This window comes from Pseudomonas sp. UBA1879 (genome assembly GCF_002338065.1).
Taxonomy (GTDB): domain Bacteria; phylum Pseudomonadota; class Gammaproteobacteria; order Pseudomonadales; family Pseudomonadaceae; genus Aquipseudomonas.
This window is the reverse complement of the sequence record NZ_DDHJ01000024.1, coordinates 57672-112785: the sequence shown is the minus strand read 5'-3', so window position 1 is coordinate 112785 and position 55114 is coordinate 57672. Positions and strand designations below refer to the sequence as shown.

Sequence of the window (55114 nt, the reverse complement as noted above, 5' to 3'; positions counted from 1 at the left end):
CATGGGCAACGTGCAGGCGATCAAGATCGATGGCACCAAAGTCGAGACCGCCTCCGATCCTCGTGGTCGCGGCGTGGGGAGGGTGGTGAAGTAAGGCGGGCGGCTCAGCCCAGTTCGTCGTCTACCGGATAACGACTGGCGTTGAGGCTTTCCTTGATCTTGCGCAGATGCGGCTGGAAGTCCACGCCGCGGCGCAAGGTCATGCCAGTCGCCAGTACGTCGAGCACCGTAAGCTGGATGATCCGCGAAGTCATCGGCATATAAATGTCGGTGTCCTCAGGCAGCGGAATATTCAGGCTCAACGTACTGGCCTTGGCCAGCGGCGAACCTGCCGCCGTGAGGCCGAGTACCGAGGCCCCATTCTCGCGAGCGATACGTGCCACTTCCACCAGTTCGCGGGTGCGGCCGGTGTAGGAAATGATCACGAACAACTCCCCCGTGTGCGCCACCGACGCCAGCATGCGCTGCATCAAAACATCGGCATGAGCCGTGACGGCCAGGTTGAAACGGAAAAACTTGTGTTGAGCGTCCAGTGCCACCGGCGCCGAAGCGCCAAGGCCGAAGAAGTGGATCTGCCGCGCTTGTATCAACAGGTCCACCGCCCGGCTGATCAGGGTCGGGTCCAGCACCTGACACACGCTGTCGAGCGAGGCAATGGCACTGGCGAAAATCTTGCGGGTGTAGGCTTCAGGATTGTCGTCCGCTTCCACGGCACGGCTGACGTATGCGGCGCCGCTGGCCAGACTCTGAGCCAGTTGCAATTTGAGTTCCGGGTAACCACTGACGTCGAACGAGCGGCAGAAGCGATTGACGGTGGGTTCGCTGACTTTCGCCGCCTGGGCCAGCGCCGCAATACTGAACCGGGTGGCCTGCTGAGGATTACTCAGGATCACCTCGGCGACCTTGCGCTCGGCCTTGTTCAATTCTTCAAGACGGCTCTGGATTTGCTCCAGCAGATTGCGTACGCGGTCCATTCAAAGTCCTTCTCGTGAAGCGGTAACAGGCTGTTCTATCGGCATTTCTGCAAAAGGTGTGCAACTGGGCCTTTAGCCTGTAGCAAAGGTGGCCTATCGTACTGGGGGCCTGTAGTGATCACCACTGTAATGTGTTTATTGGGTAAATGTTGTGGTTATTACTACATTTGGCCTTGAGTAACGCCTTTAAAAAAGGTATTTGTAGCCTAACTTGATAAAAGAACCAACATTATGCTCTCGATTACGGTTGAACCGTGCACCTTCGCCTTGTTCGGCGCCTTGGGCGACCTGGCCGTGCGCAAACTGTTCCCCGCGTTGTACCAGCTGGACCGTGCTGGACTGCTGCATGCCGAGACCCGAATTCTGGCCTTGGCGCGTGAGCCAGGAACGCCGCAAGAGCACATGGCCTACATCGACAAGAGCCTGCGTCGCTTTGTCCCAGAATCCCAGTTGGAAGGTGAACACGTTGAGCGTTTTCAGGCGCGCCTGAGCTACCTGCACGTGGATTTCCTCAAAGGCGAAGACTACGTTGCTCTCGCCGAAGCCGTGGGCGATGCGCAAACCATGATTGCTTACTTCGCCACGCCGGCCTCGGTGTATGGCGCGATCTGCGAAAACCTTGCGCTCGTTGGCCTGACCGACCGCACCCGCGCTGTCCTGGAAAAGCCGATCGGCCACGACCTCGCCTCGTCGCAGCGGGTCAACGACGCTGTGGCGCGGTTTCTGCCGGAAAACCGCGTTTATCGGATCGACCACTACCTGGGCAAAGACACCGTTCAAAACCTCATCGCGCTGCGCTTTGCCAACAGCCTGTTCGAAACCCAGTGGAACCAGAATTACATCTCCCACGTCGAGATCACAGTGGCGGAGAAAGTGGGGATCGAGGGCCGTTGGGGCTATTTCGATCAGGCCGGTCAACTGCGCGACATGATCCAGAACCACCTGTTGCAGCTGCTGTGCCTGATTGCGATGGACCCGCCGAGCGACCTGTCCGCCGACAGCATCCGCGATGAAAAGGTAAAGGTGCTCAAGGCACTGGCGCCGTTCACCCCGGAACGCCTCGCTACCCAAGTGGTGCGCGGGCAATACATCGCGGGTTACAGCGAAGGCAAACCGGTTCCCGGTTATCTGGAAGAGGAAAACTCCAACACCCAGAGCGACACCGAAACGTTCGTTGCCATTCGTGCCGACATCCGTAACTGGCGTTGGGCGGGGGTGCCGTTCTACCTGCGGACTGGCAAACGCATGCCGCAGAAGCTGTCGCAGATCGTGATCCATTTCAAGGAACCGCCGCACTACATCTTCGCCCCGGAACAACGGATGCAGATCAGCAACCGCCTGATTATTCGTTTGCAGCCTGATGAGGGTATTTCTCTGCAAGTGATGACCAAGGACCAGGGCCTGGACAAAGGCATGCAATTGCGCAGCAACCCCTTGCAACTGAGCTTCTCCGACGCCTACCGCAGCGCCCGGATTCCGGACGCGTATGAGCGGTTGTTGTTGGAGGTCATGCGTGGCAATCAGAATCTGTTTGTCCGTAAAGATGAGATCGAGTATGCGTGGCAGTGGTGCGACCAGCTGATCGCTGGCTGGAAAAAAGCCGGCGATGCGCCCAAACCTTATGCAGCGGGCTCTTGGGGGCCGATGAGCTCCATTGCGCTCATTACTCGTGACGGGAGGTCTTGGTATGGCGATATGTGAACTTGAGTTTCCGGCGGGTCTGAAAGCCAACGAATTCGACAACCCCGAGCAACTGGCCAACGCGTTGGCCGACCATGTGGCTGATCGTCTGACGGCCGCCATTGCGAGCAATCCACACGGCGTTGCGACGCTGGTGGTCTCCGGCGGCAAGAGCCCGGTCGCGTTCTTCCAGGCACTGGCGCAGAAGCCGATCGAATGGGCCAAAGTCGCCATCAGTCTGGCCGACGAGCGTTGGGTCCCGACCGAACACGCCGACAGCAATGCGGGCCTGCTCAAGCGCTTCCTGTTTCAGGGCCCGGCGGAGAAAGCAGGCTTCTTCAGCCTCTATCGTCCGACGACGACCCTCGAAGAAGCGGCGGCCGCTACCGACGAGGCGCTCAAGGAACTGCCGAAAATCGACGTGCTGGTATTGGGCATGGGGGACGACGGTCATACCGCGTCGCTGTTCCCGAACAGCCCGAACCTGGCCGAAGCGCTGGACCTGAACAGCGAGCGCCGCTGTCTGCCCATGCTGGCGCCGAGCATTCCTCATCAGCGTCTGACCATGACGCGGTCACTGTTGGCGTCGGCCACGACGCCGATCCTGTCCGTTTCCGGGCAGGCAAAACTGGAAACCCTGCGCGCCGCGCTGGCAGGCGATGATCTCGCCGAAATGCCGATCCGCGCGTTCCTCAACCCGTCTCTAGAGATCTACTGGTGCCCATAAGCAAAGGATCAGCCGCCATGGAAAATACCCACGTGAAACAGCCGTTGAATAGCATGGCGAGCAAGATTGCCCAGATCGACGAACTCTGCGCAAAAGCAAAGATTCTCCCGGTCATCACCATTGCACGCGAACAGGACGTGCTGCCGCTGGCCGATGCGCTGGCAGCAGGCGGCCTGAACGCGCTGGAAATTACCCTGCGTTCCGAATTCGGCCTCAAGGCCATTCGCATGCTGCGCGAAGCACGCCCTGAGCTGTGCGTGGGCGCGGGCACGATCCTCGACCGTCACATGCTCAAAGCAGCAGAAGATGCAGGCTCGCAATTCATCGTCACCCCAGGCAGCACCCAGGATTTGCTGGAAGCGGGCGCGCAGAGCGAATTGCCGCTGCTGCCCGGTGTCAGCAGCGCGTCGGAAATCATGATCGGTTATGCCTTGGGCTATCGCCGCTTCAAGCTGTTTCCAGCCGAAATCAGTGGCGGTGTCGGGGCGATCAGAGCGCTCGGCGGGCCATTCCCGGAAGTGCGCTTCTGCCCAACCGGCGGCGTCAGCGCAGCCAACCTGAAAAACTACATGGCACTGCCTAACGTAATGTGCGTGGGCGGCACCTGGATGATCGACAACGCATGGGTCAAGAACGGCGATTGGGGTCGTATTACCGATGCAACAGCCGAGGCAATCGCGCTGTTCGATTGAAAATTGCGTCAAATGCCTTACCGGTTGATTCTCGACAGCCCCCGTTCATGCGCGAGCTGTTTAAATCCTCTCCAGAGGCTGGGATTCAAGCGGTGAGGCGCTGCTACAGAAGTCGTTGTTGCATGGCTATTTAACGGTGCTCCCTTGGTCCGGAGCGCCGTTTTTTTTGCCTGTGCGATATATATGTACCGCACTCGACCTGATCCGGAGGCGTATCTTTATCGCACCTTTTGCAAAGGTACTTTTCCATTGAAACTCTTTTGCGGCGCCGTCTCTTCCACGGTCGCCGCTTTTTTTTGCCTCTCGGTGCCGCTTCGAGCCTCAGGCCAGCGCGCGCAGGGCCGCCACTAGCTTCGCCACATCGTCAGTGGAGGTGATGAAACCGGGCGTGATCCGAATGCACGGGCCACACGCAGAGCCGGCGCGGGCGACCACAAAAATCTCGTGCTCATCGAGCAATCGTTGAGCCATCAAAGACTGATCGTCATGGCGCGTGAAGCGCAGCGACGTGATCCCGCAGTACAGCCGTGGATCATCCGGCGTCAGAACCTCGATACCCGGAATATGACGTGCCTCGCGAACCCACAGGTCCCGTAAATAGGCCAAGCGTGCACCCTTTACCGCAGAGCCGCCGATGGCCCGGTGTTCCTCGAACACCTTGGTCAGCGACAGCAGCGCAGGAATGTTCGGCGTCCCATACGGCACCCGCCCCAGGATGTCGTCGATGGCGTAACGTTCGTCGCCCATGTCTGGATCAATGGCCGACAACCGCTCCTGCTTCACATAAATGAAGCCGAGGCTCAGTGGCGCGCCCATCCATTTCTGCAGGTTGAAACCGGCAAACGAAACACCGAGCGCATCCAGTTTGAAATCCAGCTGGCCAAGGGCGTGAGCGCCGTCCAGGATCACGTCGATACCGCGCGACTTGGCCAGCGCTGCGATGGCCTCGACCGGCATCACCAGCCCGGTGCGGTGGGTCACGTGGGTCAACGCCATCAGCTTGAGCCGTGGATTGGCAGCGAAGGTTTCGCGATACGCCTCGACCAGGGATTCATAGCTCGCTGGGTGAGCGTGATGAATCTCGATGAGTTCCGCGCCGCGTTGTTTGGCCAGCCAGCGCATGGCCGTCTGCACGCTGATGTAGTCCAGGTCGCTGATCAGCACCTGATCCCCCGGTTGCAGCGCGTTGTAGTTGCGAATCAGGGTTTGCAAAGACTCTGAAGCGCAGCGGGTGAGGGCGACTTCTCGCGTCGGTACGTTGAGCAACCGTGCAAGATCGGCACGAATGACTTCGCTGTCCTGGGTATCGAATTGTTGCCTGACATAGACCGAATTGGTGCGGTTCACATAGGCCAGGTGTTGCTCGTAAGTCCGCAGCACCTCGCGTGTCATGCGTCCAAAGTAGCCATGTTCGAAGTTGATCGGCCCCGGCTCAACGTCGTATTGACCTGCAACGTTGCGCCAAAACACTTCGTCCTGAGCGCGTTGCTGTGCAGCAGAGAGGGCAGCGGTTTGCAGAGGCGTCATCACGTCATTCATCTCGTCAGAGGTCAGGAAAAGCGAATCGGTGTTTTCAAAGGGGATCTCCGCAACGGCTCGCGGGGACTGCTACGAAGCGGGTCGAGCAGCGCAGACAGACCGTTGTGATCAATCTCCTGCATCAGTGCAAGCAGACTGCCCAGCTCTCCCTTTGGGAAGCCTTTGCGCGCAAACCAGTTCAGATAGTCGCCTGGCAAGTCTGCAAGCAACCGTCCTTTGTATTTGCCATAAGGCATTTCGCGGGTGACTAAAAGTCTGAGTGTCTCGGGATTCATTACGCCACCGCTGGTCTTTTTTGCTGAACCGCTAAGGTACGTGCATTTTGCATAGCTGCAAATGGATAGATCATGCAAAAAGACAGGGCTACCTGTTTCTTGCAAATAATAACTAGTTGATATTCAAAGATTTTTATTCTTGTAAAACCTGGCATGCAGCCTGCAACAGTCGTCCTATCGAATGAAGAAGTACCCACGTTTCGATTAACCTGCCAGAAAGGAACTGCAAAATGACGGATATCAACAAAGAAGCAATCTCTGTCCTCAATGACCTGATTGAAACCAGCATTGACGGCGAGAAAGGTTTTCACACTGCTGCTGAAGACGTCAAAAACCCTGAAATCAAGGCGTACTTCCTTTCGCGGTCTACTGAATGTGCAACCGCTGTTCGTGAGCTTCAAGCCGAAGTGCGCTCCTTGGGCGGCGACCCGGATAAATCCTCCAGCGCGACCGGCGCAGTGCATCGCCTCTGGGTTGAGCTGAAAGCTGCTGTAACCGGCAAGAGCGATGAAGCTGTATTGAACGAGGTCGAACGCGGTGAAGACCACGCTTTGAAGGCTTACAAAGAAGCAGCGCAGAAAGCGGTAGAGAAAAATCTTCCTGCTAGCGTGACTACGCTGATTCAGCGCCAGCTGCCTGGCGTGCAAGCCAATCACGATAAGGTCAAAGCATTGCGTGACACTGTGCGCAGAGCGAGCTGATCGGAGCGTTTGAGCGTCTACCGCTCATCCTGACTCCCAATAAAAACGCCAGCATCGTCTGGCGTTTTTTTATGCCATTTCCGGGGGCGGGTTAAATTCGGTTCGGTTACGGCCGCTGTGTTTCGCGCGATACAGCGCGTTGTCTGCATCAGTAAACAGCTGGGCCTGCCTGTCGCTGGCACGGGGTAGCCTTGAGGCAATGCCAATGCTGACCGTGACCGGATGCTTGTCGCCCGCGTAAGGCGGCAGCCCCTCTATCGCCGTTCTGATCTTTTCGGCGATGACTCGAGCCCCCTGCAGGTCGGTTTCCGGCAGCACCACCAGAAATTCCTCACCGCCATAGCGCGCCGCCAGGTCACCCGGTCTACGAATGGCCGCGGCCAGGGTCTGGGCCACACTGCGCAATGCCACATCCCCGCCGTGATGCCCGTGTCGGTCATTGAATGCTTTGAAATGGTCCACGTCGATCATCAGCAGTGACAGCGGCTTGCCGGATCGCATCCCCCTCGACCATTCCTGCTGAAACACCTGATCCAGTCGGCGGCGGTTGGCAAGGCCCGTCAATCCGTCGGTCGATGCCAACTCAGCCAGTTCCCGCTCAGCGATATGCCGCAGCTTCAGCTGTTTGCCTAGCAGGTACGACAGCCAGAGAATGCCTAGACACAGCAGGCTTGTCGCGCCGCCCACCAGAATCGCATTACGTTTCCACACCGCGTAGACCACATCTCGGGATTGGGCCACGATGACGATCAATGGCAGCTCGCCCACGCGTGAGAAGGTGTACAACCGCGTCACGCCGTCCAGATCCGACACTGCCGTGAAGCTCCCGCTGTTTTGCTGGAGAATCCGGCGAAAAGTAGGACGCTGACTGAAATCTTCGCCAACGGAGTATCTGTCCGGTTGCTCCGCTTGCCGGGCCAGCAGTATCCCCTCAGCGTTGATCAGGTTGACCGTGCTGTTTTTGCCGACGTTCAAGCCGCGAAACAGCTGGTTGAAATACGTCAGTCGCATCGACGCGCTGGCAATGCCGGTGAATCGGCCATCAGGGGAGGGCAGGCGGCGGCTGAAACTGATGCACCAATCCTTGAATCCCCAGCGCGCTTTGAACGGGCCGCCCACACGCAGGGTCGTCGACGGATTCTCGCGGTGCTGCTTGAAAACCAAGCGATCGGAGAAGTTGTCCTGTCGAGGAATGACCGACAGCGAATCAGCCACAATGTCGCCGGTTTCGTCGAGAATCACCAGATCGCCCTTGTAAGGGGCCGCCGTTGAACGTTCGAAAATGATCAACTGGCGCAGCTGGGACGACAGCGACTTTACTTCCGGATCTTGCCAAGTCGCAATCATGCCCTGAAGCGATGTGTCGTAAAGCTCGGCATTGCGCTGTACGTCTGCGTCGATCAACTGCACGACGTTGTTCGCCGACTGCACGGCGCTGTCAGTGGCGCTTGCGTATTCGCGAATCAGCAGCGAGGCCACGATTGTGAGAATCGCCACCACGGCCAGCACGCTGCCCGACATCAGCATTTTTTCCGAGCGAGACCAGGCTCGGTAGGCCGCAGCGGGGGTGAATGTCATCGATCAGCTCTGTCAGCAATTCAGCTATTGAGGCCTGTGTGTACAGGCGTTAGCAGTCTGTTCAAGCTGGTCCATGCTTGAAGGTGACGGGTCGGGACGTGCTTTGTTGAAGCGTGGATTAAAGATGCTTCGGGGGGATTGATCAAGTCCGGTGAAATTGAAATCGCTAGAAAGGATGACTGGCCGTATCAAGCCAGGTGGAAGCGGTTTCGTGAAGTCCCTTGAGTGGCGGACTTCACGGGAGACGCCGTGAGGGAGCCTGAATCTGCAGACAGTCATTCCCCCTCGTCGAACTTGTTGTTGATCAGCTCGATCAAACCGTCCAGCGCCGCTTGTTCGTCATCGCCCTCGGTGAGCAGATGAATGTCGGTGCCTTTGCCCGCGGCCAACATCATGACGGCCATGATGCTCTTGCCATCGACCATGGTGTCCGGGCTGCGGCCGACACGGATCTGACAGGGGTATTTGCCGGCCACTCCGACGAATTTTGCGGCGGCACGGGCGTGCAGGCCCAGCTTGTTGATGATGGTGATTTGATGAGCGGGCATCGCGTTGGAGATCCTTAGCTTAGGTCGCGGTGGCGGACCTGAACATTCTTGAGCGATTGTTGCAGCACATGACCCAGACGCTCGGTCAGGTAGACGGAGCGGTGGTGTCCACCGGTGCAGCCAATGGCAATGGTGACGTAGGCGCGGTTGCTGGCGGCGAAGCGCGGCAACCATTTGGTCAGGTATGACGAGATGTCCTGAAACATCTCTTCGACATCCGGTTGTGCGGCCAGATAGTCAGCTACCGGTTGGTCAAGCCCGGACTGCTCACGCAACTCGGGTTTCCAGTAAGGATTGGGCAGGCATCGCACGTCGAACACCAGATCCGCGTCCACCGGCATGCCACGCTTGAAACCGAAGGATTCAATCAGAAAGGCGGTGCCCGGTTCCGGCTTGTTCAGCAGGCGCAGCTTCAGGGTGTCGCGCAGCTGGTAAAGATTGAGGTGGGTCGTATCGACGGTCAGATCAGCCAGGTCGATGATCGGCCCCAACAGGGTCTTCTCGTCGCGAATTGCCTCGGCCAGCGAGCGTGTGGCATTGCTCAGCGGATGACGACGGCGGGTCTCGGAAAAACGCTTGAGCAGTGTGGACTCTTCGGCATCGAGGAACAGCACGTCGCATTGAATGTGCCGTGCGCGCACTTCTTCGAGCATGCGCGGGAAACGGGTCAGGTGGCTGGGCACGTTTCGGGCGTCAATGGACACGGCCAGCAGCGGCTCTGCGAGTTCGGTGTTGATGAGCGCGCGTTCGGCAAGTTCAGGAAGCAGGCCGGCCGGCAGGTTGTCGACGCAATAGAAACCGCTGTCTTCGAGAACATCGAGGGCCGTGCTCTTGCCGGAGCCGGAGCGACCGCTGACGATGATCATGCGCATGATCAGTGGCCGGTCTGAGCGTCGAGCACGACGTTGTAAAGCGATTCGCTGTCCTTGGCGCCGCGCAGGCTGGCGCGCACATCTGCGCGGTCGAGCATGCTGGCGATCTGACGAAGCAGTTCAAGGTGCGCATCGGTGGCGGCTTCGGGAACGAGTAATACGAATAGCAGGTCCACCGGAGCGCCGTCGATGGCATCGAAATCGACGGGCTTTTCCAGGTGCAGCACTGCGCTGACCGGCGACGTGCAGCCTTTCAGTCGACAGTGAGGGATTGCGATTCCGTTACCGAAGCCGGTGGAACCCAGCTTCTCGCGGGCAATGAGGCTTTCATAGACGGTTTGCCGATCGAATCCAGGCACTTCTCGCCCGATCAGTTTGGCAATCTCTTCAAGAACGGCTTTTTTACTGCCGCCTGGCACGTTCACAAGGGAACGGCCAGGGGTCAGGATGTTTTCAAGTCGGATCATGGATGGGGAATGTCAGCGAGCGGCCGCACCTTTGAGGATGCTTTGCTGCTTTTCCTTATGCTTGAGCAATTGTCTGTCGAGCTTGTCAGTGAGCAGGTCGATTGCTGCGTACATGTCATCGTGTTCGGCATTCGCAACGACCTCTCCACCAGGGATGTGCAGGGTGGCCTCGATCTTCTGTTTGAGTTTCTCGACGGCCATCGTCACCTGCACGTTCGTAATCTTGTCAAAATGCCCTTCGAGCTTCTTCAGCTTCAGCTCGACGTACTCGCGCAGGGGCTTGGTCACTTCCAGTTGGTGTCCACTGATGTTGACTTGCATACAGCTTCTCCTTCGTTGCCAGTGCATTAAGAGGCAGGCTGAGTTGCCTGCCACTGGAACGCTGTGGCGTGTGACCTTTACATCAGTCGCTTGCGTTCGCTGGACGGCGCGATGCCTAAGGACTCGCGGTACTTGGCGACCGTGCGACGGGCCACTTGAATGCCTTGTGCCTCCAGTAAACCAGCGATCTTGCTGTCACTCAACGGCTTTTTCTGATTTTCCGCGGCAACCAATTTTTTGATGATCGCGCGGATGGCGGTGGACGAGCATTCGCCGCCCTCGGAAGTGCTGACGTGGCTGGAAAAGAAATACTTCAGTTCGTAGATGCCGCGGGGCGTATGCATGAACTTCTGAGTGGTGACGCGGGAGATGGTCGACTCGTGCATGCCCACCGCCTCGGCGATATCGTGCAGCACCAATGGCTTCATCGCCTCGTCACCGTACTCCAGAAAACCGCGCTGATGCTCAACGATCTGGGTCGCGACCTTCATCAGGGTTTCGTTGCGGCTTTGCAGGCTCTTGATGAACCAGCGCGCTTCCTGCAACTGATTGCGCATAAAGGTGTTGTCAGCACTGGTGTCGGCGCGACGCACGAAACCGGCGTATTGCGGATTCACGCGCAGGCGCGGGACGGCTTCTTGATTCAATTCGACCAGCCAGCGCTCGTTGTCTTTGCGCACGATGACGTCGGGCACCACGTATTCGGCTTCGGAGGATTCGATTTGCGAGCCCGGACGCGGATTGAGGCTTTGCACCAGTTCAATGACCTGGCGCAGATCGTCTTCCTTGATCTTCATGCGCCGCATCAGCTGCGCGTAATCGCGGCTACCGAGCAGATCGATGTAGTCGCACACCAGCTTCTGCGCTTCGGCGAGCCATTTGGTCTTGGCCGGCAATTGGCGCAGTTGCAACAGCAGGCATTCACTCAGGGTGCGGGCACCGACCCCTGCGGGTTCGAACTGCTGGATGCGGTGCAGGACGGCCTCGATTTCGTCCAGCTCAATGTCGAGTTCCGGATTGAAGGCGTCCAGCAATTCCTCCAGCGTCTCGTCGAGGTAACCCTGGTTATTGATGCAGTCGATGAGTGTGACAGCGATCAAGCGATCGGTATCGGACATCGGGGCCAGATTCAGCTGCCACAGCAGATGGCTTTGCAAACTCTCGCCCGCTGACGTACGCGTGGTGAAGTCCCACTCGTCATCATCGTTGCTGGGCAGGCTGCTGGCGCTGGTCTGGTAGACGTCTTCCCATGCAGTGTCGACAGGCAGCTCGTTGGGGATGCGCTCGCTTTCACTCCAGTCACTGTCTTCCAGATTGTCGACAGTAGGGGCGGATTCCTGATAGGTCGGTTCTTGTACGTCAGGGTTGGGCTTTTGCTCGATGTTGTCGGCCATCGGGTCGGCGTTATCGAAGTCGTCGCCTTCTTCCTGGCGCTCCAGCATAGGGTTGGACTCCAACGCCTCCTGAATTTCCTGTTGGAGATCCAGAGTCGATAATTGGAGTAAGCGGATGGCCTGTTGCAGCTGCGGTGTCATCGTCAGCTGCTGGCCCATTCTCAAGACTAGCGAAGGTTTCATGGCAGGGACTTAACACCTTATTCGCCGGCGCACATGCGCGCCATCCACTACTTGGGGCGCCGAGGCGCCAACTTAAGCAAATTATATGCCCGAAGCCGGTGTGTTTGCCTAGGGTGTAATGACATTTTATGTGAGGTTGGCGATGAGGCGCATGCTGTGCGCGCCAACCAACCCCTGTCATTTGCCTGGTTACAGGCGGAATTCATGGCCGAGGTAGACTTCCTTGACCAATTGGTTGGCCAGGATGGTTTCGGCATCGCCTTCTGCGATCAGTTGCCCATCGTTGACGATGTAGGCCGTTTCACAGATGTCGAGGGTTTCACGGACGTTGTGGTCGGTGATCAACACGCCAATACCCTTCGCCTTGAGGTGGTGAATGATCTGCTTGATGTCGCCCACGGAGATGGGGTCGACGCCCGCGAAGGGTTCATCCAGCAGGATGAATTTGGGGGACGTTGCCAGCGCACGAGCAATTTCGACACGGCGACGCTCGCCACCTGACAGGCTCATCCCGAGGTTGTCGCGGATGTGCGTGATGTGGAACTCCTGCAGCAGGCTTTCCAGCTCTTTGCGGCGTCCGGCTCGATCGAGTTCCTTGCGGGTCTCGAGAATCGCCATGATGTTGTCCGACACCGACAGCTTGCGGAAGATCGACGCTTCTTGCGGCAGGTAGCCGATACCAGCACGTGCGCGGCCGTGCATGGGCTGGTGGCTGACATCCTGATCGTCGATCAGCACACGGCCCTGATCGGCCTGAACCAGACCGACGATCATGTAGAAACATGTTGTCTTGCCCGCGCCGTTGGGACCGAGGAGGCCGACAATCTGACCGCTGTCAATCGACAGGCTGACGTCACGTACGACCTGGCGGCTCTTATAGGCCTTCGCCAGGTGTTGGGCTTTCAGCGTTGCCATTACGGGGCCTTCTGCTGGTCGGTTTTCTTTTTCGGCTGGATCACCATGTCGACACGAGGGCGTGCTTCAGTGACCTTGCTGCCAGTGGCTCGGCCAGCACTGGCAAGTTTTCTCACCGTGTCATAGACGATTTTCTCGCCCTGAGTCACGTTGTTGTCCTTATCGACCACTTTGGCTTTATCGATCAGCACGATGCGGTTTTGCGGCGCATGGTACTGAATCGTCACGCCCCAGCCCTGGACCGGTTTCGGGTCGCCAGCGGTCTGCAATTGCTCGAAATACGCAAGGTTGCCGACAGAGGTCACCACATCGATATCGCCACCCGGCGTGCGGGTCATGGTCACCTTGTTACCGGTGACCTTCATCGAGCCTTGGGTGATGATCACGTTACCGGTGTAGGTGGCGATGCCTTGCTTGTCGTCCAGTTGGGCGTCATCGGCTTGAACACGGATAGGCTGATCCTGATCGTTCGGCAGAGCCCAGGCGCTCACGCTTCCCAGTGCCGCGCCCAGGCCAAGCAAAATAGGGAGGGTTTTAAGGAGCCTCATACTGTCCTCTTGCGTTCGATAGCAGGTGTATCCTGCTTTCTTTTAGATAGGCTTTCATACCCGTACCGGTGCTCACACCGTTGAAACCGTCGATTCTAACGGGTTGCGCGGTTTCCGCATATTGCTTCTGAGGGAAGACAGTCATGCGTGTGCTGGTGATGATCGTAGTGCGGTTCTTTTCGTCCGTGCGATTGATGCGCACCTTGTCGATCAGCTCGACATGATCCCCGCCTGGCGACACTTCGGCGCGAACGCTTTGCACGTGCCACGGAAATTCCGATCCGCGAAACATCTGCAGAACCGGCGTGGTCATCAAGGTCACGTCGGTGGCCTTCAGGTGCTCGACCTTGTCGGCCGTCATGTCGTACTGCATGGAGCCGTCCGGCAGGTACTGAATGCTGTGAGCATTCATCGCGTAATAGTCGATGGCGTTGTCATCCACGGCCGCCTTGGGCTGGTCCATGAAGCTCTCCGGACTGATGTTCCAGTAGCCAGCCGCTGCGAGCAGCGCCGCCAGCACACCGAAGATCAGAAACGTACGAATTCTTTTGCTCAGCATAAATGCACTTCTATAAGTAGGCGGCGTGGGCCGCTTCGAGGTTGCCCTGGGCTGTCAGGATCAACTCGCAGAATTCCCGGGCGGCACCTTCGCCGCCTCGTGCCTGAGTGGTTGCGTGGGCATGCTGGCGAACGAACCCGGCGGCATTGGCCACGGCCATGCCCAGACCGACCCGGCGGATCACAGGCAAGTCGGGCAGGTCATCGCCCAGATAGGCGACCTGCTCGTAGCTTAGGTTCAGTTGCTGCAAAAGCTCGTCGAGCACCACCAGTTTGTCTTCGCGGCCTTGATAAAGATGAGCGATGCCGAGGTTTTTCGCGCGGCGCTCGACCACCGGGGTCTTGCGGCCACTGATGATAGCCGTCGCCACCCCCGAGTTGATCAGCATCTTGATGCCCTGACCGTCCAGGGTATTGAAGGTCTTGAACTCGCTGCCGTCTTCCAGGAAATACAACCGGCCATCGGTCAGCACGCCATCGACATCGAAGATCGCCAGTTTGATGCCTTTGCCTCGGTGCAGCAGCTCGCTGTTATTGACGTTGTCGACGCTCATTTACATCACTCCCGCGCGCAGCAGATCCTGAAGGTTGAACGCACCCACCGGGTAGTCGTTCCCGTCGACGACGATCAGTGCGCCGATTTTGTTGTCTTCCATGATTTTCAGCGCTTCGGCCGCCAGCATGTCCGAGTGCACGGTTTTGCCATGAAGGGTCATGACGTCGTCGATGGTGGCCTGACGAATATCGATGTCGCGATCCAGCGTCCGGCGCAAATCGCCGTCGGTAAAAATGCCGGCCAGTCGACCGTCGGCTTCGACGATAGCGGTCATGCCCAAGCCCTTGCGGGTCATTTCCATCAGCGCATCACGCAGTGGCGTGCCACGGGCGACCTTCGGCAGATCGGCTTCTGTGTGCATCACATGCTCGACCTTGAGCAGTAATCGACGGCCCAGCGCGCCACCGGGGTGCGAAAAGGCAAAGTCTTCGGCGGTGAATCCGCGCGCATCCAGCAGGGCGACGGCCAACGCATCGCCCATGACCAGCGCAGCCGTGGTCGAGGAGGTCGGTGCCAGGTTGAGTGGGCACGCTTCTTTCTCGACCCGGGCATTGAGATTGACGTCCGCCGCCTTGGACAGCGTCGACTCAGGGTTGCCGGTCAGGCTGATGAGCTTGATGCCCAGGCGTTTGATCAGCGGCAGCAGCGTCACGATCTCAGCAGTGGTGCCCGAATTGGACAGCGCGAGGACGATATCAGCGCTGGTGATCATGCCCATGTCGCCATGGCTGGCTTCGGCGGGATGGACGAAAAACGATGGGGTGCCAGTGCTGGCCAGCGTCGCTGCGATCTTTTTACCGATATGCCCCGACTTGCCCATGCCAACCACGACCACGCGACCCTGACTGGCCAGAATCATCTCGCAAGCGCTTACGAAATCCGCATCGATGTGCGCCAGCAAACCCTCGACGGCTTCGATTTCGAGGCGAATGGTGCACTGGGCGGATTGAATCAGGTCGCGGGCGTTGGTCATGTCGAGAATAGGGTCGGTCGGGTGAAAAGGCGGGGATTATAGCGACAATGTTGAAAAGCCTCACGCTTCATCGTCGCTGTTTGTTTAATAGAAGCTCGCGGTCCTTCAGTTCCTGTTCAGCAGCACTCTGTTTCCAGCGCAGGAAATGTCTTCTCGGGCTGAAATATCTGTCCCTATTAACGACTTGCCATGTTGGAGCTTTGGCGGTGTTCGACAGCGGTGTTATAGTTCGCCGCTTGTTCGGCCCCTCCAGACAGTGTGTCGTTCGTCAAGGACGCGGCATCTGAGAAACAGGCTGCATCGCAAGGAGTTTAGATGAGCGCCGATAACGCCTACGCGGTCGAATTGAAGGGTGTGTCCTTCAAGCGCGGCTCGCGCAGCATCTTCAATAATGTCGACATCCGCATCCCCCGGGGCAAAGTCACCGGCATCATGGGGCCGTCGGGCAGTGGCAAGACCACACTGCTAAGGCTGATGGGCGCGCAGTTGCGTCCCAGCAGTGGCGAAGTCTGGGTCAATGGCCAGAACCTGCCGCAGCTGTCGCGCAGTGACCTGTTCGATGCACGCAAGCAAATGGGCGTTCTGTTCCAGAGCGGGGCACTGTTTACCGATCTCGATGTCTTCGAGAACGTGGCGTTCCCGCTGAGGGTTCACACCAAGCTGCCTGAAGACATGATCCGCGACATCGTTCTGCTGAAACTGCAGGCGGTCGGCTTGCGCGGAGCGGTCGAACTGATGCCCGACGAGCTGTCGGGCGGCATGAAGCGTCGCGTCGCCTTGGCTCGGGCGATCGCGCTCGACCCCCAGATTCTCATGTACGACGAGCCTTTCGTGGGGCAGGACCCGATCGCCATGGGCGTGCTGGTGCGGCTGATTCGCCTGCTCAACGATGCGCTGGGCATCACCAGTGTCGTGGTGTCCCACGATCTGGCCGAAACCGCGAGCATTGCCGACTACCTCTATGTCGTTGGCGACGGTCAGGTGCTGGGACAGGGGACGCCACAAGAGCTGATGCAGTCGGACAACCCACGCATCCGCCAATTCATGACAGGGGATCCAGACGGCCCCGTGCCTTTCCACTATCCGGCACCGGATTATCGCGAAGATCTTTTGGGGAAGCGCTGATGCGCAGAAAGTCATTGATGGATCGTGTTCGCCTGATGGGGCGCTCCGCGATCGATATTGTTGCAGTGCTGGGACGTTCGGGGATTTTTCTGGTTCATGCCTTGCTGGGGCGGGGTGGAATTGGCGGCGGTTTCCAACTGCTGGTTCGCCAGCTGTATTCGGTCGGCGTGATGTCGCTGGCGATCATCGTCGTGTCCGGTATTTTCATCGGCATGGTGCTGGCGCTGCAGGGATTCAGCATCCTGGCGAAGTACGGCTCCGAGCAGGCCGTCGGGCAAATGGTCGCCCTCACGCTACTGCGCGAATTGGGGCCGGTCGTCACGGCCTTGCTGTTCGCGGGTCGTGCAGGTTCGGCGTTGACCGCTGAAATCGGCAACATGAAATCCACTGAGCAGCTGTCCAGCCTGGAAATGATCGGCGTCGACCCGCTCAAATACATCGTCGCCCCTCGTCTGTGGGCCGGATTCATTTCATTGCCCGTGCTGGCCCTGATCTTCAGTGTGGTCGGCATATGGGGCGGTTCGTGGGTCGCGGTGGACTGGCTGGGCGTCTATGAAGGTTCCTTCTGGGCGAACATGCAGAACAGCGTTTCTTTCCCGAACGATGTCATCAACGGTGTCATCAAAAGCGTCGTCTTCGCCTTTGTGGTCACCTGGATCGCCGTGTTCCAAGGGTATGACTGCGAGCCCACCTCAGAGGGGATCAGTCGCGCCACGACCAAGACCGTGGTCTACGCCTCGCTGGCCGTACTGGGCCTGGACTTTATTTTGACCGCCTTGATGTTTGGAGACTTCTGATGCAAAACCGCACCCTCGAAACCGGTGTCGGCCTGTTCCTGCTGGCCGGGATTCTGGCTTTGCTCTTGCTCGCCCTGCGCGTCAGCGGTCTGAGCGCCAGCACGACCAACGACAGTTATAAACTTTATGCAAATTTCGACAATATCGCCGGTTTGACTGTCAGAGCGAAGGTGACCATGGCCGGTGTGACCATCGGCAAGGTCACTGCAATCGATCTGGACCACGATACCTTCATGGGCCGCGTGACCATGGAAGTGGATAAGCGGGTGAACAATCTGCCGTCCGACTCTACTGCGTCGATCCTGACCGCGGGCCTGCTGGGCGAGAAATACGTCGGCATCAGCGTTGGCGGCGATGACCAGTTGTTGAAGGATGGCGGCACGATTCATGACACCCAGTCGTCGTTGGTACTCGAGGACCTGATCGGTAAATTCCTGCTTAATACGGTCAATAAAGACGCCAAATGAGGAAGCTGTTCATGATCTCTACCTTGCGACGTGGCCTGCTGGTACTGCTTGCAGCGCTGCCCCTGATGGCCAACGCGGCGGGCTCCGCGCACGATCTGGTGCAGGACACGACCAACAAGATGCTCGCCGATCTAAGTGCCAATAAAGAGAAATACCGGCAGGACCCTGCTGCGTTCTACAGCGCGCTGAACACCATTGTCGGCCCGGTGGTCGATGCCGACGGCATTTCCAAAAGCATCATGACCGTCAAGTATTCGCGCAATGCCACGCCGGCGCAGATGCAGACCTTTGCGGAGAATTTCAAACGGGGGTTGTTCCAGTTCTACGGCAACGCCTTGCTGGAGTACAACAACCAAGGTATCGCGGTTGATCCGCCAAAGGATGAGTCAGGTGATCGCACCAGCGTAGGTATGACCGTCAAGGGCAGCAACGGCGCGGTTTATCCTGTGCAGTACACGCTGGAGAAGGTTGGCGGCGAATGGAAGTTGCGCAACGTAATCATCAACGGCATCAACATCGGCAAGCTGTTCCGTGATCAGTTCGCTGACGCCATGCAGCGCAACGGCAACAATCTGGACAAGACCATCAATGGCTGGGCCGGGGAAGTCGCCAAGGCCAAGGAGAAATCCGACGATGGCAAGGCTGCTCAATGAGTGAAGCATGTGTGACCGCCGTCGGTGGCGGCGAGCTGAAGCTGTTCGGCGTGTTGGACTACCGCACTGGGCCAGGCCTTCGTGAGCAGGGCGCACAGCTGATCAAGGCCAGCGACGCGCCAACGTTGGTGCTGGATTGTTCTGCGGTAGAAAAGTCCAGCAGTGTGGGCCTTGCCCTGCTGCTGGCGTTCATGCGCGACGGGCAAGCGGCTGGCAAGTCGGTCAGCGTCCGAGCGTTGCCCGAAGACATGAAAGAGATTGCACAGGTATCGGGTCTGACCGAACTGTTCGAACACCATTGATGGCTGTCATCGATCAAGCCCCTCGTCCGTCGCCTGCAAAGTAGGGTTCGCAACGAGAGGGCTTTTTTGTATGATGGCCGACCCGCGCGCGTAGGGCGCCGATTGAGGTTAAGCATGCAGGCCGTAGAAGTTAAAAGCTTCCTTGAAGGTAAGCTGCCAGGAATCCAGGTCGAGGTTGAAGGCGAAGGCTGCAACTTCCAGCTGAACGTGGTCAGTGACGAATTGGCTACACTGAGTCCAGTCAAGCGCCAGCAGCAGATCTACACGCATTTGAACCCATGGATCGCCGATGGCAGCATCCATGCGGTCACCATGAAATTCTTCAGCCGCGCTGCATGGGCCGAGCGCACCTGAGCCAATTTGGCGTCGAGATTCCAATGGACAAACTGATTATTACTGGCGGCGTTCGTCTTGATGGCGAAATCCGCATTTCCGGGGCGAAGAACTCTGCCCTGCCGATTCTCGCAGCCACGTTGCTGGCTGACGGTCCTGTGACCGTTGCCAACCTGCCACACCTGCACGACATCACCACCATGATCGAGCTGTTCGGGCGCATGGGCATCGAGCCCATCATCGATGAAAAGCTCAGTGTCGAAATTGACCCCCGCACCATCAAGACCCTGGTCGCGCCGTACGAACTGGTGAAAACCATGCGTGCGTCGATTCTGGTGCTGGGACCGATGGTTGCCCGTTTTGGCGAAGCCGAAGTCGCATTACCAGGTGGCTGCGCTATCGGTTCGCGTCCAGTCGACTTGCACATTCGTGGGCTGGAAGCGATGGGCGCGGTCATTGAAGTAGAGGGCGGCTACATCAAAGCCAAGGCGCCGGAAGGCGGTCTGCGCGGTGCGCACTTCTTCTTCGATACCGTCAGCGTGACCGGTACCGAAAACATCATGATGGCCGCCGCGCTGGCCAACGGTCGTAGCGTTCTGCAGAACGCGGCCCGCGAGCCGGAAGTCGTCGATCTGGCGAACTTCATCAATGCCATGGGCGGCAAGGTCTCGGGTGCCGGCACGGACACCATCACCATCGACGGTGTGAAGCGCCTAGGCCAAGCAACCTACCGCGTCATGCCTGACCGTATCGAAACCGGCACTTACCTGGTGGCGGCTGCCGTGACCGGTGGCCGGGTCAAGGTCAAGGACACCGATCCGACCATTCTCGAAGCCGTGCTTGAAAAGCTGCGTGAAGCCGGTGCAGAGATCACCACCGGCGAGAACTGGATCGAGTTGAACATGCATGGCAAGCGTCCGAAGGCCGTGAATCTGCGCACCGCGCCGTATCCGGCATTCCCGACCGACATGCAGGCTCAGTTCATTTCGCTGAACGCCATTGCCGAAGGCACGGGCGCGATCATCGAAACGATCTTCGAAAACCGCTTCATGCACGTGTATGAAATGCACCGCATGGGCGCGCAGATCCAGGTCGAAGGCAACACCGCCATCGTCACTGGCTGCGAGAAACTCAAGGGCGCGCCGGTCATGGCAACCGACTTGCGGGCGTCGGCCAGTCTGGTGTTGTCGGCGTTGGTCGCGGAAGGCGACACGTTGATCGACCGCATCTACCACATCGACCGTGGCTACGAGTGCATCGAAGAGAAGCTGCAAATGCTGGGCGCGAAGATCCGTCGCGTGCCGGGCTAGCAATCCTCGACCTCCCGTTCCCCGGAGTCACCGGGTAACGGGACGGTTGTTTGAAGGTTTGACCTTTTGAATTGTTTCACCTCGGGTCCGTCTCTGACGACTCGACGGCTGCCGGGCGCCAATTGCGACCCGGCATGCGCATGCTGATAAGGACTGATGTTTCCCATGTTGACCATCGCACTGTCCAAGGGCCGAATCCTTGACGACACTCTGCCGCTTCTCGCTGCCGCGGGCATCGTGCCGACCGAGAATCCGGACAAGAGCCGCAAGTTGATCATTCCGACGACGCAGGACGACGTGCGCTTGCTGATCGTGCGGGCGACGGACGTGCCAACGTACGTCGAGCATGGTGCGGCGGACCTGGGTGTGGCGGGCAAGGACGTGCTGATGGAATACGGCGGTCAGGGCCTTTACGAGCCGCTGGACCTGCAAATTGCCCAGTGCAAACTGATGACCGCAGGAGCGGTGGGGGCGGTCGAGCCCAAGGGCCGACTCCGCGTGGCGACCAAGTTCGTCAACGTGGCCAAGCGGTATTACGCTGAACAGGGTCGCCAGGTCGACATCATCAAGCTGTACGGCTCCATGGAGCTGGCGCCGCTGGTGAACCTTGCCGACAAGATCATTGACGTCGTCGACACCGGCAACACGCTGCGAGCCAATGGCCTCGAGCCTCAAGAGCTGATCGCCCACATCAGTTCGCGCCTGGTCGTCAACAAAGCTTCCATGAAGATGCAGCACGGCCGCATCCAGGCCCTCATCGACACCCTTCGCGCTGCCGTGGAGTCGCGACACCGCGGTTGACTGTTTCGCGGGGCTCTGAAAAAAGTCCCGCCCAGCTATCCGTGTCATAGCCAAATTTCTCAGGTGCCTGCGCGGATGGCTTGGTAGCTTAGGCCCCTGCCTTCGCATTAGGCTCCTGAGAAAACGCCATTTATAGAGGCTCACGCTATGACCACTTCCAACACCCTTCGCCGACTCGACGCTGCTGACCCGGATTTCGCCCGACATCTGGATCATCTGCTGAGCTGGGAAAGCGTGTCCGACGATTCGGTCAATCAGCGTGTGCTGGAGATCATCAAGAACGTGCGCGAGCGTGGCGATGCGGCGCTGGTGGAATACACCCAGCGTTTCGATGGCCTGGACGCGGCCTCCATGGCTGACCTGATTCTGCCCCGCGAGCGGCTGGAACTGGCGCTGACACGCATTACCCCGGCTCAACGTCAGGCGCTGGAAAAAGCTGCCGAGCGCGTGCGCAATTACCATGAACGCCAGAAGCAGGATTCCTGGAGTTACACCGAAGCGGACGGCACCGTGCTAGGGCAGAAGGTCACGCCGCTGGACCGCGCGGGACTGTATGTACCGGGCGGCAAGGCATCCTACCCCTCGTCAGTGTTGATGAACGCAATTCCGGCCAAGGTGGCGGGTGTTGGCGAAGTGGTGATGGTCGTGCCGACGCCGCGCGGTGAAATCAACGAACTGGTGTTGGCTGCTGCCTGCATCGCGGGGGTTGACCGCGTGTTCACCATTGGTGGTGCGCAAGCGGTGGCAGCACTGGCGTACGGCACGGAAAGCGTCCCACAGGTCGACAAAGTGGTTGGTCCCGGCAACATCTACGTCGCGACTGCCAAACGCCATGTGTTTGGTCAGGTCGGCATCGACATGATTGCCGGTCCGTCGGAAATCCTCGTGGTGTGCGACGGCCAGACCGACCCTGACTGGATTGCCATGGATCTGTTCTCCCAAGCCGAACACGACGAAGACGCTCAAGCGATTCTGGTCAGCCCGGACGCTGCCTTTCTCGATCAGGTCGCTACGAGCATCGCCAAACTGATGCCGACCCTTGAACGCGCCGAGATCATCAACACCTCGATCAACGGGCGTGGCGCGCTGATCAAGGTGGCTGACATGACGCAAGCCATCGAAGTCGCCAACCGCATTGCGCCCGAACACTTGGAGCTCTCGGTGGCCGATCCTCAAGCCTGGCTGCCCCAGATTCGTCATGCGGGCGCGATCTTCATGGGGCGTCACACCTCCGAAGCATTGGGCGACTACTGCGCAGGCCCGAACCACGTACTGCCGACGTCAGGCACGGCGCGCTTCTCGTCGCCGCTGGGTGTCTATGACTTCCAGAAGCGCTCCTCGATCATTTTCTGCTCGGAAGAGGGCGCGTCAGAGCTGGGCAAAACCGCTTCGGTGCTGGCGCGGGGCGAGTCGCTGACCGCCCACGCGCGCAGTGCCGAATACCGGATCGTCGACAATCAACAAGAAGGCAAGTGAGCATGAGCAAGTTCTGGAGTCCTTTCGTTCGTGACCTCGTGCCTTACGTGCCGGGCGAACAACCCAAGCTGACCAAGTTGGTGAAACTGAACACCAACGAAAACCCCTACGGCCCGTCGCCCAAGGCGATTGAAGCGATGCGCGCCGAGGTCAACGACGACCTGCGCCTTTATCCCGATCCCAACGGCGATCTGCTGAAGCAGGCTGTGGCCCGTTATTACGGCGTTGAGGCCAACCGCGTGTTCCTCGGCAACGGCTCCGATGAGGTGCTGGCCCACGCGTATCACGCGTTCTTTCTGCAAGAAAAGCCGCTGCTGTTCCCGGACATCAGCTACAGCTTTTACCCGGTGTACTGCGGCCTGTACGGCGTGGCGTACGAAGCGGTGCCGCTGGACGAGCAGTTTCAGATTCGTGTCGAAGACTACGCGCGGCCGAACGGCGGGATTATTTTCCCCAACCCCAACGCACCGACGGGCTGCTTGATGGCGTTGGAGGCGGTCGAGCAGATCCTCGAAGCCAGCCCGGATTCAGTGGTGATCGTCGACGAGGCCTACATCGACTTTGGCGGGCAGACAGCCATCAGTCTGGTAGATCGTTACCCGAACCTGCTGGTCACCCAGACCCTGTCCAAGTCCCGTTCACTGGCAGGCCTGCGCGTCGGCCTTGCGGTGGGGCACCCTGATCTGATCGAGGCGCTGGAGCGAGTCAAAAACAGCTTCAACTCCTACCCTCTGGATCGCGTCGCCATTGCCGGCGCGGCGGCGGCGTTCGATGATCGCGAATACTTCGAGCAGACGTGCAAGCAGGTCATCGCCAGTCGCGAAAAGCTGGTTGGGCAGCTGCAAGCTAAAGGCTTCGACGTGTTGCCATCGGCCGCGAACTTCATCTTCGCTCGCCACCCCAACCACGATGCAGCGGGCCTCGCGGCCAAGGTGCGTGAGCAGGGCGTGATCGTTCGCCACTTCAAACAGGAGCGCATCGCGCAATTCCTGCGCATCTCCATCGGCACGCCAGAGCAGAATCAAGCGCTGGTGGATGCGTTGGGGGCGTTGTAGCGATTTATTGTAGGAGCGTGCTTGCCCGCGATTGCGATGGGTCAATGGCTGATGTGTTGCCTGATCAAACGCGATCGCGGGCAAGCGCGCTCCTACAGTTGGCCGCGGCGGTTCAGCCGACAATCAGGTTGCCGGTACCCCGCCTCTGCATGCCTGAAGCTTAATCCTCAGCCGCAGGCGGCGGCGTCTGCGGCGGGCGCAGCCCCACTTCAGCCATCAACTTCAACTCCTTGCCGTTGCGCATGACCTGAATCGCGATCTTTTCCGCTGGCTTGGTGCGCGCCACCTGGTTCATCGACCGACGGCCGTCACCGGCAGGCTCGCCGTTGATGCTTAGGATCACATCACCCAATTGCAGACCGGCCTTCTGCGCAGGCCCATCGCGGAAGATTCCGGCCACTACAATCCCCGGACGGTCTTTCAAACCGAAGGATTCGGCCAGCTCCTGCGTCAGCGGCTGCACCTCGATGCCGAGCCAGCCGCGGATCACCTGGCCGTGCTCGATGATCGACTTCATCACCTCCAGCGCCAGCTTGGTCGGGATCGCGAAGCCGATGCCTTGCGAGCCGCCCGACTTGGAGAAAATCGCCGTGTTGATCCCGGTCAAGTTGCCGTTGGCGTCCACCAGCGCGCCGCCCGAGTTGCCGGGGTTGATCGCGGCGTCGGTTTGAATGAAATCTTCGTACGTGTTCAGGCCCAGTTGATTGCGGCCGGTGGCACTGATGATGCCCATGGTCACCGTCTGGCCAACGCCGAACGGGTTGCCGATGGCCAGGGCAACGTCACCAATGCGAATGCTGTCGGAACTGCCGAGGGTGATGGAGGGCAGATTCTTCAGGTCGATCTTCAACACCGCGAGATCGGTTTCCGGATCGCTGCCGATCACACGGGCGATGGTCTCGCGGCCGTCCTTCAACGCAACGACGATCTGGTCAGCGCCGGAGGTCACGTGGTTGTTGGTCAGCAGATAGCCCTCGGGGCTCATGATCACCGCCGAGCCCAGGCTCGATTCCATGCGTCGTTGCTTGGGCAGGTTGTCACCGAAGAAGCGGCGGAACTGGGGATCTTCGAACAGGGGGTGGTTGGGTTTGTTATTGACCATTTTGGTCGTGTACAAGTTGGCCACGGCCGGGGCTGCGCTGCTCACGGCGTCGGCGTAGGACACCGGGCCTTGTTGAATGAACGCAGTCTGGGGCGCCTGTTGCAGATTGACGTCCTGACTGGGCAGGCCGACCCACTGGGGATAGCGCTGGATAATCAATAAAGCGATAAGCACACCAGCGAGCAATGGCCAGCCGAGAAAACGCAGCGCTTTGAACATTGAGCAAGGTCCTGAGGGTAGATACGCAGCTTACCTGCGCCATAATGGCGGGCATTATACGAGGACCGGGACGGTCTGAACCGCAAATTTAGGAGACTTTTATGGCTGTTTCTCTGAGCACTCTGGTGGCCGAAGCCGACCGCTATCTGGGCAGTGCCCGGGTTCAGGATTATTGCCCCAACGGTCTGCAGGTCGAGGGGCGTCCACAGGTCACTCGAATCGTTTCCGGCGTCACTGCCAGCCAGGCATTGCTGGACGCCGCCGTCGAGGCCAATGCCGACTTGGTGCTGGTACACCACGGCTATTTCTGGAAAGGCGAAAACCCATGCATCACCGGCATGAAGCAGCGGCGCCTCAAGACCTTGCTCAAGCACGACATCAGCCTGCTGGCCTACCACCTGCCATTGGACTTGCACGCCGAAGTCGGCAACAACGTGCAACTGGCGCGACAGCTGGACATTACCGTCGAAGGCCCGCTCGATCCGGACAATCCCCGCATCGTAGGTTTAGTGGGTTCATTGTCCGAGCCCATGACCCCGCGTGATTTCGCCCACCGCGTGCAAAGTGCGCTGGGGCGCGAACCTGTCCTTATAGAAGGCAGCGATATGATCCGTAGGGTGGGCTGGTGCACGGGAGGCGGACAGGGCTACATCGACCAAGCGATTGCCGCGGGGGTCGATCTGTACCTGAGTGGCGAGGCGTCCGAGCAGACCTTCCACAGCGCGCGAGAAAACGACATCAGTTTCATCGCCGCGGGCCACCACGCTACGGAGCGTTATGGGGTCCAGGCCCTCGGCGATTACCTGGCGCGACGCTTTGCGCTGGAGCATCTGTTCATCGATTGCCCCAATCCAATTTGAAGTGGCCTCACGCATCCTCAGGATTTCTCTTGTAGTAGCCGGCTTGCTCGCGAAAGCGGAGTGTCATCCAACACATCTGTGGATGAAATGACCCCTCCGTCCGACCGCGGCCCGCAGCAAGCCGACGCTCACGGGAGGACGACCACGAACGCCGGGCATCCAAATCGCGAGCTATATCACTAGATCGTTTCGATCTATAGGCATCGCTGATTAGAATCGGGCCTCATGATAAAGTGCCTCGCTCGACAGAGCCCGCAGGCTCTCCCACACAAGTACGTTATCCCGTGAGTAACCATGGTCGACAAACTGACGCATCTGAAACAGCTGGAGGCGGAAAGCATCCACATCATCCGCGAGGTCGCCGCCGAGTTCGATAACCCGGTGATGCTGTACTCGATCGGCAAGGACTCCGCCGTGATGCTGCACCTGGCGCGCAAGGCGTTCTTTCCGGGCAAGCTGCCGTTCCCGGTGATGCACGTCGACACGCGTTGGAAATTCCAGGAAATGTACCGCTTCCGCGACAAGATGGTCGAGGAGATGGGCCTTGAGCTCATCACCCACATCAACCCGGAAGGCGTGGCGCAGGACATCAACCCGTTCACCCACGGCAGTTCCAAACACACCGACATCATGAAAACCCAGGGCCTCAAGCAGGCGCTGGACAAGCACGGCTTCGACGCTGCCTTCGGTGGCGCGCGCCGCGACGAAGAGAAGTCTCGCGCCAAGGAACGCGTGTATTCCTTCCGCGACAGCAAGCACCGCTGGGACCCGAAAAACCAGCGCCCCGAGCTGTGGAACGTTTACAACGGCAACGTCAACAAAGGCGAGTCGATCCGCGTCTTCCCGCTTTCCAACTGGACCGAGCTGGACATCTGGCAATACATCTACCTCGAAGGCATCCCCATCGTGCCGCTGTACTTCGCCGCCGAGCGTGAAGTCATCGAGAAGAACGGCACCCTGATCATGATCGACGACGACCGCATCCTCGAACACCTCACCGACGAGGAAAAAGCGCGCATCGTCAAAAAGAAAGTGCGTTTCCGTACCCTGGGCTGCTACCCGTTGACGGGCGCTGTCGAGTCGGAAGCCGAGACCCTGACGGACATCATCCAGGAAATGCTCCTGACACGAACTTCCGAGCGCCAAGGCCGCGTCATCGACCACGATGGTGCGGGCTCGATGGAAGATAAAAAACGTCAAGGTTATTTCTAAGGGGTTGTCATGTCGCATCAATCTGATTTGATCAGCGAGGACATCCTCGCTTACCTGGGCCAGCACGAACGTAAAGAGATGCTGCGCTTTCTGACCTGTGGCAACGTCGACGACGGCAAGAGCACGCTGATCGGCCGTCTGCTCCACGACTCCAAGATGATCTACGAAGATCACCTGGAAGCCATCACCCGTGACTCCAAGAAGTCTGGCACCACCGGCGATGACGTCGATCTGGCGTTGTTGGTGGACGGCCTGCAAGCCGAGCGCGAGCAGGGCATTACCATCGACGTCGCCTATCGTTACTTCTCGACGTCGAAACGCAAATTCATCATTGCCGACACTCCCGGCCATGAGCAGTACACCCGCAACATGGCTACCGGTGCGTCCACCTGCGACCTGGCGATCATTCTGGTCGACGCTCGTTACGGCGTGCAGACCCAGACCCGCCGCCACAGCTACATCGCATCGCTGCTCGGCATCAAGCACATCGTAGTCGCCATCAACAAGATGGACCTCAACGGCTTCGACGAAACGATCTTCGAGCAGATCAAAGCCGATTACCTGAAGTTTGCCGACCGCATCGCGCTCAAGCCGACCACCATGGAATTCGTCCCGATGTCGGCGCTCAAGGGCGACAACGTTGTGAACAAGAGCGAGCGCTCGCCGTGGTATACCGGCAAGTCGCTGATGGAGATCCTCGAAACCGTCGAGATCGCAGGCGACCGCAACCTCGACGATCTGCGCTTCCCGGTGCAGTACGTCAATCGCCCGAACCTGAACTTCCGTGGCTTCGCCGGTACGCTGGCCAGCGGCATCGTGCGCAAGGGCGACGACATCGTCGTGCTGCCGTCGGGCAAGAGCAGTCGCGTGAAGTCCATCGTCACCTTCGAAGGTGAGTTGGAGCACGCAGGCCCCGGTCAGGCCGTGACCCTGACCATGGAAGACGAAATCGACATCTCCCGTGGCGACCTGTTGGTGCACGCCGACAACGTTCCGCAAGTGGCCGATGCCTTCGACGCCATGCTGGTGTGGATGGCTGAAGAGCCCATGCTGCCGGGCAAGAAATACGACATCAAGCGCGCCACCTCCTACGTACCCGGCTCGATCGCCAGTATCACCCACCGGGTCGATGTGAACACGCTGGAAGAAGGCCCTGCCAGCGCGCTGCAGTTGAATGAAATCGGTCGCGTAAAGATCAGCCTCGACGCGCCGATCGCACTCGACGGCTATGACAGCAACCGCACCACCGGCGCGTTCATCGTCATTGATCGTTTGACCAACGGCACCGTCGCAGCGGGCATGATCATCGCACCGCCGATCACCGCAGGGCAGGGCAATCACCATGGGGCGCTGGCTCACGTTTCGGTCGAAGAGCGCGCCCAGCGTTTCGGCCAGAAACCCGCGACTGTGTTGTTCAGCGGCCTGTCGGGCGCTGGCAAGAGCACGCTGGCTTATGCCGTGGAGCGCAAGCTGTTCGACATGGGCCGTGCGGTGTTCGTCCTTGATGGCCAGAACCTGCGCCATGACCTGAACAAAGGTCTACCGCAGGATCGCGCCGGTCGCACCGAGAACTGGCGTCGTGCCGCTCACGTGGCGCGCCAGTTCAACGAAGCGGGCCTGCTAACACTGGCAGCGTTCGTTGCACCCGATGCGGCTGGCCGTTCCAACGCCAAGGCGCTGATCGGCGACGACCGCCTGATCACGGTCTACGTCCAGGCATCGCCTCAAGTGTGCCGCGAACGCGATCCACAAGGTCTGTACGCGGCGGACAAGGACAACATTCCAGGGGAGTCCTTCCCGTACGACGTGCCGCTGGATGCCGATCTGGTGATCGACACTCAGACGCTGAACGTCGAAGACAGCGTCAAGCAAGTGCTTGACCTGCTGCGTGCACGCGGCGCGATCTAAGCGTTGCCTGCTACACAAAAGACCCGCCCATGATGGCGGGTTTTTTGTTGCTTGGGGATTACGTCAATCCGCTTCTGGCTGGAGGCCGTAGGAGTGCCGGGGTGGCGCTCCACCTTACCTATGATCGGCCCGGGGTCGCGTCCGACTGCAGCGGCAGCAAAAAAACCTGATCGCGCAATTTGCCTGATACACCGCATTGACCGGGTTCACGACGGCTTCGCCGCCGATCGCGAGCAAGCTTGCGCCTACTGCCTACGGCCAGAATCGAAGACTCACTACATCATCGGCGGCGAACGCCCCTCACACCGCTGATCAAACGTGTGCTTCTCGCACAGCTGTTCCCACCGCGTCTCATACTCCCGTTGCTCCGTGATGTAGCAATCCTTGACGCAATCCGCTGAAACGCAACCCGTCAGGGCCATGCACGCTGCGACTGTTTTGATGATGTGCATGACCCCTCCCGAAAACCGTGGCAGAGCTTAGGGGCTTTCGAAAACAGGCGTAACCGGGGGTGTCCGATAAATCCGTAGGGCATTTCCGAGACTCCACAAAAAAGCCCGCCCCTGATCACCTCAGGCGCGGGCTTTCGATGTGGGATTGCTTACTTCTTCAAGCCGTAATGCTCGTCCAGCATGCCCGGTGTATTCGGCGCTTTCGGCGCGTAATCACGGGGCGGTTCCGCAGCGGTGCGGGGCGGTGTCAGACGGTCGCGGTGCGCTTGCAGGGCATCCGGATGCAGCGCGGCGAGCAGCCGTTGACGGGTGATGTCGTCGGTGGCCAGACGGTTCGCGCCTTCGGCCAAATGTTCCTGAACATCCTGATAGCTCTGGGACAGCTTTTGCACCAGATTAGCCGTACTGTTGAAGTGAGTGACCACCTCGTTCTGATACGTGTCGAAACGCTCCTGAACGTCATCCAGCTGGCGCTGAGTGCTGTTAGGCGCGGCATGGGGCAGCGCACGCGCCACGAAGAAACCGATGGCCACACCAACGATCAGGGCGATAGTCGGCAGCAACCAAACTAAGAGCGAGTAATCCACGAGTCCTTCCTCTATAAACGGCTTTGCTTTACGTTAACGGCTCGAACCTGCGCTGTATAGCGGCGACGCGTCGCCGACATGCCAGCCGCAGACAATCAGCTAGACGAGTCGACCCAATTGAAGGTCACGGAGTTCATTCTTGCTCATGCGTGAAACCCCTGTATTCATCGACGGCCCGGTGGGCCAACTCGAAGCCCTTTACCTGGACCTGGAAGGGGCCAAAGGCCTTGCGCTGATCTGCCATCCTAACCCGGTTCAGGGCGGCACGATGCTCAACAAGGTCATCTCGACCCTGCAACGCACCGCGCGCGACGCCGGTTACATCACCTTGCGTTTCAACTACCGGGGTGTCGGCGCAAGCGCTGGCAGTTCGGACATGGGGCAGGGCGAAGTCGATGATGCGCAAGCCGCTGCCACCTGGTTTCGCGAAAAACACCCGGACCTGCCCATGACACTGTTCGGTTTCTCTTTCGGCGGGTTTGTCGCGGCGACGCTAGGCGGGCGTCTCGAAGCCAAGGGCGAAACGCTCAATCATCTGTTCATGGTCGCGCCTGCCGTCATGCGCATTGCCGACCCAAGCGCCCTCCCGCAAAAAGGGCAACTGACGTTGATTCAGCCTGAAACCGATGAAGTCGTTGACCCACAACTCGTATATGCCTGGTCTGACGCACTCTCGCGTCCCCATGAGCTGCTGAAAGTGGCAGAATGCGGACACTTTTTTCACGGCAAGCTGACCGACCTCAAGGATCTGGTCCTGCCGCGCCTCTCGAACTGATTGCCGCACCCAGAATAAGCGACCCGCCATGACCACTCGTATCCTGACCGGTATCACCACCACCGGTACGCCCCACTTGGGCAACTACGCCGGTGCCATTCGCCCGGCCATCGTTGCCAGCCGCCAGAGCGATGCCGATTCGTTCTACTTTCTGGCTGACTATCATGCCCTGATCAAATGCGATGACCCGTTGCGCATTCAGCGCTCGCGTCTGGAAATCGCCGCGACCTGGCTGGCCGCCGGTCTGGACGTGGATCGCGTGACCTTCTATCGCCAGTCCGACATTCCGGAAATCCCTGAGCTGACCTGGCTGTTGACCTGCGTCGCGGGCAAAGGCCTGCTCAATCGCGCTCACGCCTACAAAGCGTCCGTGGACAAGAACGTCGAAGCCGGTGAAGACCCGGATGCGGGCGTGACCATGGGCCTGTTCAGCTACCCGGTGCTGATGGCCGCCGACATCCTCATGTTCAACGCCCACCAAGTGCCAGTGGGGCGCGACCAGATTCAACACGTCGAAATGGCCCGCGACATTGGCCAGCGCTTCAACCATCTGTTCGGTCAGGGCAAGGAATTCTTCGTCATGCCGGAAGCGCTGATCGAAGAGAGCGTGGCGACGCTGCCGGGTCTCGACGGTCGCAAGATGTCGAAGAGCTACGACAACACGATTCCGCTGTTCAGCAGCGCGAAGGAGATGAGGGACGCGATCTCGCGCATCGTCACCGACTCGCGTCTGCCGGGCGAAGCCAAGGACCCGGACAATTCGCACCTGTTCACCCTGTATCAGGCCTTCGCCAGCAAAGCCCAAAGCGACGAATTCCGCGCTGATCTGCTGCAAGGCCTGGGTTGGGGAGATGCCAAACAGCGCCTGTTCCAGTTGCTCGACAGCGAACTGAGCGAGGCGCGCGAGAATTACCATCGTCTGATCGAGCGTCCCGCCGATCTGGAAGACATTCTGCTGGCCGGTGCGCAGAAAGCCCGCCGTATCGCCACGCCGTTCCTGGGTGAGTTGCGTGAAGCGGTGGGGCTGCGCTCATTTCGCGAGACCACGCAGACCGTCGCCGCGACCAAGAAAAAAGCCAGCAAGGGTGCACGCTTCGTCAGCTTCCGTGAAGACGACGGCAGCTTCCGTTTTCGGTTGCTGGCCGCGGACGGCGAGCAGCTGCTGCTGTCGCGCACCTTCGCCGACGGCAAGGCTGCCGGCGCTGTGACCAAACAGCTGCAACAGGGTGGCGCGCTGGACATTCGGACAGAAGGCAACGGCTTCACGGTATGGCTGGAAGGTGCGTGCATGGCTGACAGTCCGACGTTCGCCGACGCCACTGCCCGCGACGCTGCGGTCGAGAGCCTGAAGCTGGCCTTGGCGCCACAACAGGATTAATTGCCATTACAGCGGGCCATCGCTACAGTGGCGGCCCGTTTTTGCTCCCTAGCCAGCGAATATGACGCCCTTAGAAAGTTATCAAAACGATCTCAAGAAACCTGAATTCTTCCACGATGCCGCTCAGGAAAACGCTGTGCGCCATTTGCAACGGCTGTACGACGATCTGGTCGCTGCCCATCAGAACAAGCCTGGCCTGTTCGGCAAGCTGTTCGGCAAGAAAGAAGTCACGGTGATCAAAGGCCTGTATTTCTGGGGTGGCGTCGGCCGTGGCAAGACCTACCTGGTCGACACGTTCTTCGAAGCGCTGCCGTTCGAAGACAAGATGCGCACGCACTTCCACCGCTTCATGAAGCGCGTGCACGAAGAAATGAAGAATCTCAAGGGCGAGAAGAACCCGCTGACGCTGATCGCCAAGCAGTTCGCGGGCGAAGCGCGGGTCATCTGCTTCGACGAATTTTTCGTTTCCGACATCACCGACGCCATGATCCTCGGCACGCTGATGGAAGAGCTGTTCAAGAACGGCGTGACCCTGGTGGCCACCTCGAACATCGTGCCGGACGGTCTGTACAAAGACGGCCTGCAACGAGCGCGCTTCCTGCCCGCCATCGCGCTGATCAAGCAGAACACCGAAATCGTCAACGTCGACAGCGGCGTGGATTACCGTCTGCGTCATCTGGAACAGGCCGAGTTGTTCCACTTCCCGCTGAACGAGGCTGCTCAGGACAGCATGCGCAAAAGCTTCCGCGCGCTGACTCCTGAATGCACTAAAGCCATCGAAAACGATGTATTGATCATCGAAAACCGTCAGATCAAGGCGCTGCGCACCTGTGACGACGTGGCCTGGTTCGACTTCCGTGAGCTGTGCGACGGCCCTCGCAGCCAGAACGATTACATCGAACTCGGCAAGATCTTCCACGCGGTGTTGCTCAGCGGCGTCGAGCAGATGAGCGTCACCACCGACGACATCGCCCGTCGTTTCATCAACATGGTCGACGAGTTCTACGACCGCAACGTCAAGCTGATCATCTCTGCCGAAGTCGAGCTGAAAGACCTGTACACCGGCGGACGTCTTAACTTCGAATTCCAGCGCACGCTCAGCCGCTTGCTGGAAATGCAATCTCACGAGTTCCTGTCTCGGGCGCACAAGCCTTAGAAGCAGCGGCGAGTTTTGAGCTGCAAGCTGCAAGAGGGCGCGGTGATTCTTCTGTACTCTTCTGTCATGCCGATGGTAGCGATTTTCGGACGCTACCGTCGATTGGCCGGACAGATTCGGCGAACCCACTGCTGATCCCTCTTGCAGCTTGAAGCTCGCAGCTTGCAGCTTGATGCTGCTCTTAGGCGGCCTGCTGAAATTGCTGGCGATACTGATTGGGCGACAGTTCCGTATGCTGGCGGAACAGCCGCGCGAAGAAGCTGGCGTCGTCGTAGCCGACTTCGTAGCTGATGGTCTTGATGCTTTTGCGCGAGCCTGATAGCAAGCCTTTCGCCGTCTCGATGCGCAGGCGTTGCAGATAGTGCAGCGGCTTGTCGCCGGTGGCGGTCTGAAAGCGGCGCATGAAGTTGCGAATGCTCATGCCGTGTTCCCGCGCTACGTCTTCGAAGCGGAATTTGTCGGCGAAATGCTCCTCAAGCCAGTGCTGGATTTGCAGGATGATCACGTCCTGATGCAGCTTCTGCCCGCCAAAGCCCATACGTCCTGGTGAATAGCTGCGCTGGACTTCATAAAGAATGTCCCGCGCGACCGTCTGCGCAACGTTGGCGCCGCAGAAACGTTCGATCAAATAAATGTAAAGGTCGCACGCCGAAATCGTGCCGCCCGCGCAGTAAAGATTGTCCGCGTCAGTCAGGTGTTTTTCCTGATTCAACAAAACATTCGGGAAGCGTTCGGCGAACTCATTGAAGAAGCGCCAGTAGGTGGTCGCCTCCTTGCCATCCAGCAGGCCCGCCTCGGCCAGCCAGAACACCCCGCTGGCTTCGCCGCACAGCACGGCGCCCCTTGCGTGTTGCTCGCGCAGCCACGGCAGAATCTGCGGATAGCGGGCACGCAAGGTGTCGAAGTTGTCGACGAAGGCGGGGAGGATGATGATGTCGGCGTTTTCCAGTGCGCCGTCTACCGGTAACACCACTTCACTGAAGCTGCGCACCTGTTGCCCGTCGGGGCTGACGAGGCGGGTTTCAAACGCGGCCTTGAGGCCTTGGCCCAGCTGTTTGCCGTAGCGCAGGCTGGCCAGATGGAAGAAATCCTTGGCCTGGGTCAGAGTGGAGGCGAAGATCCCGTCGATCGCGAGGATGCTGACGCGCCGCAACGGCACGTTGTGCTGAATAGACATAATCTGTTGTTCTTATATGGGAAAGTGGTCAAGCAACGGCGTGATCGTCTTATTTTTTGTCGGATGTGTCCAGTGTCGTCGTCAATCGCCACGGCATACGCTCTCGCAGCAACCCGTGTTCGACCATTCCCCACGCCAAGGTGTCCCATGCTGCCAAGAACACTTTTCAGCTCCGAGCATGAGCTTTTCCGCGACAGCGTCCGCAAGTTTCTGGAGCAGCAAGCCGCGCCGTTTCACGCGCAATGGGAGAAGCAGGGGCACATCGACCGCACACTGTGGAACCGCGCGGGCGAGCAGGGCATGTTGTGTTCGCACCTGCCTGAGGAATACGGCGGCATGGCCGCTGACTTTCTCTACACCACGGTCGTGATCGAGGAAATCTACCGACTCGGCCTGACCGGTATCGGATTTTCCCTGCATTCGGACATTGTCGCGCCCTACATCCTCCATTACGGCAGCGAAGCCTTGAAGCAGAAGTACCTGCCGAAAATGGTCTCGGGCGAGATCGTGACGGCCATCGCGATGACCGAGCCGGGTGCGGGTTCTGATCTGCAAGGAGTGAAGACCACGGCGGTGCCGGACGGCGACGAGTACGTGATCAATGGCTCGAAGACGTTCATCACCAATGGCTTTCTCGCGGACCTGGTGATCGTCGTCGCCAAAACCGATCCCAAGGCCGGCGCGAAAGGCACGAGCCTGTTTTTGGTAGAGGCGGGCACACCTGGGTTCGAAAAGGGCAAACGCCTGGAAAAGGTCGGCATGAAGGCCCAGGACACCTCGGAGCTGTTCTTTCAGGACGTGCGCGTGCCCAAGGAAAACTTGCTGGGCCAACCCGGGATGGGCTTCGCGTACCTCATGCAGGAACTGCCGCAAGAGCGGTTGACCGTGGCCATTGGTGCGATTGCCTCGGCCGAGGCGGCGTTGCAGTGGACGCTGGAGTACACCCGCGAGCGCAAGGCTTTTGGCCAGGCCATCGCCGATTTTCAAAACACCCGCTTCAAGCTGGCGGAAATCGCCACTGAAGTGCAGATCGGTCGGGTGTTCATCGACCGCTGTCTTGAGCTGCATCTTGAAGGCAAGCTGGACGTCCCTACGGCGGCAATGGCCAAGTATTGGGCTACCGACCTGCAGTGCAAGGTGCTCGACGAGTGCGTGCAGCTTCACGGCGGTTACGGCTTCATGTGGGAATACCCGATTGCGCGAGCTTGGGCGGATGCGCGGGTGCAGCGGATTTATGCGGGGACCAACGAAATCATGAAGGAGATCATTGCGCGCTCGTTGTAGCTCCGAAGGTTGGCCTGTGTAGAAGCGTGGCTTGTCCCGCGATCGGCGGGGAACCCGCCGTAAATGCGATAAATGCGGTGTGCATGAGAAACCGCATTTGTCGGGATGACTGCCGGTTCACGGCAGATTCCGGGATAAGCCGCGCTCCTACAGATGACCTTACGGCGCAGGGTTGGGCTGATCCTTGTGAATCGCCTCGATCCCCGCCAGCACTTCTTCCGACAACACCAAATCCGCGCTCGCCAGGTTCCTCTCCAGCTGCTCCAGTGTGGTGGCGCCGATGATGTTGCTGGTCACGAACGCACGGCTGGTGACGAATGCCAACGCCAGTTGGGCCGGGTCCAGGCCATGCTCGCGAGCCAGCGCGACGTACCGGGCGCAAGCCGCTTCCGATTGCGGGTTGAAGTAGCGGGTGAAACGGCTGTACAGGCTCAGGCGGCCTTTCGGCGGACGCGCGCCGTCAGCGTATTTGCCAGAGAGCAAGCCGAAGGCCATGGGCGAATAGGCCAACAGCCCGCATTGCTCGCGAAGGGCGACCTCTGCCAGACCCACTTCAAAGCTGCGGTTGAGCAGGTTGTATGGGTTCTGGATCGAGACCGGGCGCACCAGGCCGTGGGCGTCGGATTCCGCGAGGTACTTCATCGTGCCCCACGGCGTCTCGTTGGACAGACCGACGTGGCGGATCTTGCCCGCTTTGACTTGCTCGTCCAGCACCTGCAGGGTTTCCAGCAAGGGCGTGAAGGGCTCGTCGCTGTGGGTGTAGCCCAGCTTGCCGAAAAAGTTGGTGCTGCGCTCCGGCCAGTGCAACTGATACAAGTCCAGGTAGTCAGTTTGCAGGCGCTTGAGGCTGGCATCCACAGCGGCCACGATGTGGTCGCGGTTGAATTTCAATTGGCCGTCGCGGACGTAATCGATGCCGTTGCCGGGGCCGGCGATCTTGCTGGCGAGGATCCAGTCGGCGCGATCGCCGCTCTTCTTGAACCAGTTGCCGATGATGGTCTCGGTGCTGGCATAGGTTTCCTTCTTCGGCGGTACCGGGTACATCTCAGCGGTGTCCATGAAGTTGATGCCCGCATCTTTTGCCCGCTGGATCTGGGCGAAGGCCTCTGACTCGGTGTTTTGCTCGCCCCAGGTCATCGTGCCGAGGCAGATAGCGCTGACATTCAGGTCGGTTCTGCCCAGTTTGCGATAGTCCATCTGGCTCTCCTTTATAAAAGATCCATAAAAGCAGGTTGAAATTTTTTTCGCAATCTGGATAATTCCGCGTCTCTTTGTCGTGGGAGTGATGCCCCGCGCCGCAAGACACCGCTGCGATCGAACGCGCTGACCCGAGCCCCCTATAGCGTTCGTGCCCGGCGGCCTTTGACTTGTCAAAGACCGTACTAATGAGTATGCTCCGCCGTCTATTTTTCAGGGCGGCCTTTGAGGCTATAAAGAATGAAAACTTTTACCGCTAAACCGGAAACAGTAAAGCGCGATTGGTACGTCGTCGACGCTGCTGGCCAGACCCTGGGTCGTTTGGCCACTGAGATCGCGAGCCGTCTGCGTGGCAAACACAAGCCGGAATACACTCCGCACGTCGACACTGGCGACTACATCGTCGTGATCAACGCTGAGCAAATCCGCGTTACGGGTGCCAAGACCTCCGACAAGATCTACTACTCTCACTCCGGTTTCCCGGGCGGGATCAAGTCGATCAACTTTGAAAAGCTGATCGCCAAAGCTCCTGAGCGCGTGATCGAGACCGCGGTCAAAGGCATGCTGCCTAAGAACCCGCTGGGTCGCGACATGTATCGTAAGCTGAAAGTCTATGCGGGCGCTGCACACCCTCATACTGCTCAGCAGCCCCAAGAACTGAAGTTTTAACGGAATAGTTCATTATGTCGGCGACTCAAAATTACGGCACTGGCCGTCGCAAGACCGCAACCGCACGTGTTTTCCTGCGTCCAGGTACCGGTAACATCTCCATCAACAACCGCTCGCTGGACACGTTCTTCGGCCGCGAAACTGCCCGCATGGTAGTTCGTCAGCCTCTGGAACTGACCGAGACTGTTGAAAAATTCGACATCTACGTCACCGTTATCGGCGGTGGTGTGAGTGGTCAAGCTGGCGCAATCCGCCACGGTATCACCCGCGCTCTGATGTCCTACGACGAAACTCTGCGTAGCGCACTGCGCAAAGCAGGCTTCGTCACTCGCGATGCTCGCGAAGTTGAACGTAAGAAAGTCGGTCTGCGTAAAGCGCGTAAGCGTCCGCAGTACTCGAAGCGTTAATTCGCTATCTTTCAAAAAAACGCTCAGTTTCCTCAGGGAACTGGGCGTTTTTTTATGGGTGTCTATTATTGACATCGCGTGAGGAAACATCATGGATGCCACGTTTATCAAGGCCTCCGGCTTTAAACGGACGGCAACCTTCTTTTGGCCCGAGAGGTGTTGATCTCCCATCGGCAGGACATAGGGTAGCTCGATGACAATGAAAAAAGACGCCTGGCCAGGCAGGTATCTTCAGGCTGACGGGAGCGGACCGAATGACCAATGACGGCGTGAATGCAGGCCGACGCCGCTTCCTCGTCGCGGCCACCTCTGTGGTGGGCGGTGCAGGTGTGGTAGGGGCTTCGGTCCCGTTCGTAGGGTCATGGTTCCCCAGCGCAAAGGCCAAGGCAGCAGGCGCCCCTGTCAAGGTCAACGTCAGCAAGATCGAGCCCGGTCAACAAATGATCGCGGAATGGCGCGGGCAGCCTGTGTTCATTGTCCACCGAACACCTGAAATCCTGAGCAATTTGAGCATGATCGGCGACCGGCTTTCCGACCCAGAATCGAAGCATTCCACCCAACCTCCCTATGTCGATCCTGTCGTTCGCTCGATCAAGCCGCAAATGTTGCTGTTGATCGGGATTTGCACCCACCTCGGCTGCTCCCCAACGTTTCGCCCGGAAGTCGCGCCCGCTGACCTGGGCAAAGATTGGGTAGGTGGTTATTTTTGTCCTTGTCACGGCTCCCACTACGACCTGGCCGGACGCGTCTACAAGGCGCAGCCTGCACCGCTGAATCTGCCAGTGCCGCCGCATTCATACGAGTCGGACTCAATCATCGTCATTGGTGTCGATCAGGAGAAAGCGTCATGAGCAAGTTCATGGACTGGATCGATGCACGGTTCCCTGCAACATCGATGTGGGAAGCCCATCTCAGCAAGTATTACGTACCCAAGAATTTCAATTTCTTCTATTTCTTTGGCTCGCTGGCGCTGGTAGTGCTGGTCAATCAGATATTGACCGGGATCTGGCTGACGATGAGCTACACGCCGTCGGCAGAGGAGGCATTCGCGTCCGTCGAATACATCATGCGTGACGTCGAATATGGCGCCATCTTGCGCTTGCTGCACTCTACGGGGGCATCGGCATTCTTCATCGTCGTCTACCTGCACATGTTTCGCGGACTGCTGTACGGCTCGTATCAGAAGCCTCGAGAGTTGGTCTGGGTCTTCGGCATGCTGATTTATCTGGCGCTGATGGCAGAGGCCTTCATGGGCTACCTGTTGCCGTGGGGGCAGATGTCGTACTGGGGCGCGCAGGTGATCATCTCGCTGTTCGGCGCAATTCCGGTGATTGGAAACGACTTGACCCAGTGGATTCGCGGCGACTATCTGGTTTCCGGCATCACCCTCAATCGTTTTTTCGCGCTGCATGTGGTGGCGCTGCCTATCGTGATCCTTGGATTGGTGGTGTTGCACATCCTGGCGCTGCATGAGGTGGGCTCAAACAACCCCGACGGCATCGACATCAATAAATACAAAGATGAGAACGGCAAGCCGCTGGATGGCATCCCGTTTCACCCCTACTACACCGTCAAGGACATCGTCGGCGTCGTGGTCTTTCTGTTCATCTTTTGTTCGATCGTGTTCTTCTTTCCCGAAATGGGCGGTTACTTCCTCGAAAGGCCCAACTTCGAGCAGGCCGACGCCTTCAAGACCCCCGAACACATAGCCCCCGTCTGGTACTTCACCCCCTTCTACGCCATTTTGCGGGCGATCCCTGACAAGCTGATGGGGGTGATGGCGATGGGGGCGGCGATTGCGGTGCTGTTCGTCCTGCCGTGGCTGGATCGCAGCCCGGTCAAGTCCATGCGCTACAAAGGCTGGCTGAGCCGCGTCTGGTTACTGTTGTTCTGCGTGGCTTTCGTCATCCTCGGCATCCTTGGGGTCCTTCCGCCCAGCTCGGGTCGTGCGCTGTTGTCTCAGGTGTGTACGTTCGTGTACTTCGCCTATTTCATCCTGATGCCGTTTTACACGCGTATGGAGAAGACCAAGCCGGTGCCGGAAAGGGTGACAGGCTGATGAAAAAGCTCCTGGCCGTTTTTCTCCTCGCCGCCTTGCCCTTTCTGTCATTGGCGGATGAGCACGGGCTGGAACTCGAAAGCGTGGACATTGACGTTTCCAACAAGGTCGCGATGCAGGACGGCGCACGGACGTTCGTCAATTACTGCATGGGCTGTCACAGCGCCAAGTTTCAACGCTACGAGCGGGTGGCTGACGACCTGGGTATCCCTCACGACCTGATGCTGGACAAGCTGGTGTTCACTGGGGCCAAGATTGGCGACCACATGGTCACCGGCATGCAACTTGCCGACGCCAAAGTCTGGTTCGGTGCCGCGCCACCCGATCTGACCCTCGTGGCGCGGGTCAGGGGTACTGATTGGCTCTATGGCTACCTGCGGTCCTTCTATGAAGACCCCGCGCGTCCATGGGGTGTCAATAACAAGGTCTTTCCGAACGTCGGCATGCCCAACGTGTTGGTCGGGCTGCAAGGCCGTCAGGTCATCGGTTGCAAGCAGGTGCAGGCGGTGGAGAACGGCAAGAAACAATACGACCCGCTCACTGGCTCGCCGCTGACCCATGAAGCCTGCGATCAACTGACGATCGTGCCTAAGACCGGCACGTTGACCGAGGAGCAGTTCGACGAGACAGTGAAAAACCTTGTGACTTTTCTCGCCTACTCGGCGAATCCCGTCAAATTGCAGCACCAGCGCATCGGGACGTATGTGCTGCTGTACCTGGCGATACTCTTCATCTTCGCGTACCTGCTCAAACGCGAATACTGGAAGGACGTGCATTGACCGCGAGATGATCTGGCTCCAGATATCGCGCCTCCTGATGCGCCTCATTCGGGTAATGGGCGCAGAGCGGGTATAGTGGCGGGCGAAAGATTGCAGAATTTACCTTGGCTAAATGAGCTATCTTGTCGCCCGCAATGAACATCTGCTGTTAGTGGACGTTGCCGGAAGCGCCATTGGGCGCGTTCGTTTTTGTGCTTTCGATAATTCAACAAGCGAGGAGGATCGCCATGGGCGTGACCAATCGGTTGGCCTGTTACTCCGACCCCGCCGACCACTATTCCCATCGCGTGCGCATCGTGCTCGCCGAGAAAGGTGTCAGCGCCGAGATCATCGATGTCGTGGGGGGTAGTCAGCCTGCCAAGTTGATCGAAGTGAATCCGTACGGCAGCGTACCCACCCTGGTCGATCGTGACCTGGCGCTGTACGAGTCAACCGTTGTGATGGAATACCTGGATGAGCGTTACCCGCATCCACCCTTACTGCCGGTGTACCCTGTAGCCCGCGCCAATAGCCGTTTGCTGATTCACCGCATTCAGCGCGACTGGTGCGCGTTGGTGGATATCATTCTGGATCCGCGCGGTAAAGAAGCTGCCCGGGTTCAGGCGCGCAAGGAACTGCGCGAAAGTCTGACCGGCGTGTCGCCGCTGTTCGCGGAAAAGCCTTTTTTCCTCAGTGACGAGCAAAGTCTGGTCGACTGCTGTCTATTGCCCATACTCTGGCGCCTGCCAATTCTGGGTATCGAATTGCCGCGGCCCGCCAAGCCGCTGCTTGATTATATGGAGCGCCAGTTTGCGCGTGAGGCATTCCAGGCAAGTCTGTCTGCTGCCGAACGTGACATGCGCTAAGGCCTAAGGAACCGTTCGATGAACTCCAGTCGCCCCTATCTGATCCGCGCGCTTTACGAGTGGATCGTGGATAACGATTGCACGCCGCACATTCTGGTCAACGCTGAATACCCGGCGGTGCAAGTCCCGCAAGGCTTCGCCAATGACGGCCAGATCGTCCTCAACATCTCGCCCAGTGCCGTGCGTCATCTGCACATGGACAACGACGCGGTCAGCTTCGAAGGCCGCTTCGGCGGGGTGCCGCATAGCCTGTACGTGCCTGTGTCCGCCGTGATGGGTATCTACGCCCGCGAGAACGGGCAGGGTATGGTCTTCGACCTCGAGCCTGCCGTGGACGATGATGAAGACCTGGACGTGGACGACGACATGCCGCCACCGGACGACGAGCCGCCACGCCCGACCGGTCGGCCAAGTCTGAAAGTGGTCAAGTGAGTTAACTGCGTGGTAATGAAAAAGGCGATCCCGAGGGATCGCCTTTTTTGTGCCCGCTTCTAATGGCGCGGGCATGTTCGTTTCGATTCTGGCCGAAGGCCGTAGGAGCTGGCTTGCCTGCGATCTGGCGCGAAGCGGCAGCGAAACCGATTACCTTCGTTGTGTCAGACATGCCGTAGCAACCGGGTTTACGACTGCTGCGCAGCCGATCGCAGGCAAGCCAGCTCCCACGCCCTTCGGGCAGAAGCGGGAGCGCGTATACGCCCCCAGCGTCATGCGGATGAGAGGTTAGTCGATGTACTCAAACAACTTCACGATCTTCTGCACCCCGCCCACGCCCTGCACCAGATTGGTCGCACGGGTGGCTTCAGCCTGGGTCAACAGGCCGAGCAGGTAAACGATGCCGTTTTCGGTGACGACTTTGATGCGCGAGCCGGGGATGGCGCTGTCGGTCAGCATTTGGGTCTTGATCTTGCTCGTTAGCCACGCATCATTGCTGCGGGCCAGCATCGAAGAAGGTTCGATGACTTGCAGTTCGTTATTGACCTTCTTGACCTTCTGCACCTGGCTGGCGGTCTGCTCGGCCAGTTGCTTGAGGTCGGCGCGCGGGGTCTGGCCAGCCAGCAGTACGATCCCGTTGAAGCTGGTCACGACGATGTGCGAGGCATTGTCGAGGTCCGGGTTGGCCTTGGCGATGTTCACCGCGACCTTGGTCTCGATCAGCGAGTCGTCAATTTTGCTGCCGAAGGTGCGGGTGCCACGGTCATCGTCGATAGGCGCTTCGCGGCTGGCGTTGATGACCGAACTGCATCCGCTGATGCCCAGGCAGAGCGTCAGGGCCAACAGGCTAAGGCGTTTGGATATCATTCTTCACTCCCGAAAATTTGGCTGTCGATCAAATAGCACAGGCAGTGGATCACCAACAGGTGAACTTCCTGAATGCGTGCGGTGACTTTGGCCGGGACACGGATTTCCACGTCCTCTGGCAGCAGCAGCGAGGCCACGTCGCCGCCGTCGCGACCGGTCAGGGCCACGACGATCATTTCCCGATCATGGGCGGCCTGAATGGCCTGGATGATGTTGGCGGAGTTGCCGCTGGTGGAGATGGCCAGCAGGACGTCGTTGGTCTGGCCCAGCGCGCGGATCTGTTTGGAAAAAATCTCGTTGTAGCTGTAATCGTTGGCAATCGAGGTGATGGTCGAGGTGTCCGTGGTCAGCGCGATGGCGGGCAGGCTTGGTCGCTCGCGTTCGAACCGGTTGAGCAACTCGGACGAAAAGTGCTGTGCGTCACCGGCGGAGCCGCCATTGCCGCAGGCCAGAATCTTGCTGTCGCTGAGCAGGGCGCCGACCATTACCTGGCTGGCTTGTTCGATGTGGGGTGCAAGAACGTCCATCGCCTGTTGCTTGGTATCGATGCTGGCCTGAAAAAGCTGGCGAATTCGGGATTGCATGTCCATCAATGAAAACCTTAATAGGGGCGGCTGGTCGGGCGACGTGTGACTCAGGTCATCGGCTTCACGGCACAAAACTGTGCGGCCCGCAAAGCAAAGAGCAAAAACAGTAGGGGTTATGTGCGTCGGTGAGCATGGTGTTGCGGTGTCGGAAGCGCCCTGTCAGCTGTCGAATGCGTTCTGCAACCAGTTCAGCGCAGGCCCCGCGCCCGGGTCGCCATTGATTGCCACGACATCGAAGCGGCATGGCGAATGGGCCCATTGCGACTCGTTTTGCAGAAACCATTGTGCGGCCAGGGTGAGCTTTGCCTGCTTGCGAACATCGACGCTTTCCAGCGCGCCACCCCATCCGGCGTGGCGCCGATAGCGAACTTCGACGAATACTACTGTATCGCCGTCGAGCATGACCAGATCAAGCTCACCGCGTTTGCATGACCAATTTTGCGTGATCAGGTGTAAGCCGTGTTGCTGCAGGTGCCGCAGGGCGTAGGCTTCGGCCTCACGCCCCGCAGTTTGTCGGGTGGTGCTCGCAGTCAAGGCGCGGTATCCGGCAGGCGCTGCACTTTGCCATCGACGAACTGAGCCCAAGGCAGTTGACGCTCGATGCGTTGGCCGGGGCCGATCGCCAGGCTGCCGGACAGCCCATCGATGCGGCTGTCGGGCAGGGCTTTCAATTGGCTCAGACGCGGCGCCAGACGATAGGCGTCGATGCCCATCGCGTACAGGCGGCCCAGGCTGCCGCCGGCTTGAGGCCATTGCGCGGTGACTTGTTGACGCAGTGGGTCATTGGCATTCAGCAGCCAGGGGGTTTCGCAGAAGCGCACGCCAGCGAGGTCGTTGTACATCGCCTGGTCGTTGCTGTTGGTGAACAGGTGCGAAGTGGCGTAGACCGGGACGTCACCGGCGTACTGGAACACCATCGTCGGTTTGATCTGCTGCGCTTGCTGTGGCGTGGCGGCCAGGAACATGAAGTCGACGTCCTGGCGGCGGGTCGGCTGGGCGGCGGCCTGTGCACCGGTGGTGCTTTGCAGGCGCTGAGCGCGGCCTTCGCTGTTGCGCAATTGGAACAGCTCGGCGACTTGCTGAGCCAGTTGCACCGGTTGATCGATGCGTTCAACGCCCAGCAGGGTGCCGCCCTTGGCTTGCCAGCTCTGACGGAACGCCTCAAGTACACGATCGCCCCATTCGCCTTTCGGCACCATGGCCACAGCGCTGCGTTTGCCGTCGGCCCAAGCACGGCGGGACACCTCGCGCGCCTCGTCTTCAGCGGCAAGGCCGAACTGGAACAATTCAGCCGGGCTCTGAGCGCCGGAATCGCTGTAGTTCAGCGCAAGGGTGGTGATGGGCAGTTGTGGACGAGCACTCAGTTGCTTGACCAGCGGTTTTTCCAGCGGACCGACCACCAACTGCACGCCCGCGGCTTTGGCCTGGGCATAGAACGCGTCCATGGAGGTCACGCGGGAGCTGTCGAAGACTTCAATCGCGGGCGGTTTTTGGCCAGCCTGTTGCGCTTGGTAGTGGGCTGCCATGAAGCCGTCACGCAGTGCACGTGACACTGACGCCAGTGGGCCGTCTTGCGGCAGCAGCAGGGCAATCTTGGTCAACGGCTCGCTTTTCAACTCACGCAGCTGCGCCAGTGTAGTCGGCAGTTGACGTGCGGCAGGGTGCTGCGGATTCTGCGCTTTCCAACTGTCGATGGCCGCCTGTTGCTGCTCCAGCGTGCCAGCGCCTTTGACGGCGCGTGCCAGGCTCAGCCAGCCGCCCATGTCGTCATTGGCGGTGCTTTGCAATTGCTCGGGTGGCAGGGCTGCCACCAGTGTCCAGATCGCATCGTTGTTGGCGCTCAGCGCATCGCCTTGCAACAGTGGGCCCATGAATACACGCTCGCTGGCCGCCGCGAGGGTCTGACCATCGGCCTCAAGGGCGCGGGCGCGGGCGGTGTGAGCACGGGTCTGCAGGTCGACTGGCATCTCACCCAAATGCTGCAGGCTCGGATGGTTGAGCGCGGTCAACGCAGCCTTTGGCTGGCTACGGCCCAAGGCCAGTTCGGCAGACAAAGTGTTGGCGTAGATCTGCTTGTCGGTCTTGAGCTGGTCCAACTGGACCTGTTCAAGAATGCTGGCAGCGCGGCCCGGATTGTTTTGACGGGCGGCCAGATCGGCCGCAGTCAGCCGCAGTAACGCGGCCTGATCGGGCGTCTTCGCCGCAGCGGCTTGTTCGAGCAACTGCTCGATGCTGGCGTCAGGTGTGCGTGGCAGTTCGCCAAGGCTGGAGGAGGGCGAACCGGCACAAGCGGCCAATAAGGCAGCCAGGCAGAGGGCAGAGAACAGCCGCAGGCAAGCGATCATGTGTATGTTCCTGATACTCGAGCAAATAAGCGTGGAATTGTACCCAAGCACTGGCCGGGGCGCGATGTTGTAGGCATTAATGCTGTGGCGTGGGCCGTCTTGAAGCGCAACCGAGCGTTTCAGTCACAGGGGTTTCATCAGTTAAGACGACGGTTAGGATCAGTGGGCGGATACGTCGGTCCATCTTTCAATCTCCCTGTTTACATCGCCTTAACCTGTACAATGCAGGCTTTGACTGAACATGAGGTGTGCGCTTTGACTGCTCCGGGTGCTTTGAATTCCACCGTAGGCTCGCTTTATGTGGTGGCCACACCCATCGGCAACCTGGAGGACATGAGCGTGCGAGCCTTGAAGGTGCTGCGCGAGGTTTCGTTGATCGCCGCTGAGGATACCCGGCATTCATTACGGCTCATGCAACACTTCGGCATTTCGACGCCTCTGGCTGCGTGCCATGAACACAACGAACGGGACGAAGGCAGTCGTTTCATCGCGCGGTTACAGGCGGGTGAAGACGTCGCGTTGATTTCCGATGCGGGCACCCCACTGATCTCTGATCCCGGCTATCACTTGGTACGTCAGGCCCGTGCGGCGGGGATCCAGGTCATTCCGGTGCCAGGGGCCTGCGCCTTGATCGCGGCCTTGTCGGCAGCGGGTCTGCCTTCCGACCGTTTCATCTTTGAAGGATTCCTTCCGGCCAAGTCCGTAGGGCGCAAGGCGCGACTGGAACTGCTGAAAGAAGAGCCGCGCACTGTCATTTTTTACGAGGCGCCGCACCGTATCCTGGAATGCCTGCAAGACCTCGAAGAAATCTTCGGTGGCGATCGCCCGGCCGTGTTAGGGCGTGAATTGACCAAAACCTTCGAGACCTTGAAGGGTCTGCCATTGGGTGAGCTGCGCGCGTTTGTGGAAGGCGACAGTAACCAACAGCGCGGCGAGTGTGTGGTATTGGTCGCGGGCTGGAGCGAGCCGGAAGGCGAGGACGCGATCGGTGCTGAGGCACGGCGCGTGCTGGATCTGCTATTGCAGGAGATGCCGCTCAAGCGCGCGGCGGCGCTGGCTGCGGAGATTACCGGGGTGCGCAAGAATTTGCTGTATCAGGTCGCGCTGGAGAAGCAAAAAGCGGAATGAACGAAAGCCGTCAGCCGGACACATAAATAGGTGAGTGGCTTATTAAAGCTTGTTCTTGTGTCGCCCTGCCATTAACCTTGGCGGCGGAGAGTCGATTGGACAGTCGCTGCCCTTCATTGTTCCGCAATGAGGGGGGGAGGAAAGTCCGGGCTCCATAGGGCGGAGTGCCAGGTAACGCCTGGGGGGCGCGAGCCTACGGAAAGTGCCACAGAAAATAACCGCCTAAGCACTTCGGTGCCGGTAAGGGTGAAAAGGTGCGGTAAGAGCGCACCGCACGTCTGGCAACAGTTCGTGGCTAGGTAAACCCCACTCGGAGCAAGACCAAATAGGGTTCCAAGGCGTGGCCCGCGCTGGAACCGGGTAGGTTGCTAAAGATGTCCAGTGATGGCCATCGTAGAGGAATGACTGTCCTCGACAGAACCCGGCTTACAGATCGACTCTCCACCTTCCTTTCTCCCCTCGTTTGTACGATTTTCCCCTTCCTGTAATGCCAAAAAAATCTTACACCTCATAAACAACATTAACTTCGAACCTTATCTTTTTGAGTTTCTACGGATTTATCTGTAGGACCGCTCCGAAATTCCCCAAATCTTCTCTGTTACCCGTCGTAAATCTCCGTCCTGTAAGGGTTTTCCTTAAGAAGTCGCCTTGACGGTGTGGTGGGCGCATTCCTATAGTGTGCGCAAGTGGCGGAAAGTGGCGTGAAGTGGGTTTTTTGACCGCAAAACGATAATATTCGGAGAAAGCGCCTTTGTTCCGTGGTGCAAACGCAATCAATCTCGACGCAAAGGGCCGACTCGCTATGCCGAGCCGGTACCGTGACGAGTTGGATTCGCGTAGCGCCGGCCAATTGATCGTGACCATTGATACCGTCGACCCGTGCTTGTGCATCTATCCACTTCCTGAATGGGAATTGATCGAAGCGAAATTGCGCGAGTTGGCAACGTTCCGTGAAGAGAACCGTCGCCTTCAGCGGTTGCTGATCGGTAATGCGGTAGATCTTGAACTCGATGGCAGTGGGCGTTTTCTGGTGCCGCCGCGTTTGCGTGATTACGCCAAGCTCGACAAGCGCGTGATGCTGGTCGGCCAACTGAACAAGTTTCAACTGTGGGATGAGGACGCCTGGAACGCACTTGCTGATGCGGACCTGGCGGCCATTCAAAAACCGGGCGCGATGCCTGATGAACTGCGTGATTTGATCCTGTGACTATGAATAGCGGCTTTACCCACATCACCGTACTGCTCGAAGAAGCCGTCGAGGCTCTCGGGGTGCGCGCTGATGGCTGCTATATAGACGGCACATTCGGGCGGGGTGGGCACAGCCGGCTCATCCTGAAGAATCTCGGGCCGGATGGGCGGCTCTTGGGATTCGATAAAGATCCTCAAGCGATTGCGACCGGGCAAGCGCTGGCGGCCGAAGACGGCCGCTTTGTCATTGTGCAGCGCAGCTTTGCGGAGTTGGGTGCAGAGGCTCTGGAGCGGGGCATTGCCGGAAAAGTCAGCGGCATCCTGCTCGACCTCGGTGTTTCTTCGCCGCAGCTCGACGATCCTGAGCGCGGCTTCAGCTTCATGAATGATGGCCCGCTGGACATGCGCATGGACCCGTCTCGTGGAATCAGCGCTGCCGAATTCGTCAACACCGCGCCCGCCGAAGACATCGCACGCGTGTTCAAGGAATACGGCGAGGAGCGTTTCGCCAAGCGCATGGCCGGTGCTGTGGTGGCCCGCCGCGAAACCCAACCCTTCGAGCGTACCGGCGATCTGGCCGAGGTGCTGAAGGTCGCCAACCCTGCGTGGGAGAAAGGTAAAAACCCCGCGACCCGTGCGTTTCAGGGCCTGCGCATTCACGTCAATAACGAGCTGGGCGATCTGGAAGCCGGCCTTGACGCCGCGCTGGAAGCCCTGGAAGTGGGCGGCCGTTTGGCTGTCATCAGCTTTCACTCGCTGGAAGACCGTATCGTCAAACTGTTCATGCGCAAACTGGTGAAGGGCGAGGCAGACAACATGCCGCGCAACCTGCCGATTCGTCATCAAGCCTTCGAGCCGCGCATCAAGCTCGTCGGCAAAGCGCAGTTCGCCTCCGATGATGAAACCCGTGCCAACCCACGTTCACGCAGTGCCGTGATGCGCGTTGCGGAGAAGCTCCGGTGAGCCGCGGTTTCTTCAAGCCATTGCCCGGCGGCAGCTTCTTCATGCTGCTGCTGTTCATTGCCGTCCTGGTGTCGGCGATTGCTGTTGCCTACAGCGCCCACTGGAACCGCCAGTTGCTTAACTCGCTTTATTCCGAACTCAGCGTGCGTGACAAGGCGCAGGCCGAGTGGGGTCGTCTGATTCTCGAGCAAAGCACCTGGACGGCGCACAGCCGCATCGAAGCGCTGGCAACCGATCAGCTGAAAATGCGTATCCCGAATGCCGCCGATATCCGGATGGTGTCGCCATGATGAAACTCGAAGGGGCTCTCTACCCTTGGCGGTTCCGCGTCGTGGTCGGCTTGCTGTCTGTGCTGGTGATGGCGATTGCCTATCGCATCGTCGATCTGCAGGTCATCGATCACCGTTTCCTTATTGAACAGGGCGACGCGCGCAGCCTGCGTAACGTCTCGATTCCTGCGCACCGTGGCCTGATCACCGATCGCAACGGTGAGCCGTTGGCCGTCAGTACACCCGTCACTACGATCTGGGCCAACCCGTCCGAGATGCAGGCCGACAAGAGCAAGTGGCCGCAATTGGCGCAGGCGCTGGGCCAGGATCCGAAAGCGATGGCTGACCGGCTGAACGAACAGGCCAGCAAAGAGTTCATCTACCTGGTTCGCGGCCTGACTCCGGAGCAGGGTCAGTCGGTGCTCGACCTGAAAGTGCCAGGTGTGTATGGCAAGGAAGAATTTCGTCGGTTCTACCCGGCAGGCGACGTGACCGCGCACATGGTGGGCTTCACCGACCTCGACGATCACGGTCGTGAAGGGGTCGAGCTGGCCTATGACGACTGGCTGGCCGGTGTGCCGGGCAAAAGGCAAGTGATCAAGGATCGGCGCGGCAGGCTGATCAAAGACCTGCAAGTGAAGAAGAATGCCAAGGCCGGGAAGACCTTGGCTTTGTCTATTGACCTGCGCCTGCAATACCTGGCGACCCGTGAGTTGCGCAACGCCATTCAGGAAAACGACGCCAAGGCCGGCAGCCTGGTGATCATGGACGTGAAAACGGGCGAAGTGCTGGCGATGGTCAACCAGCCGACCTATAACCCGAACAACCGCCGCACCATGGTGCCCGCAGCAATGCGTAACCGCGCGATCATCGACGTGTTCGAACCAGGCTCGACCATGAAGCCGATTTCCATGACCGCCGCGCTGGACAGTGGCCGCTGGAAACCCAGTGACAAAGTCGAGGTGTATCCAGGGACGCTGCAGATCGGCAAATACACCATTCGCGACGTGACCAAGACCGAAGGTCCGATCCTCGACCTGACCGGCATTCTGATCAACTCCAGTAACGTCGGCATGAGCAAGGTGGCGTTCGACGTCGGTGGCGAAGCGATTTTCCGCGCCATGCAGCGTGTAGGGCTTGGCCAGTACACCGGCCTGGGCTTCCCCGGCGAACGCGTGGGCAACCTGCCGAACTACCGCGAGTGGCGCAAGGCTGAAACCGCAACGCTGTCTTACGGTTACGGCCTGTCGGTCACGGCATTGCAGTTGGTGCACGCGTATTCGGCGCTGGCCAACAACGGCAAGATTGTCCCACTGACCATTCTGAAAACCGACAAGCCAAACGACTCGGTTCAGGCCATCCCGGAAGCCACAGCCAAGACCCTGCAGGGCATGCTGCAGCAAGTGATCGAAGACCCACGCGGCGTGTACCGGGCCCGCGTGCCGTCGTATCACGTGGCGGGCAAGTCCGGTACTGCACGTAAGACTTCGGTGGGCACCAAAGGCTACGCCGAGAACTCCTATCGCTCGCTGTTTGCTGGCTTCGGCCCGATGAGCAACCCGCGTTACGCGATCGTCGTGGTGATCGATGAACCCAGCAAAGGCGGCTACTTCGGTGGCTTGGTGTCTGCGCCGGTGTTCAGCAAAGTCATGTCCGGCACATTGCGTCTGATGAACGTGCGCCCAGACAACCTTGCGCCCATCCCGCCTGAGCAGCAGGCCAACGCTGCGACGCCGCTCGTCGTGCCGGTGAAGGGGGGGCGCGGCTGATGCCTTTTAACCTGAGCAAGATTTTCGCCCAGAGCGATCGCGACCTGTTGATTCGTGAACTGACCCTGGACAGCCGCAAGGTGCGTCCGGGCGATCTGTTCCTGGCGATTCCGGGCCTGAAGGTCGACGGCCGCGACCACATTACCGACGCCATTGCCCATGGCGCTGCCGCAGTCGCCTATGAGGTGGAAGGCGCCAAGGTGCTGCCGATCACTGACATTCCGATGATCCCGGTCAAAGGGTTGGCGGCGCAGCTGTCCGACATCGCCGGTCGTTTCTACGGTGATCCAAGCCGCAGCATGAAAGTCGTCGGCGTGACCGGCACTAACGGCAAGACCAGCGTCACCCAGCTGATCGCTCAGGCGCTCGACAAACTGGGCGAACATTGCGGTCTGATCGGCACCCTCGGCATTGGCTTCTACAGCGCGCTGAAAAGCGGCATTCACACCACGCCTGATCCGATTTCCGTGCAGTCGACGATCTACGACCTGAAAAAAGCGGGGGCCAAGGCGCTCTCCATGGAGGTGTCGTCCCACGGGCTTGATCAAGGTCGCGTCACTGCGCTGGCCTTCGATGTGGCGGTGATGACCAATTTGTCCCGTGATCATCTGGATTATCACGGCACCATGGAGGCCTATGGTGCGGCCAAGGCCAAGCTGTTCGCCTGGAGTGACTTGCGTTGCCGCGTGATCAACCTCGATGACGCGTTCGGTCGTGAGTTGGCCGCCAAGCCCCACGATTCACGGCTGATCACTTACAGCCAGGTAGACAGCAGCGCTTACCTGTTCTGCCGCGACGCGCACTTCGACGACGAGGGTGTTCGCGCCACATTGGTGACGCCGCAGGGCGATCATGTGCTGCGCAGCAGTCTGCTGGGCCGTTTCAACCTCAGCAACGTGCTGGCGGCGGTTGGCGCACTGATGGGACTGGATTACCCGCTGGACGACATTCTCAAAGTGCTGCCGAGCCTCGAAGGTCCGGTCGGCCGTATGCAGCGTTTAGGCGGCGGCGCCCGTCCGCTGGTGGTGGTCGATTACGCCCATACCCCGGACGCGCTGGAACAAGTGCTCGACGCCCTGCGCCCTCACGCGAAAGGCCAATTGACCTGCCTGTTCGGCTGCGGCGGTGACCGTGATCGCGGCAAGCGGCCGCTGATGGCCGAAGTGGTGGAACGTCTGGCCGACAAAGTGCTGGTCACGGACGACAATCCGCGCACCGAAGACCCTTCGCGCATCTTTGATGACATTCGCGCCGGTTTCAGTGTTGCGGACAAGGTCGAGTTCGTCGCCGGTCGTGGCCAGGCCATCGCGCAGATCATCGCTCAAGCCAACGCCGCCGACGTGATCGTGCTGGCCGGTAAAGGGCACGAGGATTACCAGGAAATCGACGACCAACGTCATCCGTTTTCCGATCTTGAAGAAGCCGCCAAGGCACTGGACGCATGGGAGGCTGCACATGCTTAAGCCGCTTTCGTTCAGCGAGCTGCTCCTGCCGCTCGACGCCCAACGCGTCGGCGACGACGTGAGCTTCAACGGCGTCAGCATCGACAGCCGTGCGATCGAACCGGGACAGCTGTTCGTGGCACTGACAGGGCCGCGTTTCGATGGCCACGACTACCTCGATCAGGTCGCTGCCAAAGGCGCGGTCGGGGCGTTGGTCGAGCGTGAAATGCCAGGCAGCGCGTTGCCGCAATTGATCGTTAGCGACACCCGCAAGGCGCTGGCGCAATTGGGGGCGATGAATCGCAACGCGTTCGTCGATAAGCCGGTGGCCGCGATTACCGGTTCCAGCGGCAAGACCACGGTCAAGGAAATGCTCGCCAGCATCCTGAGCACCCGTGGCCCGGTGCTGGCGACCAAAGGCAATCTGAATAACGAGTTGGGCGTTCCGTTGACCCTGCTGGCGCTGGCGCCGGAGTTCAACGCCGCCGTGATCGAGCTGGGCGCGAATCATGTGGGCGAAATCGCGCTGACCGTCAGCCTGACTCAGCCTCATGTGTCGGTGTTGACCAATGCCGGGACTGCCCACGTTGGCGAGTTCGGCGGGCCTGAAAAGATCGTCGAAGCCAAGGGCGAAATCATCGAAGGGCTCAATGCCCAAGGCACTGCCGTGCTAAACCGCGACGACAAGGCCTTCGGCATTTGGGTCGCCCGTGCCGGTGCGCGCAAGGTGCTGAGTTTTTCGATGCACAACAGCGAAGCGGATTTTTACGCCAGCAATCTGGGCATCGACGCCCGTGGTTGCCCGACCTTCACATTGAACAGCCCCAGCGGCTCGGCGCACGTGCAGTTGAATCTCCTCGGCGCGCACAACGTGGCCAACGCGCTAGCGGCGGCTGCTGCGGCGCATGCACTGGGCGTTTCGCTGCCCGGCATCGTCACCGGCCTGAACAACGTTCAGCCGGTCAAAGGTCGGACGGTCGCGCAACTGGCCATTAACGGCATGCGGGTGATCGACGACACCTACAACGCCAACCCGACCTCCGTCGCAGCGGCGACCGACATCCTCACCACCTTCCCGGGCCGCAAGGTTCTCGTGCTGGGCGATATCGGCGAACTGGGCGAGTGGGCCGAGCAGGGGCACCGTGATGTGGGCGCGTACGCTGCAGGCAAGGTCGACGCGCTGTATGCCGTCGGTCCGTTGATGGCCCATGCCGTGAAGGCTTTCGGGCAGGATGCGCGCCATTTTGCAAGTCAGGCTGACCTGATCGCGGCGCTGGGCGCCGAGCAAGACAAGAACACCACCCTTTTGATCAAAGGTTCCCGCAGCGCCGCGATGGAAAACGTCGTCGCAGCGCTGTGTGGTAACAGTCTGGAGAAACATTAATGCTGCTGCTGCTGGCCGAGTATCTGCAACAGTTCTACAAAGGCTTCGCGGTCTTCCAGTACCTGACCCTGCGCGGGATTCTTGGCGTGCTCACTGCACTGTCATTGTCGCTGTGCCTGGGGCCATGGATGATCCGTGCCCTGCAGAACAAACAGATCGGCCAATCCGTCCGCAACGACGGTCCTCAATCTCACCTCTCCAAGTCCGGCACCCCGACCATGGGGGGCGCGCTGATTCTGTCCGCCATCGGCATCGCGACTCTGCTGTGGGCCGACCTGACCAACCGCTACGTGTGGGTGGTGCTGATCGTTACGCTGCTGTTCGGTGGCATCGGCTGGGTCGACGACTACCGCAAGGTCATCGAGAAGAACTCCAAAGGCCTGCCAAGCCGCTGGAAATACTTCTGGCAGTCGGTGTTCGGTCTGGGCGCAGCGATCTTCCTTTATATGACTGCGCAATCGCCGGTCGAAACCACGCTGCTGATCCCGATGCTGAAAGACTTCAGCATTCCATTGGGCATCGGCTTCGTGGTCCTGACCTATTTCGTCATCGTCGGCTCCAGCAACGCGGTCAACCTGACGGACGGTCTGGACGGTCTGGCCATCATGCCGACGGTCATGGTCGGCGGCGCACTGGGCATCTTCTGCTATCTGTCGGGTAACGTGAAATTCGCTGAATACCTGCTGATTCCTTATGTACCAGGAGCGGGCGAGCTGATTGTGTTCTGCGGTGCGCTGATCGGCGCAGGCCTGGGCTTCCTTTGGTTCAACACCTACCCGGCGCAAGTGTTCATGGGCGATGTTGGCGCGCTGGCGCTGGGCGCGGCATTGGGCACCATCGCGGTCATCGTGCGG

59 protein-coding genes and 1 other RNA gene (2 of these 60 only partly in view) are annotated in these 55114 nt (G+C 59.3%); 38 read left to right on the top strand and 22 right to left on the bottom strand.

Features of this window, described 5'->3' with window-relative positions; genetic code table 11:
* Window positions 1-94, top strand: the final stretch of a protein-coding gene (gene ggt / locus B3N48_RS25735; protein WP_296188520.1) for a gamma-glutamyltransferase. The gene continues 1574 nt to the left of window position 1, outside the view; the window shows 94 of its 1668 coding nt (coding positions 1575-1668); its start codon lies off the left edge, out of view; the stop codon is at window positions 92-94.
* Between the two features lie 10 nt (window positions 95-104).
* On the opposite strand, the gene B3N48_RS25730 is transcribed toward ggt, so the two are convergent.
* Window positions 105-974, bottom strand: coding sequence for a MurR/RpiR family transcriptional regulator (locus B3N48_RS25730; RefSeq protein WP_296188518.1), 870 nt, complete (start codon window positions 972-974; stop codon window positions 105-107).
* 231 nt (window positions 975-1205) lie between these two features.
* Between B3N48_RS25730 and zwf the strand changes: the two genes are divergently transcribed.
* From zwf to B3N48_RS25715, 3 genes are read left to right on the top strand one after another with little or no spacing between them, the layout of a single operon-like run.
* Complete coding sequence (gene zwf, locus B3N48_RS25725; RefSeq protein ID WP_296188517.1) at window positions 1206-2675, top strand: glucose-6-phosphate dehydrogenase; 1470 nt, start codon at window positions 1206-1208, stop codon at window positions 2673-2675.
* Entirely contained in the window at window positions 2662-3381 is a 720-nt protein-coding gene (gene pgl / locus B3N48_RS25720; protein WP_296188515.1) for a 6-phosphogluconolactonase, read from the top strand. The genes zwf and pgl overlap by 14 nt, the downstream gene beginning before the upstream one ends.
* Before the next feature lie 17 nt (window positions 3382-3398).
* Window positions 3399-4073, top strand: a complete 675-nt coding sequence (locus tag B3N48_RS25715; RefSeq protein WP_296188513.1) for a bifunctional 4-hydroxy-2-oxoglutarate aldolase/2-dehydro-3-deoxy-phosphogluconate aldolase — start codon at window positions 3399-3401, stop codon at window positions 4071-4073.
* Between the two features lie 321 nt (window positions 4074-4394).
* On the opposite strand, the gene B3N48_RS25710 is transcribed toward B3N48_RS25715, so the two are convergent.
* Both B3N48_RS25710 and B3N48_RS25705 read right to left on the bottom strand, forming a co-directional pair.
* Window positions 4395-5600 (bottom strand): aminotransferase class V-fold PLP-dependent enzyme, encoded by a 1206-nt coding sequence (locus B3N48_RS25710; RefSeq protein WP_296188512.1) that lies wholly within the window; start codon window positions 5598-5600, stop codon window positions 4395-4397.
* 23 nt (window positions 5601-5623) lie between these two features.
* Window positions 5624-5887: a DUF3820 family protein gene (locus B3N48_RS25705; RefSeq protein ID WP_296188511.1), complete on the bottom strand. Its 264-nt coding sequence runs from the start codon at window positions 5885-5887 to the stop codon at window positions 5624-5626.
* A gap of 230 nt (window positions 5888-6117) precedes the next feature.
* On the opposite strand from B3N48_RS25705, the gene B3N48_RS25700 reads away from it, so the two are divergent.
* The gene (locus B3N48_RS25700) at window positions 6118-6588 is read left to right on the top strand and encodes a PA2169 family four-helix-bundle protein (RefSeq protein WP_296188509.1); all 471 of its coding nucleotides are present in this window, start codon (window positions 6118-6120) and stop codon (window positions 6586-6588) included.
* A 69-nt stretch (window positions 6589-6657) separates the two neighbouring features.
* On the opposite strand, the gene B3N48_RS25695 is transcribed toward B3N48_RS25700, so the two are convergent.
* The 11 genes from B3N48_RS25695 to B3N48_RS25645 form a co-directional block, all read right to left on the bottom strand.
* On the bottom strand, window positions 6658-8166 hold the full coding sequence (locus B3N48_RS25695; RefSeq protein WP_296188508.1) for a sensor domain-containing diguanylate cyclase: 1509 nt from the start codon (window positions 8164-8166) through the stop codon (window positions 6658-6660).
* Between the two features lie 275 nt (window positions 8167-8441).
* Window positions 8442-8714, bottom strand: coding sequence for an HPr family phosphocarrier protein (locus B3N48_RS25690; protein WP_296188506.1), 273 nt, complete (start codon window positions 8712-8714; stop codon window positions 8442-8444).
* A 14-nt stretch (window positions 8715-8728) separates the two neighbouring features.
* The gene (gene rapZ, locus B3N48_RS25685) at window positions 8729-9586 is read right to left on the bottom strand and encodes an RNase adapter RapZ (RefSeq protein WP_296188505.1); all 858 of its coding nucleotides are present in this window, start codon (window positions 9584-9586) and stop codon (window positions 8729-8731) included.
* Window positions 9587-9588: 2 nt separating this feature from the next.
* The gene (gene ptsN, locus B3N48_RS25680; protein ID WP_296188503.1) at window positions 9589-10053 is read right to left on the bottom strand and encodes a PTS IIA-like nitrogen regulatory protein PtsN; all 465 of its coding nucleotides are present in this window, start codon (window positions 10051-10053) and stop codon (window positions 9589-9591) included.
* Between the two features lie 12 nt (window positions 10054-10065).
* Window positions 10066-10374 carry a ribosome hibernation-promoting factor, HPF/YfiA family gene (gene hpf / locus B3N48_RS25675; RefSeq protein ID WP_296188501.1) on the bottom strand — a complete coding sequence of 103 codons (309 nt, stop codon included), beginning with the start codon at window positions 10372-10374 and terminating at the stop codon, window positions 10066-10068.
* Window positions 10375-10451: 77 nt separating this feature from the next.
* Window positions 10452-11951, bottom strand: coding sequence for an RNA polymerase factor sigma-54 (locus tag B3N48_RS25670; protein ID WP_296188499.1), 1500 nt, complete (start codon window positions 11949-11951; stop codon window positions 10452-10454).
* Between the two features lie 189 nt (window positions 11952-12140).
* Window positions 12141-12866, bottom strand: a complete 726-nt coding sequence (gene lptB, locus B3N48_RS25665) for an LPS export ABC transporter ATP-binding protein (RefSeq protein ID WP_296188498.1) — start codon at window positions 12864-12866, stop codon at window positions 12141-12143.
* A complete protein-coding gene (gene lptA, locus B3N48_RS25660) occupies window positions 12866-13414 on the bottom strand; it encodes a lipopolysaccharide transport periplasmic protein LptA (RefSeq protein WP_296188496.1) in 549 nt (182 codons plus the stop codon). Before lptA ends, lptB begins: the two co-directional genes overlap by 1 nt.
* On the bottom strand, window positions 13401-13973 hold the full coding sequence (lptC, locus tag B3N48_RS25655) for an LPS export ABC transporter periplasmic protein LptC (protein ID WP_296188495.1): 573 nt from the start codon (window positions 13971-13973) through the stop codon (window positions 13401-13403). Before lptC ends, lptA begins: the two co-directional genes overlap by 14 nt.
* Window positions 13974-13983: 10 nt before the next feature.
* A complete protein-coding gene (locus tag B3N48_RS25650; protein WP_296188493.1) occupies window positions 13984-14526 on the bottom strand; it encodes a KdsC family phosphatase in 543 nt (180 codons plus the stop codon).
* Window positions 14527-15501, bottom strand: a complete 975-nt coding sequence (locus B3N48_RS25645) for a KpsF/GutQ family sugar-phosphate isomerase (protein WP_296188491.1) — start codon at window positions 15499-15501, stop codon at window positions 14527-14529. It lies immediately after the preceding gene.
* Between the two features lie 315 nt (window positions 15502-15816).
* Here B3N48_RS25645 and B3N48_RS25640 point away from each other — a divergent pair, with 315 nt between their 5' ends.
* The 10 genes from B3N48_RS25640 (at window position 15817) to hisC (ending at window position 23820) form a co-directional block, all read left to right on the top strand.
* The gene (locus B3N48_RS25640) at window positions 15817-16626 is read left to right on the top strand and encodes an ATP-binding cassette domain-containing protein (protein ID WP_296188489.1); all 810 of its coding nucleotides are present in this window, start codon (window positions 15817-15819) and stop codon (window positions 16624-16626) included.
* Window positions 16626-17423, top strand: coding sequence for a lipid asymmetry maintenance ABC transporter permease subunit MlaE (gene mlaE, locus B3N48_RS25635; RefSeq protein ID WP_296188487.1), 798 nt, complete (start codon window positions 16626-16628; stop codon window positions 17421-17423). Before B3N48_RS25640 ends, mlaE begins: the two co-directional genes overlap by 1 nt.
* Window positions 17423-17890 carry an outer membrane lipid asymmetry maintenance protein MlaD gene (gene mlaD / locus B3N48_RS25630; protein ID WP_296188485.1) on the top strand — a complete coding sequence of 156 codons (468 nt, stop codon included), beginning with the start codon at window positions 17423-17425 and terminating at the stop codon, window positions 17888-17890. The genes mlaE and mlaD overlap by 1 nt, the downstream gene beginning before the upstream one ends.
* 11 nt (window positions 17891-17901) lie before the next feature.
* Window positions 17902-18543 carry an MlaC/ttg2D family ABC transporter substrate-binding protein gene (locus B3N48_RS25625; RefSeq protein ID WP_296188484.1) on the top strand — a complete coding sequence of 214 codons (642 nt, stop codon included), beginning with the start codon at window positions 17902-17904 and terminating at the stop codon, window positions 18541-18543.
* A complete protein-coding gene (locus B3N48_RS25620) occupies window positions 18540-18845 on the top strand; it encodes an STAS domain-containing protein (protein WP_296188483.1) in 306 nt (101 codons plus the stop codon). Before B3N48_RS25625 ends, B3N48_RS25620 begins: the two co-directional genes overlap by 4 nt.
* A gap of 114 nt (window positions 18846-18959) precedes the next feature.
* Window positions 18960-19199, top strand: coding sequence for a BolA family protein (locus B3N48_RS25615; protein WP_296188481.1), 240 nt, complete (start codon window positions 18960-18962; stop codon window positions 19197-19199).
* A gap of 23 nt (window positions 19200-19222) precedes the next feature.
* On the top strand, window positions 19223-20488 hold the full coding sequence (murA, locus tag B3N48_RS25610; RefSeq protein ID WP_296188479.1) for a UDP-N-acetylglucosamine 1-carboxyvinyltransferase: 1266 nt from the start codon (window positions 19223-19225) through the stop codon (window positions 20486-20488).
* Window positions 20489-20653: 165 nt separating this feature from the next.
* A complete protein-coding gene (gene hisG, locus B3N48_RS25605) occupies window positions 20654-21289 on the top strand; it encodes an ATP phosphoribosyltransferase (RefSeq protein ID WP_296188476.1) in 636 nt (211 codons plus the stop codon).
* A gap of 147 nt (window positions 21290-21436) precedes the next feature.
* Window positions 21437-22765 (top strand): histidinol dehydrogenase, encoded by a 1329-nt coding sequence (gene hisD, locus B3N48_RS25600; protein ID WP_296188475.1) that lies wholly within the window; start codon window positions 21437-21439, stop codon window positions 22763-22765.
* Window positions 22766-22767: 2 nt separating this feature from the next.
* Window positions 22768-23820: a histidinol-phosphate transaminase gene (gene hisC / locus B3N48_RS25595; RefSeq protein ID WP_296188473.1), complete on the top strand. Its 1053-nt coding sequence runs from the start codon at window positions 22768-22770 to the stop codon at window positions 23818-23820.
* A 160-nt stretch (window positions 23821-23980) separates the two neighbouring features.
* On the opposite strand, the gene algW is transcribed toward hisC, so the two are convergent.
* Complete coding sequence (algW, locus tag B3N48_RS25590; protein WP_296188471.1) at window positions 23981-25141, bottom strand: Do family serine endopeptidase AlgW; 1161 nt, start codon at window positions 25139-25141, stop codon at window positions 23981-23983.
* 101 nt (window positions 25142-25242) lie between these two features.
* Between algW and B3N48_RS25585 the strand changes: the two genes are divergently transcribed.
* From B3N48_RS25585 to cysN, 3 genes are all read left to right on the top strand, one after another.
* The gene (locus tag B3N48_RS25585) at window positions 25243-26001 is read left to right on the top strand and encodes a Nif3-like dinuclear metal center hexameric protein (RefSeq protein ID WP_296188469.1); all 759 of its coding nucleotides are present in this window, start codon (window positions 25243-25245) and stop codon (window positions 25999-26001) included.
* Between the two features lie 294 nt (window positions 26002-26295).
* On the top strand, window positions 26296-27213 hold the full coding sequence (gene cysD, locus B3N48_RS25580; protein WP_062384278.1) for a sulfate adenylyltransferase subunit CysD: 918 nt from the start codon (window positions 26296-26298) through the stop codon (window positions 27211-27213).
* Between the two features lie 9 nt (window positions 27214-27222).
* Complete coding sequence (gene cysN / locus B3N48_RS25575; RefSeq protein ID WP_296188466.1) at window positions 27223-29121, top strand: sulfate adenylyltransferase subunit CysN; 1899 nt, start codon at window positions 27223-27225, stop codon at window positions 29119-29121.
* A gap of 601 nt (window positions 29122-29722) precedes the next feature.
* Here the strand turns inward: cysN and B3N48_RS25570 are convergent.
* Entirely contained in the window at window positions 29723-30160 is a 438-nt protein-coding gene (locus B3N48_RS25570; protein ID WP_296188464.1) for a YhcB family protein, read from the bottom strand.
* 145 nt (window positions 30161-30305) lie between these two features.
* Here B3N48_RS25570 and B3N48_RS25565 point away from each other — a divergent pair, with 145 nt between their 5' ends.
* From B3N48_RS25565 to zapE, 3 genes are all read left to right on the top strand, one after another.
* Window positions 30306-30935 (top strand): alpha/beta hydrolase, encoded by a 630-nt coding sequence (locus B3N48_RS25565; RefSeq protein ID WP_296188462.1) that lies wholly within the window; start codon window positions 30306-30308, stop codon window positions 30933-30935.
* Window positions 30936-30963: 28 nt separating this feature from the next.
* A complete protein-coding gene (locus B3N48_RS25560; protein ID WP_296188460.1) occupies window positions 30964-32313 on the top strand; it encodes a tryptophan--tRNA ligase in 1350 nt (449 codons plus the stop codon).
* Window positions 32314-32374: 61 nt separating this feature from the next.
* Window positions 32375-33469 carry a cell division protein ZapE gene (gene zapE, locus B3N48_RS25555; RefSeq protein ID WP_296188458.1) on the top strand — a complete coding sequence of 365 codons (1095 nt, stop codon included), beginning with the start codon at window positions 32375-32377 and terminating at the stop codon, window positions 33467-33469.
* 181 nt (window positions 33470-33650) lie between these two features.
* Here zapE and B3N48_RS25550 read toward each other — a convergent pair whose 3' ends face one another.
* On the bottom strand, window positions 33651-34547 hold the full coding sequence (locus B3N48_RS25550; protein ID WP_296188546.1) for a GlxA family transcriptional regulator: 897 nt from the start codon (window positions 34545-34547) through the stop codon (window positions 33651-33653).
* Between the two features lie 246 nt (window positions 34548-34793).
* Between B3N48_RS25550 and B3N48_RS25545 the strand changes: the two genes are divergently transcribed.
* Window positions 34794-35930 carry an acyl-CoA dehydrogenase family protein gene (locus B3N48_RS25545; protein WP_296188456.1) on the top strand — a complete coding sequence of 379 codons (1137 nt, stop codon included), beginning with the start codon at window positions 34794-34796 and terminating at the stop codon, window positions 35928-35930.
* 159 nt (window positions 35931-36089) lie between these two features.
* Here B3N48_RS25545 and B3N48_RS25540 read toward each other — a convergent pair whose 3' ends face one another.
* Window positions 36090-37127, bottom strand: a complete 1038-nt coding sequence (locus tag B3N48_RS25540; RefSeq protein WP_296188454.1) for an NADP(H)-dependent aldo-keto reductase — start codon at window positions 37125-37127, stop codon at window positions 36090-36092.
* 240 nt (window positions 37128-37367) lie between these two features.
* Here B3N48_RS25540 and rplM point away from each other — a divergent pair, with 240 nt between their 5' ends.
* The 7 genes from rplM to B3N48_RS25505 all read left to right on the top strand — a co-directional run bounded on the left by rplM (window position 37368) and on the right by B3N48_RS25505 (window position 42318).
* Complete coding sequence (rplM, locus tag B3N48_RS25535; protein WP_108236898.1) at window positions 37368-37796, top strand: 50S ribosomal protein L13; 429 nt, start codon at window positions 37368-37370, stop codon at window positions 37794-37796.
* 14 nt (window positions 37797-37810) lie between these two features.
* Complete coding sequence (rpsI, locus tag B3N48_RS25530; protein ID WP_296188451.1) at window positions 37811-38203, top strand: 30S ribosomal protein S9; 393 nt, start codon at window positions 37811-37813, stop codon at window positions 38201-38203.
* A 254-nt stretch (window positions 38204-38457) separates the two neighbouring features.
* Window positions 38458-39054, top strand: a complete 597-nt coding sequence (petA, locus tag B3N48_RS25525) for a ubiquinol-cytochrome c reductase iron-sulfur subunit (RefSeq protein WP_296188449.1) — start codon at window positions 38458-38460, stop codon at window positions 39052-39054.
* The gene (locus tag B3N48_RS25520; RefSeq protein WP_296188446.1) at window positions 39051-40262 is read left to right on the top strand and encodes a cytochrome b; all 1212 of its coding nucleotides are present in this window, start codon (window positions 39051-39053) and stop codon (window positions 40260-40262) included. The genes petA and B3N48_RS25520 overlap by 4 nt, the downstream gene beginning before the upstream one ends.
* Window positions 40262-41041, top strand: coding sequence for a cytochrome c1 (locus B3N48_RS25515; RefSeq protein WP_296188445.1), 780 nt, complete (start codon window positions 40262-40264; stop codon window positions 41039-41041). The genes B3N48_RS25520 and B3N48_RS25515 overlap by 1 nt, the downstream gene beginning before the upstream one ends.
* Window positions 41042-41268: 227 nt before the next feature.
* Window positions 41269-41886, top strand: coding sequence for a glutathione S-transferase N-terminal domain-containing protein (locus B3N48_RS25510; protein WP_296188444.1), 618 nt, complete (start codon window positions 41269-41271; stop codon window positions 41884-41886).
* 18 nt (window positions 41887-41904) lie between these two features.
* A complete protein-coding gene (locus B3N48_RS25505) occupies window positions 41905-42318 on the top strand; it encodes a ClpXP protease specificity-enhancing factor (protein WP_093461845.1) in 414 nt (137 codons plus the stop codon).
* Between the two features lie 288 nt (window positions 42319-42606).
* On the opposite strand, the gene B3N48_RS25500 is transcribed toward B3N48_RS25505, so the two are convergent.
* From B3N48_RS25500 to B3N48_RS25485, 4 genes are all read right to left on the bottom strand, one after another.
* Window positions 42607-43185, bottom strand: a complete 579-nt coding sequence (locus B3N48_RS25500) for a BON domain-containing protein (RefSeq protein WP_296188443.1) — start codon at window positions 43183-43185, stop codon at window positions 42607-42609.
* Window positions 43182-43775 (bottom strand): phosphoheptose isomerase, encoded by a 594-nt coding sequence (locus B3N48_RS25495; RefSeq protein ID WP_296188442.1) that lies wholly within the window; start codon window positions 43773-43775, stop codon window positions 43182-43184. Before B3N48_RS25495 ends, B3N48_RS25500 begins: the two co-directional genes overlap by 4 nt.
* Window positions 43776-43931: 156 nt before the next feature.
* Window positions 43932-44306, bottom strand: a complete 375-nt coding sequence (locus tag B3N48_RS25490; protein ID WP_296188441.1) for a YraN family protein — start codon at window positions 44304-44306, stop codon at window positions 43932-43934.
* Window positions 44303-46117 (bottom strand): penicillin-binding protein activator, encoded by a 1815-nt coding sequence (locus B3N48_RS25485; protein ID WP_296188440.1) that lies wholly within the window; start codon window positions 46115-46117, stop codon window positions 44303-44305. Before B3N48_RS25485 ends, B3N48_RS25490 begins: the two co-directional genes overlap by 4 nt.
* Before the next feature lie 222 nt (window positions 46118-46339).
* On the opposite strand from B3N48_RS25485, the gene rsmI reads away from it, so the two are divergent.
* From rsmI to mraY, 9 genes are all read left to right on the top strand, one after another.
* Window positions 46340-47245 carry a 16S rRNA (cytidine(1402)-2'-O)-methyltransferase gene (gene rsmI, locus B3N48_RS25480; protein ID WP_296188439.1) on the top strand — a complete coding sequence of 302 codons (906 nt, stop codon included), beginning with the start codon at window positions 46340-46342 and terminating at the stop codon, window positions 47243-47245.
* Between the two features lie 87 nt (window positions 47246-47332).
* Window positions 47333-47690: RNase P RNA component class A (rnpB, locus tag B3N48_RS25475), an RNA gene on the top strand.
* A gap of 306 nt (window positions 47691-47996) precedes the next feature.
* Window positions 47997-48452, top strand: coding sequence for a division/cell wall cluster transcriptional repressor MraZ (mraZ, locus tag B3N48_RS25470; protein WP_108236909.1), 456 nt, complete (start codon window positions 47997-47999; stop codon window positions 48450-48452).
* A 2-nt stretch (window positions 48453-48454) separates the two neighbouring features.
* A complete protein-coding gene (gene rsmH / locus B3N48_RS25465) occupies window positions 48455-49396 on the top strand; it encodes a 16S rRNA (cytosine(1402)-N(4))-methyltransferase RsmH (RefSeq protein ID WP_296188544.1) in 942 nt (313 codons plus the stop codon).
* Window positions 49393-49686 (top strand): cell division protein FtsL, encoded by a 294-nt coding sequence (gene ftsL / locus B3N48_RS25460; RefSeq protein WP_296188437.1) that lies wholly within the window; start codon window positions 49393-49395, stop codon window positions 49684-49686. The genes rsmH and ftsL overlap by 4 nt, the downstream gene beginning before the upstream one ends.
* Entirely contained in the window at window positions 49686-51434 is a 1749-nt protein-coding gene (locus tag B3N48_RS25455) for a peptidoglycan D,D-transpeptidase FtsI family protein (protein WP_414704286.1), read from the top strand. The genes ftsL and B3N48_RS25455 overlap by 1 nt, the downstream gene beginning before the upstream one ends.
* Window positions 51434-52897 carry a UDP-N-acetylmuramoyl-L-alanyl-D-glutamate--2,6-diaminopimelate ligase gene (locus tag B3N48_RS25450; RefSeq protein ID WP_296188433.1) on the top strand — a complete coding sequence of 488 codons (1464 nt, stop codon included), beginning with the start codon at window positions 51434-51436 and terminating at the stop codon, window positions 52895-52897. Before B3N48_RS25455 ends, B3N48_RS25450 begins: the two co-directional genes overlap by 1 nt.
* The gene (locus tag B3N48_RS25445; RefSeq protein ID WP_296188431.1) at window positions 52890-54260 is read left to right on the top strand and encodes a UDP-N-acetylmuramoyl-tripeptide--D-alanyl-D-alanine ligase; all 1371 of its coding nucleotides are present in this window, start codon (window positions 52890-52892) and stop codon (window positions 54258-54260) included. The genes B3N48_RS25450 and B3N48_RS25445 overlap by 8 nt, the downstream gene beginning before the upstream one ends.
* Window positions 54260-55114 carry the 5' portion of a phospho-N-acetylmuramoyl-pentapeptide-transferase gene (gene mraY, locus B3N48_RS25440; RefSeq protein WP_296188429.1) on the top strand. Its footprint extends 228 nt past the window's final position, so only the first 855 of its 1083 coding nucleotides appear in the window; the start codon lies at window positions 54260-54262; the stop codon falls past the right edge of the window. The genes B3N48_RS25445 and mraY overlap by 1 nt, the downstream gene beginning before the upstream one ends.

Bases quoted from the DNA above. Each gene is read 5' to 3' on its own strand.
- B3N48_RS25585 (WP_296188469.1), top strand. From the start codon at position 25,243: ATGGCTGTTTCTCTGAGCACTCTGGTGGCCGAAGCCGACCGCTATCTG.
- B3N48_RS25640 (WP_296188489.1), top strand. From the start codon at position 15,817: ATGAGCGCCGATAACGCCTACGCGGTCGAATTGAAGGGTGTGTCCTTC.
- B3N48_RS25730 (WP_296188518.1), bottom strand. From the start codon at position 974: ATGGACCGCGTACGCAATCTGCTGGAGCAAATCCAGAGCCGTCTTGAA.
- zwf (WP_296188517.1), top strand. From the start codon at position 1,206: ATGCTCTCGATTACGGTTGAACCGTGCACCTTCGCCTTGTTCGGCGCC.
- B3N48_RS25710 (WP_296188512.1), bottom strand. From the start codon at position 5,600: ATGACGCCTCTGCAAACCGCTGCCCTCTCTGCTGCACAGCAACGCGCT.
- lptA (WP_296188496.1), bottom strand. From the start codon at position 13,414: ATGAGGCTCCTTAAAACCCTCCCTATTTTGCTTGGCCTGGGCGCGGCA.
- hisC (WP_296188473.1), top strand. From the start codon at position 22,768: ATGAGCAAGTTCTGGAGTCCTTTCGTTCGTGACCTCGTGCCTTACGTG.
- B3N48_RS25625 (WP_296188484.1), top strand. From the start codon at position 17,902: ATGATCTCTACCTTGCGACGTGGCCTGCTGGTACTGCTTGCAGCGCTG.
- B3N48_RS25455 (WP_414704286.1), top strand. From the start codon at position 49,686: ATGAAACTCGAAGGGGCTCTCTACCCTTGGCGGTTCCGCGTCGTGGTC.
- B3N48_RS25645 (WP_296188491.1), bottom strand. From the start codon at position 15,501: ATGACCAACGCCCGCGACCTGATTCAATCCGCCCAGTGCACCATTCGC.
- B3N48_RS25620 (WP_296188483.1), top strand. From the start codon at position 18,540: ATGAGTGAAGCATGTGTGACCGCCGTCGGTGGCGGCGAGCTGAAGCTG.
- B3N48_RS25565 (WP_296188462.1), top strand. From the start codon at position 30,306: ATGCGTGAAACCCCTGTATTCATCGACGGCCCGGTGGGCCAACTCGAA.
- rapZ (WP_296188505.1), bottom strand. From the start codon at position 9,586: ATGCGCATGATCATCGTCAGCGGTCGCTCCGGCTCCGGCAAGAGCACG.
- B3N48_RS25705 (WP_296188511.1), bottom strand. From the start codon at position 5,887: ATGAATCCCGAGACACTCAGACTTTTAGTCACCCGCGAAATGCCTTAT.
- hisD (WP_296188475.1), top strand. From the start codon at position 21,437: ATGACCACTTCCAACACCCTTCGCCGACTCGACGCTGCTGACCCGGAT.
- B3N48_RS25695 (WP_296188508.1), bottom strand. From the start codon at position 8,166: ATGACATTCACCCCCGCTGCGGCCTACCGAGCCTGGTCTCGCTCGGAA.
- hisG (WP_296188476.1), top strand. From the start codon at position 20,654: ATGTTGACCATCGCACTGTCCAAGGGCCGAATCCTTGACGACACTCTG.
- B3N48_RS25505 (WP_093461845.1), top strand. From the start codon at position 41,905: ATGAACTCCAGTCGCCCCTATCTGATCCGCGCGCTTTACGAGTGGATC.
- B3N48_RS25500 (WP_296188443.1), bottom strand. From the start codon at position 43,185: ATGATATCCAAACGCCTTAGCCTGTTGGCCCTGACGCTCTGCCTGGGC.
- B3N48_RS25670 (WP_296188499.1), bottom strand. From the start codon at position 11,951: ATGAAACCTTCGCTAGTCTTGAGAATGGGCCAGCAGCTGACGATGACA.
- B3N48_RS25560 (WP_296188460.1), top strand. From the start codon at position 30,964: ATGACCACTCGTATCCTGACCGGTATCACCACCACCGGTACGCCCCAC.
- B3N48_RS25485 (WP_296188440.1), bottom strand. From the start codon at position 46,117: ATGATCGCTTGCCTGCGGCTGTTCTCTGCCCTCTGCCTGGCTGCCTTA.
- lptB (WP_296188498.1), bottom strand. From the start codon at position 12,866: ATGGCAACGCTGAAAGCCCAACACCTGGCGAAGGCCTATAAGAGCCGC.
- B3N48_RS25520 (WP_296188446.1), top strand. From the start codon at position 39,051: ATGAGCAAGTTCATGGACTGGATCGATGCACGGTTCCCTGCAACATCG.
- B3N48_RS25715 (WP_296188513.1), top strand. From the start codon at position 3,399: ATGGAAAATACCCACGTGAAACAGCCGTTGAATAGCATGGCGAGCAAG.
- B3N48_RS25545 (WP_296188456.1), top strand. From the start codon at position 34,794: ATGCTGCCAAGAACACTTTTCAGCTCCGAGCATGAGCTTTTCCGCGAC.
- rsmH (WP_296188544.1), top strand. From the start codon at position 48,455: ATGAATAGCGGCTTTACCCACATCACCGTACTGCTCGAAGAAGCCGTC.
- B3N48_RS25510 (WP_296188444.1), top strand. From the start codon at position 41,269: ATGGGCGTGACCAATCGGTTGGCCTGTTACTCCGACCCCGCCGACCAC.
- B3N48_RS25515 (WP_296188445.1), top strand. From the start codon at position 40,262: ATGAAAAAGCTCCTGGCCGTTTTTCTCCTCGCCGCCTTGCCCTTTCTG.
- mlaE (WP_296188487.1), top strand. From the start codon at position 16,626: ATGCGCAGAAAGTCATTGATGGATCGTGTTCGCCTGATGGGGCGCTCC.
- lptC (WP_296188495.1), bottom strand. From the start codon at position 13,973: ATGCTGAGCAAAAGAATTCGTACGTTTCTGATCTTCGGTGTGCTGGCG.
- B3N48_RS25615 (WP_296188481.1), top strand. From the start codon at position 18,960: ATGCAGGCCGTAGAAGTTAAAAGCTTCCTTGAAGGTAAGCTGCCAGGA.
- B3N48_RS25450 (WP_296188433.1), top strand. From the start codon at position 51,434: ATGCCTTTTAACCTGAGCAAGATTTTCGCCCAGAGCGATCGCGACCTG.
- hpf (WP_296188501.1), bottom strand. From the start codon at position 10,374: ATGCAAGTCAACATCAGTGGACACCAACTGGAAGTGACCAAGCCCCTG.
- rsmI (WP_296188439.1), top strand. From the start codon at position 46,340: ATGCAGGCTTTGACTGAACATGAGGTGTGCGCTTTGACTGCTCCGGGT.
- B3N48_RS25690 (WP_296188506.1), bottom strand. From the start codon at position 8,714: ATGCCCGCTCATCAAATCACCATCATCAACAAGCTGGGCCTGCACGCC.
- zapE (WP_296188458.1), top strand. From the start codon at position 32,375: ATGACGCCCTTAGAAAGTTATCAAAACGATCTCAAGAAACCTGAATTC.
- pgl (WP_296188515.1), top strand. From the start codon at position 2,662: ATGGCGATATGTGAACTTGAGTTTCCGGCGGGTCTGAAAGCCAACGAA.
- cysD (WP_062384278.1), top strand. From the start codon at position 26,296: ATGGTCGACAAACTGACGCATCTGAAACAGCTGGAGGCGGAAAGCATC.
- ptsN (WP_296188503.1), bottom strand. From the start codon at position 10,053: ATGATCCGACTTGAAAACATCCTGACCCCTGGCCGTTCCCTTGTGAAC.
- mlaD (WP_296188485.1), top strand. From the start codon at position 17,423: ATGCAAAACCGCACCCTCGAAACCGGTGTCGGCCTGTTCCTGCTGGCC.
- algW (WP_296188471.1), bottom strand. From the start codon at position 25,141: ATGTTCAAAGCGCTGCGTTTTCTCGGCTGGCCATTGCTCGCTGGTGTG.
- cysN (WP_296188466.1), top strand. From the start codon at position 27,223: ATGTCGCATCAATCTGATTTGATCAGCGAGGACATCCTCGCTTACCTG.
- rpsI (WP_296188451.1), top strand. From the start codon at position 37,811: ATGTCGGCGACTCAAAATTACGGCACTGGCCGTCGCAAGACCGCAACC.
- B3N48_RS25700 (WP_296188509.1), top strand. From the start codon at position 6,118: ATGACGGATATCAACAAAGAAGCAATCTCTGTCCTCAATGACCTGATT.
- petA (WP_296188449.1), top strand. From the start codon at position 38,458: ATGACCAATGACGGCGTGAATGCAGGCCGACGCCGCTTCCTCGTCGCG.
- B3N48_RS25650 (WP_296188493.1), bottom strand. From the start codon at position 14,526: ATGAGCGTCGACAACGTCAATAACAGCGAGCTGCTGCACCGAGGCAAA.
- B3N48_RS25495 (WP_296188442.1), bottom strand. From the start codon at position 43,775: ATGGACATGCAATCCCGAATTCGCCAGCTTTTTCAGGCCAGCATCGAT.
- murA (WP_296188479.1), top strand. From the start codon at position 19,223: ATGGACAAACTGATTATTACTGGCGGCGTTCGTCTTGATGGCGAAATC.
- rplM (WP_108236898.1), top strand. From the start codon at position 37,368: ATGAAAACTTTTACCGCTAAACCGGAAACAGTAAAGCGCGATTGGTAC.
- B3N48_RS25540 (WP_296188454.1), bottom strand. From the start codon at position 37,127: ATGGACTATCGCAAACTGGGCAGAACCGACCTGAATGTCAGCGCTATC.
- B3N48_RS25445 (WP_296188431.1), top strand. From the start codon at position 52,890: ATGCTTAAGCCGCTTTCGTTCAGCGAGCTGCTCCTGCCGCTCGACGCC.